Origin of the sequence: Pseudomonas sp. NFACC04-2 (genome assembly GCF_900119265.1) — a bacterium.
Lineage (GTDB): Bacteria > Pseudomonadota > Gammaproteobacteria > Pseudomonadales > Pseudomonadaceae > Aquipseudomonas > Aquipseudomonas fluorescens_AA.
The window spans coordinates 286,514-344,184 of sequence record NZ_FPJC01000001.1 but is presented as its reverse complement, the minus strand read 5'-3'; the positions used below and the strand labels follow the sequence as shown (position 1 = coordinate 344,184).

Annotated in this window: 36 protein-coding genes (2 of these 36 running past the window's edge); 12 read left to right on the top strand and 24 right to left on the bottom strand. The window is 63.7% G+C overall.

Features of this window, described 5'->3' with window-relative positions:
• The 6 genes from BT125_RS01420 to BT125_RS01395 all read right to left on the bottom strand — a co-directional run.
• Positions 1–951, bottom strand: partial view of a non-ribosomal peptide synthetase gene (locus BT125_RS01420; RefSeq protein WP_072404959.1) — the 5' end (the start) only. Its footprint begins 9,255 nt before the window's first position; 951 of the gene's 10,206 nt are visible here — the first part of the coding sequence; the start codon lies at positions 949–951; its stop codon lies beyond the left edge, outside the window.
• 96 nt (positions 952–1,047) lie between these two features.
• Entirely contained in the window at positions 1,048–11,898 is a 10,851-nt protein-coding gene (locus BT125_RS01415; protein WP_072404643.1) for a non-ribosomal peptide synthetase, read from the bottom strand.
• Between the two features lie 58 nt (positions 11,899–11,956).
• Positions 11,957–15,019 (bottom strand): non-ribosomal peptide synthetase, encoded by a 3,063-nt coding sequence (locus BT125_RS01410; RefSeq protein WP_072404957.1) that lies wholly within the window; start codon positions 15,017–15,019, stop codon positions 11,957–11,959.
• Between the two features lie 111 nt (positions 15,020–15,130).
• The gene (locus BT125_RS01405) at positions 15,131–16,177 is read right to left on the bottom strand and encodes a TauD/TfdA family dioxygenase (RefSeq protein ID WP_072404641.1); all 1,047 of its coding nucleotides are present in this window, start codon (positions 16,175–16,177) and stop codon (positions 15,131–15,133) included.
• Between the two features lie 17 nt (positions 16,178–16,194).
• Positions 16,195–19,623 carry a condensation domain-containing protein gene (locus tag BT125_RS01400; RefSeq protein ID WP_072404639.1) on the bottom strand — a complete coding sequence of 1,143 codons (3,429 nt, stop codon included), beginning with the start codon at positions 19,621–19,623 and terminating at the stop codon, positions 16,195–16,197.
• Between the two features lie 7 nt (positions 19,624–19,630).
• Positions 19,631–20,608, bottom strand: a complete 978-nt coding sequence (locus tag BT125_RS01395) for a TauD/TfdA family dioxygenase (RefSeq protein WP_083564419.1) — start codon at positions 20,606–20,608, stop codon at positions 19,631–19,633.
• Positions 20,609–20,854: 246 nt separating this feature from the next.
• On the opposite strand from BT125_RS01395, the gene BT125_RS01390 reads away from it, so the two are divergent.
• Both BT125_RS01390 and BT125_RS01385 read left to right on the top strand, forming a co-directional pair.
• Positions 20,855–22,915, top strand: coding sequence for a TonB-dependent receptor (locus BT125_RS01390; protein ID WP_072404637.1), 2,061 nt, complete (start codon positions 20,855–20,857; stop codon positions 22,913–22,915).
• A gap of 106 nt (positions 22,916–23,021) precedes the next feature.
• Positions 23,022–24,443, top strand: coding sequence for a diaminobutyrate--2-oxoglutarate transaminase (locus tag BT125_RS01385; RefSeq protein ID WP_083564417.1), 1,422 nt, complete (start codon positions 23,022–23,024; stop codon positions 24,441–24,443).
• A 55-nt stretch (positions 24,444–24,498) separates the two neighbouring features.
• Here BT125_RS01385 and BT125_RS01380 read toward each other — a convergent pair whose 3' ends face one another.
• The 11 genes from BT125_RS01380 to tssB form a co-directional block, all read right to left on the bottom strand.
• Positions 24,499–25,452: an MBL fold metallo-hydrolase gene (locus BT125_RS01380; protein WP_072404635.1), complete on the bottom strand. Its 954-nt coding sequence runs from the start codon at positions 25,450–25,452 to the stop codon at positions 24,499–24,501.
• A gap of 275 nt (positions 25,453–25,727) precedes the next feature.
• A complete protein-coding gene (locus BT125_RS01375; protein WP_072404633.1) occupies positions 25,728–26,264 on the bottom strand; it encodes a toxin-antitoxin system YwqK family antitoxin in 537 nt (178 codons plus the stop codon).
• Positions 26,265–26,277: 13 nt separating this feature from the next.
• A complete protein-coding gene (gene tssI / locus BT125_RS01370; protein WP_072404631.1) occupies positions 26,278–28,287 on the bottom strand; it encodes a type VI secretion system Vgr family protein in 2,010 nt (669 codons plus the stop codon).
• A gap of 43 nt (positions 28,288–28,330) precedes the next feature.
• A complete protein-coding gene (locus BT125_RS01365) occupies positions 28,331–28,999 on the bottom strand; it encodes an endonuclease/exonuclease/phosphatase family protein (protein WP_072404628.1) in 669 nt (222 codons plus the stop codon).
• Between the two features lie 14 nt (positions 29,000–29,013).
• Complete coding sequence (gene tssH, locus BT125_RS01360) at positions 29,014–31,557, bottom strand: type VI secretion system ATPase TssH (protein ID WP_072404626.1); 2,544 nt, start codon at positions 31,555–31,557, stop codon at positions 29,014–29,016.
• A 1-nt stretch (position 31,558) separates the two neighbouring features.
• Positions 31,559–32,584 carry a type VI secretion system baseplate subunit TssG gene (gene tssG, locus BT125_RS01355; protein WP_072404624.1) on the bottom strand — a complete coding sequence of 342 codons (1,026 nt, stop codon included), beginning with the start codon at positions 32,582–32,584 and terminating at the stop codon, positions 31,559–31,561.
• The gene (gene tssF / locus BT125_RS01350; RefSeq protein ID WP_072404622.1) at positions 32,548–34,338 is read right to left on the bottom strand and encodes a type VI secretion system baseplate subunit TssF; all 1,791 of its coding nucleotides are present in this window, start codon (positions 34,336–34,338) and stop codon (positions 32,548–32,550) included. Before tssF ends, tssG begins: the two co-directional genes overlap by 37 nt.
• The gene (gene tssE, locus BT125_RS01345) at positions 34,322–34,765 is read right to left on the bottom strand and encodes a type VI secretion system baseplate subunit TssE (RefSeq protein WP_072404620.1); all 444 of its coding nucleotides are present in this window, start codon (positions 34,763–34,765) and stop codon (positions 34,322–34,324) included. Before tssE ends, tssF begins: the two co-directional genes overlap by 17 nt.
• Before the next feature lie 13 nt (positions 34,766–34,778).
• Positions 34,779–35,276, bottom strand: a complete 498-nt coding sequence (locus BT125_RS01340; RefSeq protein WP_046063980.1) for an Hcp family type VI secretion system effector — start codon at positions 35,274–35,276, stop codon at positions 34,779–34,781.
• A 206-nt stretch (positions 35,277–35,482) separates the two neighbouring features.
• Positions 35,483–36,964, bottom strand: a complete 1,482-nt coding sequence (gene tssC / locus BT125_RS01335) for a type VI secretion system contractile sheath large subunit (protein WP_060741946.1) — start codon at positions 36,962–36,964, stop codon at positions 35,483–35,485.
• 30 nt (positions 36,965–36,994) lie between these two features.
• The gene (gene tssB / locus BT125_RS01330; RefSeq protein ID WP_072404618.1) at positions 36,995–37,555 is read right to left on the bottom strand and encodes a type VI secretion system contractile sheath small subunit; all 561 of its coding nucleotides are present in this window, start codon (positions 37,553–37,555) and stop codon (positions 36,995–36,997) included.
• Positions 37,556–37,778: 223 nt separating this feature from the next.
• Here tssB and BT125_RS01320 point away from each other — a divergent pair, with 223 nt between their 5' ends.
• Genes BT125_RS01320 through tssA form a run of 5 tightly spaced genes read left to right on the top strand, consistent with a single transcriptional unit; the run spans position 37,779 to position 45,304 of the window.
• Complete coding sequence (locus tag BT125_RS01320) at positions 37,779–38,243, top strand: type VI secretion protein (RefSeq protein ID WP_072404613.1); 465 nt, start codon at positions 37,779–37,781, stop codon at positions 38,241–38,243.
• Between the two features lie 52 nt (positions 38,244–38,295).
• Entirely contained in the window at positions 38,296–39,627 is a 1,332-nt protein-coding gene (gene tssK / locus BT125_RS01315; RefSeq protein WP_072404611.1) for a type VI secretion system baseplate subunit TssK, read from the top strand.
• A gap of 18 nt (positions 39,628–39,645) precedes the next feature.
• Positions 39,646–40,410 carry a DotU family type IV/VI secretion system protein gene (locus BT125_RS01310; RefSeq protein WP_072404609.1) on the top strand — a complete coding sequence of 255 codons (765 nt, stop codon included), beginning with the start codon at positions 39,646–39,648 and terminating at the stop codon, positions 40,408–40,410.
• Positions 40,407–44,231 carry a type VI secretion system protein gene (locus tag BT125_RS01305; RefSeq protein WP_072404607.1) on the top strand — a complete coding sequence of 1,275 codons (3,825 nt, stop codon included), beginning with the start codon at positions 40,407–40,409 and terminating at the stop codon, positions 44,229–44,231. Before BT125_RS01310 ends, BT125_RS01305 begins: the two co-directional genes overlap by 4 nt.
• On the top strand, positions 44,228–45,304 hold the full coding sequence (gene tssA / locus BT125_RS01300; protein ID WP_072404605.1) for a type VI secretion system protein TssA: 1,077 nt from the start codon (positions 44,228–44,230) through the stop codon (positions 45,302–45,304). Before BT125_RS01305 ends, tssA begins: the two co-directional genes overlap by 4 nt.
• On the opposite strand, the gene BT125_RS01295 is transcribed toward tssA, so the two are convergent.
• Positions 45,301–46,254, bottom strand: a complete 954-nt coding sequence (locus tag BT125_RS01295) for a 2-hydroxyacid dehydrogenase (RefSeq protein ID WP_072404603.1) — start codon at positions 46,252–46,254, stop codon at positions 45,301–45,303. The genes tssA and BT125_RS01295 overlap by 4 nt on opposite strands.
• Before the next feature lie 454 nt (positions 46,255–46,708).
• Between BT125_RS01295 and BT125_RS01290 the strand changes: the two genes are divergently transcribed.
• Complete coding sequence (locus tag BT125_RS01290) at positions 46,709–47,989, top strand: serine/threonine transporter (RefSeq protein WP_072404601.1); 1,281 nt, start codon at positions 46,709–46,711, stop codon at positions 47,987–47,989.
• 258 nt (positions 47,990–48,247) lie between these two features.
• Here the strand turns inward: BT125_RS01290 and acnB are convergent, their stop codons facing one another.
• A complete protein-coding gene (gene acnB, locus BT125_RS01285; RefSeq protein WP_072404599.1) occupies positions 48,248–50,857 on the bottom strand; it encodes a bifunctional aconitate hydratase 2/2-methylisocitrate dehydratase in 2,610 nt (869 codons plus the stop codon).
• A 407-nt stretch (positions 50,858–51,264) separates the two neighbouring features.
• Between acnB and BT125_RS01280 the strand changes: the two genes are divergently transcribed.
• Positions 51,265–51,735: a DUF1289 domain-containing protein gene (locus BT125_RS01280; RefSeq protein WP_072404597.1), complete on the top strand. Its 471-nt coding sequence runs from the start codon at positions 51,265–51,267 to the stop codon at positions 51,733–51,735.
• Positions 51,736–51,816: 81 nt separating this feature from the next.
• On the opposite strand, the gene BT125_RS01275 is transcribed toward BT125_RS01280, so the two are convergent.
• Positions 51,817–52,680, bottom strand: coding sequence for a universal stress protein (locus BT125_RS01275; protein WP_072404595.1), 864 nt, complete (start codon positions 52,678–52,680; stop codon positions 51,817–51,819).
• A gap of 178 nt (positions 52,681–52,858) precedes the next feature.
• Here BT125_RS01275 and BT125_RS01270 point away from each other — a divergent pair, with 178 nt between their 5' ends.
• The gene (locus BT125_RS01270; protein ID WP_072404593.1) at positions 52,859–53,464 is read left to right on the top strand and encodes a MiaE family protein; all 606 of its coding nucleotides are present in this window, start codon (positions 52,859–52,861) and stop codon (positions 53,462–53,464) included.
• Between the two features lie 123 nt (positions 53,465–53,587).
• On the opposite strand, the gene BT125_RS01265 is transcribed toward BT125_RS01270, so the two are convergent.
• The 3 genes from BT125_RS01265 to BT125_RS01255 form a co-directional block, all read right to left on the bottom strand.
• Positions 53,588–54,076 (bottom strand): GFA family protein, encoded by a 489-nt coding sequence (locus tag BT125_RS01265; protein ID WP_072404592.1) that lies wholly within the window; start codon positions 54,074–54,076, stop codon positions 53,588–53,590.
• 199 nt (positions 54,077–54,275) lie between these two features.
• Complete coding sequence (locus tag BT125_RS01260) at positions 54,276–54,890, bottom strand: DNA-3-methyladenine glycosylase family protein (RefSeq protein WP_072404590.1); 615 nt, start codon at positions 54,888–54,890, stop codon at positions 54,276–54,278.
• A 23-nt stretch (positions 54,891–54,913) separates the two neighbouring features.
• On the bottom strand, positions 54,914–55,996 hold the full coding sequence (locus BT125_RS01255; RefSeq protein WP_072404588.1) for a bifunctional transcriptional activator/DNA repair enzyme AdaA: 1,083 nt from the start codon (positions 55,994–55,996) through the stop codon (positions 54,914–54,916).
• A 145-nt stretch (positions 55,997–56,141) separates the two neighbouring features.
• Here BT125_RS01255 and BT125_RS29535 point away from each other — a divergent pair, with 145 nt between their 5' ends.
• Together BT125_RS29535 and BT125_RS01245 are read left to right on the top strand one after the other, a co-directional pair.
• The gene (locus BT125_RS29535) at positions 56,142–56,594 is read left to right on the top strand and encodes a hypothetical protein (protein ID WP_177344969.1); all 453 of its coding nucleotides are present in this window, start codon (positions 56,142–56,144) and stop codon (positions 56,592–56,594) included.
• Positions 56,595–56,770: 176 nt separating this feature from the next.
• Positions 56,771–57,358 (top strand): LysE family translocator, encoded by a 588-nt coding sequence (locus BT125_RS01245; RefSeq protein ID WP_072404583.1) that lies wholly within the window; start codon positions 56,771–56,773, stop codon positions 57,356–57,358.
• Between the two features lie 177 nt (positions 57,359–57,535).
• On the opposite strand, the gene BT125_RS01240 is transcribed toward BT125_RS01245, so the two are convergent.
• Positions 57,536–57,671, bottom strand: partial view of a helix-turn-helix transcriptional regulator gene (locus BT125_RS01240; RefSeq protein WP_072404581.1) — the 3' portion only. The gene runs 689 nt beyond the window's last position; 136 of the gene's 825 nt are visible here — the last part of the coding sequence; its start codon lies off the right edge, out of view — the gene reads right to left on this strand; its stop codon occupies positions 57,536–57,538.

Below are 57,671 nucleotides of genomic sequence, written 5' to 3'. Positions count from 1 at the left end.
CTGCAATTGCTGCAGCCAGTCCACCAGGACCGGGCCTTCAGACCACTGCACGCGCAACGGCAAGGTATTGATGAACAGCCCGACGGTGCTGTCCACGGCGGCCAGGTTCTCTGGACGACCGGCAACGGTGACGCCATAGACCACGTCGTCACGCCCGGCGTGCTGGCCCAGCAGCAATGCCCAGGCGCCCTGGATCAGGGTGTTGATGGTCAGGTCGTTCTGGCGGGCGAAGTGCGCCAGATGCTCGGTTTCGCTGGCCGTCAGCAGGCTTTCCCGTTCGGCGAACGGTGCCCCCGCGGGTGCAGGCTGCCGCACGGCGAAGGTGGGCAGCGGTGTCGGCTCGCTCACGTCCTGCAACTGTTCGCGCCAGAAGCCTTCGGTGGCGGCCATGTCCTGTTCCGCCAGCCAGGCGATGTAGTCCCGGTAAGGGCGGGTCGGCGGCAGGTCGGCGGGGCGGCCGTGGGCCTGTTCGTAGTACAGCGACAGCCACTCCTGGACGGCGATGCCGACGCTCCAGCCGTCCATGAGAATGTGGTGGAAGGTCCAGATCAGGTGCCAGCGCTCGGGCGCCAGGCGCACCAGGCACACGCGCATCAGCGGCGAGTCGTTCAGCTCCAGGGGCTGGGCGCGCTGTTCCAGCGCCAACTGTCCGAGCGCGGCCTGCGGCTCGGGGCGGTCTTGCCAGTCCAGTTCCGTCAGGGGCAATGGCACGTCCTGTTGCACCACCTGATAGGCATCGTCCAGTTCTTCCCAGAGAAAAGCACTGCGCAGCACCGCGTGGCGCCGCATCAGCGCCTGCCAGGCACCGCGAAATGCGCTCAGTTGCAACGGGCCGTTCATGTCCAGGCTCAATTGCTGGTAATACACCCGCGAATCCGGTTCATAGACGCTGTGGAACAACAGGCCGTGCTGGGTCGGCGAAAGGGAATAAATGTCTTCGATGTTGTTCATGCTTGCTTGGTCCATTTCAAAGTCTTGAAAACTCGAGTGAGCGTCGATCAAGGCGCCGCGCCGGTCCGCAGACCTGTGCGGGCGCCGCGTCGCTCGCTAGCTTTGGGAATCGGGTTTGGTCTTGAGTTTGCCCAGCAACTTGTCCAGGGATTTCTGGTTCAGCGCCTTGGCCAGCGGGAAGTCCGCTGGCATCAGCGAACCGGCCTGTGGGTCAAGGCAGTGTTCGACCAGTGCCTGTAAACGTTCCAGCAGGCGGGCGGGCAAACGACTGTCGGCATTCGGTGTGACGCTGTGCCACTCGACACGCAACACGCCGTCCTCCAGCCAGGCCACCACTTCACGGGCATGGGTCACTCGGTTCACCGGGGCTACGTCCGTCGGCGGGGTCAGGCTGCTGGCGCGCAACCAGCCCGCTGGTGTTTGCTCATGCCCCAGGTAGTTGAACAGCACATCGCCGTGGCTGGCCGGCAATTCGCCGCGCTGGCGCAGCAAGCCGTAGCCCAGACCCAGGCCGGGTACGTCACGCAAGGCTTGCTTGGCGTTGCGCACCTGATCGCCCGCGGCGCCGCTGGCACTCACGCGCAGTGGGTAGAGGGTGGTGAACCAGCCGACGGTGCGGCCGACGTCCAGCCCGGCAAACGGAGCGTCACGCCCGTGGCGCTCCAGATCCACGACGATGTCGCTGCGCTGTTCGGCCTCGGCCAGGGTCGCGGCGAGGGCGGCGATCAGCAGTTCCTCCGGTTGTGTGCGGTAAGCCGCGTGGGACTCGGTCAACCATTGGTGCGTGCGGCTGGCATCCCAGCGGGCCGACAGGGTCTGGCGTTCGGCGACCGTGGCCATGGGCGGCGGGTTCGCAGAGCTCTGGGCACTCCAGTAGCGCTGCTCGGCGGCAGCCTTCACGGTATGGGCTTGCAGGTGCTCGGCCCATTGACGATAAGAGGTGGTTTTCGCCGGCAACGTCGGCTGCTCGCCACGTTCCAGGGCGGGATACAGCTGTTGGAAATCTTCCAGCAGCGGCGTCCAGGACACCGCATCGACCACCAGGTGATGGGCCACCAGGTACAGGCGCTGCGGTGTGCCTTCCAGTAGGGCCGCGGCAAACAGCGGGCCGTGTTGCAGGTCCAGGCTTTGCGCGACTTGCAGCAATTGCTCCGGGTGCTCGCAGCAGGTCAACTGAGCCGGTGCCACTGGCGCGATGTGTGCCTTCCATTGGCCATCGACATGGGTGAAACGCAGGCGCAGGGCGTCATGGTGGGCCACCAGCCGATCCAGCGTGGCTTGGACGATGGCCGGTTCCAGGCGACGGTCGCTGTCGGCCAGCACCGATTGGTTCCAGTGCGCGGCCTGGACCTGTTGCTGGTCGAAGAACCACTGGTGCAACGGCATCAGCGGCATCGGCCCGGTCACGTCGCCTTGTTCGGCCTGGGTCAGCAGCGCTGTGGTCACGTGGGCCAGGGCCGCCGGGGTCGGCGAGCGGAACAGGTCCCGTGGCGTGAGCGAATAGCCCTGCTCACGCAAGCGCGAGATCAGTTTCAGGCCGAGAATCGAGTCACCGCCCAGGGCGAAGAAACTGTCCGAGGTGCCGACTTCGCGGCCGCCAGTCAAGGTTTCGCCGAGCAGTTCGCCGAACAACTGGCAGAGCAGGCGTTCCAGGTCGTTGCGCGGTGCCGCGTAGTCCTTCTGGGTGTTTGGCAAGGGCAGGGCGGCCAGGGCCTTGCGATCGATCTTGCCGTTGGTGCTCAGGGGCAGCGCCGGGATGTGCACCCAAACCGCCGGCACCATGTAGGCCGGCAGCTCGGCCGCGAGCAGGGTCTCGAGGTCCGACTGCGCGGTGCTACTGCTGTAGAACGCCACCAGGCGGTTGTCGATGACCAGGGTGCAGGCGCCGGTGATGGCCGGCAGGTTCAGCAGGGCTGAGTCGATTTCCCCCAGCTCGATGCGCTGGCCACGCAACTTCACCTGATGATCGAGACGCCCCAGGTACTCGATGTTGCCATCGGCCAGGAAGCGGCAACGGTCGCCAGTGCGGTACAGGCGGTCACCGGCCACGAACGGGCTGGCGAGGAAGCGTTCTTCGGTCAGGTCCGGGCGTTTCAAATAGCCACGGGCCACGCCGAGGCCGCCGATGTACAGCTCGCCGATGCTGCCAATCGGCAGCGGCTGCATGGCTTCGTCGAGGATGTACAAGCGCAGGTTGGCGATGGGCTTGCCAATCGGCACGATTGTATCGTGCGCCGAGCAACGCCAGACCGAGACGTCGATGGCCGCTTCGGTCGGGCCGTACAGGTTGACCAGCGCCGCCGGGTGCTGGCCCATGAAGCGCCGCACCAGGTCCACCGGCAAGGCTTCGCCACTGGCGAACACCTGGCGCAAGCTGTGGCAGTCGACCAGGCTCGGTTCCTCGACAAAGGCCCGCAGCATCGACGGCACGAAGTGCAGGGTCGTGACCCGTTCCTGCTGGATCAACTGGCTGAGGTAGGCCGGGTCGCGATGACCGTCCGGACGGGCGACCACCAGGGTCGCGCCGGTGATCAGCGGCCAGAAGAACTCCCACACCGACACGTCGAAGCTGTACGGGGTTTTCTGCAGCACACGGTCGTTCGGGCCAATCGGGAAGGCGTCCTGCATCCAGTGCAGGCGGTTCATCAAGGCACCGTGTTCGTTCATCACGCCCTTGGGTTGGCCGGTGGAGCCGGAGGTGTAGAGCACGTAGGCCAGGTCGTTGGCCTGGACGCTGATCGGCTCTCCAACTTCGGCGGTCGGCAACGCATCCAGCGTCCAGGCGGCATGTCCTGCGGGCAGGCGTGACAGCCATTGCGCCTGGGTCAAGGTGACCTTGGCATCGGCGTCTGCGATCAGGAAGGCCAGGCGCGAGGCCGGCAATTCCGGATCCAGCGGCAGCCACGCGGCGCCGGCATGGACGATGCCGAGCAAGGCCACGACCATTTCCACCGAGCGCTCCATGCACACCGGCACGATGTTGTCGCTGCCCACGCCGGCGGCGCGCAGGGCCCGGGCGACGGTTTGCGCCCGTTGGTCCAGTTCGGCATAGCTCAGGCGCTGGCCTTCGAACACCAGCGCCGGGGCGTTGGGGCTCAGGGCGGCTTGTTGGCTCAGGGCGGTATGCAGGTCGGTCGGGCCGTTGTAATGACGCTCGGTGGCGTTCCACTCGATCAGTTGGCGATGACGCTCGGCCGCTGGCAGCGGTGTCCAATCCCCGAGGCGGGTTTGTGGCGCGTCGAGCATGGTCTCCAGCAGGTGTTGCCATTGTTCCAGCCAACGCCGGGCCGTGGTTTCGCTGAACAGCGCGGCGCGGTATTCCAGCAACACCGACAGCACTTCGCCGTCGTGCACTTCCCAATTCAGGTCGTACTTGGTGGCCTGGGCGGTCACCGCGCGTTCGCTGACCTGCAACTGCGGCCATGGCTGGCTCGACGTGTCGGCGTTCTGCATGGCGAACAGCACTTGGAACAGCGGGGTCTGGCCGAGGCTGCGCGAAGGCTTCAAGTGTTCCACGACCTGGTCGAACGGCACGTCCTGATGCTGTTGGGCATCCAGCACACGGTCGCGCACCTGGTTGAGCAAACCTTCGAAATCCAGGGCCGGATCCAGGTCGGCGCGCATGACCACGGTGTTGACGAAGCAGCCGATCAGCGGTTGCAGCTCGGCGAATGGACGTTGGGCCACCGGGCTGCCGACCCGCACGTCGCGCTGGTTGGCGTAGCGCCCCAAGAGCAACTGCGCGGCACCGAGCATGAGCATGTACAGGGTGGCACCGCGTTGCCGGGCGAACTGCCGCAGGCGTTCCACCAGGGCGGGCGGCAATTGCAGTTGCACCGCACCGGCCGCCGGGGCGAGCTGGTTTGGACGGCCCTGTTCGGTCGGCAGGTCGAGCAGGTAGTCGCCGTCCTCCAGTTGGTTGCGCCAGTATTCCAGCTGGCTGCTGAACGCGTTCTGTTGGCCGGGCTCGCGCTGCCAGAGGGCGTAATCGGGATATTGCAGCGCCAGCGCCGGCAGTGTCGCCGGGATGCCTTGGCACTGGGCGGTGTAGCACTGTCGCAGTTCCTCCAGCAGGTTCTGGCTGGAGGCATCATCGGTGGCGCAGTGGTGCACGCTGAGCAACAGCAGCGACGGGTCGCCGCCACTGCGTTGCAGCAACGTAGCCCGGACCGGCACTTCGGCGGCGAGGTCGAAACGGTGGCCGGTTTCCGCATGGATCGCCGCGTCGGTCAGTCGCTGCCATTGCTCGTCGCTGGTCGCTTGCAGTGCCGTCACCTGTACGGTGAGATCGACCTTCGGCTCGATGATCAGCGCCAACTCGCCGTCGGTATCGCGCACGATGCGGCTGCGCAGGATCTCGTGGCGTTGGACCACACTGTTCAGGGCCGTTTGCAGGGCCTGGACATTGAGTTCGCCGTCCAGTTGCACGGCGCTGACCACGTTGTATTCGCCTCCGCCGGCGCTCAGTTGCTCTAGGAACCACAAGCGTTGTTGTTCGAACGACAGCGGCAGGCGTGCCGGTCGCGGCGCCGCAACGAAGGTCGCCGCCGGGGCTTGCAGGGGATCGCCCAGCAGCGCGGCCAAGGCGTCGAGGGTCGGGTGTTCGAACACCGCCCGCAGCGGCGGCACAGTGGCGAACAGTTGGCGCAGGCGGGCGAACAGGGCCGCCGCCAGCAGCGAGTGGCCGCCTAAGTAGAAGAAGTGGCTGTCACGGCCGATCTGCGTCGACGGCACGTTCAGCAACTCGGCCCACAGGGCGGCCAGTTGCTGCTCGGCGGCGCTGCGCGGCGGGTCCAGGGCGTCTGGCGCGGCTTGGATGTCCGGGGCCGGCAAGGCCTTGCGGTTGAGTTTGCCGTTGTCGGTCAGCGGCAGCTCATCGAGCAGCACGAACGCCGAGGGCACCATGTAGTCGGGCAGGGCGGCGCCAATGGTTTTGCGCCAGGCATGGATGTCGGCCTGCTGGTCGCACGTCACGTAGGCCACCAGGCGCTTGTCGCCGGGCACGTCTTCGCGGGCCAGGACCACGGCCTGGCGCACGCCCGGCTGAGCACCGATCAAGGTTTCGATTTCCCCCAGCTCGACACGGAAGCCACGGATCTTCACCTGATGATCCATGCGTCCCAGGTATTCGAGCTGACCGTCGGGCAACCAGCGCACCAGATCGCCGGACTTGTACATCCGTGCGCCTGGCAGGGACGAGAACGGGTCTTCGATGAACACCTTCGCGGTCTGTTCGGCACGGTTGAGGTAGCCCAGGGTCACGCCGGCACCGCCGATGTGCAGTTCCCCCGGGACGCCCACCGGCATCGGGTTGAGGAAGGCATCGAGCACATAGGTGCGCACGTTGGCGATGGGCCGGCCGATGATCGGCCGCTGCGGGAAGTCATCCACCGCGCAACCGGTGGCATCCACGGTGCACTCGGTCGGGCCGTAGGTGTTGAAGAAGCGGCTGCCGGTAATCGATGGCAGGCGTTGCCACAGTTGCGCGTCCACCGCATCGCCACCGAACAGCACGAAGCGCGGCAGGTACACCTCGCCAAGGCGAACGCCGTCGCTTTCGAGCAGGGCCTTGAGCTGTGCCGGGGTGCACTCGAAGGCGTCCAGGCGAGTATCGCGGAAGAAACCGGCCAGGGCCTCGGGGTCGTAGCGCACATCTTCCGGGGTCAGGTACAGGCTATGGCCGTCGAGCAACAGGATCAGCTCGGCCACTGAACTGTCGAAGGCGAACGAGTAGTTGAAGCTGGTGCGCATCGGCTGGTCGGTGTAGCGGCGATACAAGCCATGGATGCGCGCCCAGGCCAGGTTGACCACCGAACCGTTGGTCACCAGGGTGCCCTTGGGCTTACCGGTCGAACCGGAGGTGTACATGATGTAGGCCAGGTCTTGCGGCCCGGCGAGCGGGGCCGGGTTGCTGTCCGGCTGGTTGGCGAACAGCGCCGCGTCGTTGTCCAGGCGCAAGCGTGGCAGTTCGGCGCCCAGTTGTTCCAACAGGCCCTGCTGGCCTATGAACAGTGCCGGTTGCGCGTCTTCGAGCATGTACGCCAAGCGATCCACCGGGTAGGTCGGGTCCAGCGGCACATAGGCGCCACCGGACTTGAGAATGCCCAGCAGGCCGACCAGCAGTTCCAGCGAACGCTCGACACACAGCGCCACTGGGCGGTTGGCGCCGACACCCTGGCTGCGCAGGTAATGCGCCACCTGGTTGGCCCGACGGTTCAGTTCGCCATAGCTCAGGCTGCGGCCTTCGAAACACAGGGCGTCACGCTCCGGGGTGCGCTCGGCCTGTTGTTCGAACAACTGGGCGAAGGTCAGGTGCGTCGGCACCTCCATCTCGGTACGGTTCCACTCGACCACGGTGCGTTGCCACTCCGCGTCCATCAGCAGCGGCAAGGCGGCGACCGGGCGCTGGGGCTCGGCGAGCATGTGTTCGAGCAGGTGTTCCAGGCGGGCGAGGGTCTGGCGGGCGCTGTCGGCGACGAAGAGGTCGAGGGCGAACATCAGCTCCAGCTGGATCGGCGCGTTGGCCGGGCACAGCACATGCAAGTCCAGGTCGCATTCGGAGTGCCGCAGCGGGGTGTCCAGCGCTTCGAACTCCAACCCGGGGAAGCGCAACCGCGACTCCATGGCCAGTTGCTGGGCGACCATGACCTGGTACAGCGGCGCATGGCTGAGGCTGCGTGGCAGTTGCAGACTGTCCACCAATTGCTCGAACGGCAAGTCCTGGTGCAGCAGACCATCGCGCAGGCGCTCGGCCACTTGCTTGACCAGGGTGCTGAAGCCGGCTTGCGGCTCGAAGTCGGCGCGGATCGCCAGGTTGTTCAACAGAATGCCCAGCAGGCCTTCGGTGCCCGGTTGTTCACGGTGGGTGACCGGGGTGCCGACCAGCACCGTGGCATCGCCGCTCAAGCGGTGCATCAGTACGGCGAAGCCGGCGAACAGAACGGTGAACGGTGTGGTGCCGAGACGACTGGCAAAGGCTTGTACCCGGCCGCTGAGGTCGGCGCTGAGTTCACGCTGCACGATCCCGGCACGGTAGCTTTGTACCGAAGGCCGTGGATGGTCGGTGGGCAAGGCCAGCAGCGGGCTGGCGTCGCTGTCGCGACGGTCCAGGGTGGTGGTCCAGTAGTCGAGTTGGCGCTTGAGTTCGGCGCCTTGCAGGTGTTCGCGTTGCCAGAGGGCGAAGTCGGCGTACTGCAGCGGCAGGGCCGGCAGGTCGGCGGGAGTGCCGTTGCAACGGGCTTCATAACCCAGGGCCAGCTCGCGCAGGGCGATGGTGGCCGACCAGGCGTCCGAGACCAGGTGATGCAGGGCGATGCCGAGCACGTGCTCGTCCGGCGCCAGGCGCAGCAAGCGCGCACGCAGCAGCGGTGGGCGGGTCAGGTCGAACGGCTGCTCGAAGGTGTCTTGCAGGGCATTGAACTGTGCGCCGGCGCGTGCGGTGGCGGTCAGCCCCGACAAGTCTTCGAAGGGCAACGCGATGTCCAGCGCTGGGCTGATGCGCTGGCACGGCACGCCGTCGGTGCTGTGGATGCCGGTGCGCAGGATTTCGTGGCGCACCAGCAGGTCGTTCAGGCTGGCGTGCAGCGCCTCGACATTGAGTTCACCCTTGAGGTGCAGGGCGAACGGGATGTTGAACAGGGTGGTGCCCGGCGTCAGTTGCTCGATGAACCACAGGCGCTGTTGCGAGAACGACAGTGGCAGCAGCGTTGGGCGTGGTTGGGCCTTGGGCACGCTGAGCGCGCTGGCTTGCGGTGCGGCGGCCTCGGCCTGGCGGGCGGCGATGGCCACGGCCAGCAAGGCCACGGTGGGGTGTTCGAACAGGACCCGCAATGGCAGGTCCAGTTTGAACTGGGTGCGCAGGCGGGCCACGATCTGGGTCGCCAGCAGCGAGTGCCCGCCAAGGGTGAAGAAGTTGTCTTCCACGCCGACCGTGTCGCGGCCCAGGACTTCGGCCCAGATCGACGCCACGGTGGTTTCCAGGGCGTTGCGCGGGGCGATGCTTTCCTCGGCGTCGGCCTGCCAGTCCAGCTCGCGGGCGGCGAGGGCCTTGCGGTCGACCTTGCCGTTGTTGTTCAGGGGCAGTTTGTCCAGGCCGACGAAGGCCGCCGGGACCATGTACGGCGGCAGTTGCGCCCGCAGGTGTTCGCCCAGGCCATCGCTGCCCTGGGTCTCGTCATGGGCCGACCAGTACGCCACCAACCAGGCTTCGCCGACGGTGTTTTCCCGCAGCAGGACGGCGGCTTCGCGTACGTTCGGGTGCTGGGCGAGACGGTGTTCGATTTCCGTCAGTTCGATCCGGTGCCCGCGCAGTTTCACCTGCTGGTCGCGACGGCCGAGGTATTCGATCACCCCGTCCGCACGCCAGCGTCCCAGGTCACCGGTGCGGTACAGGCGACCTTCGAGTTGAGGGTGCTCGATAAAGGCTTCAGCGGTGCGCTGCGGGTCGTGCAGGTAGCCGCGGCCGACGCCGACGCCACCGACACAGATTTCCCCGGCGACGCCAACCGGCACCGGGCGCAGGGCTTCGTCCAGCACGTACAGACGGTTGTTGGCGGTCGGCTGGCCGATGGGCATGTGGCTGACCTCGGCCCCCGGAGCCGCGAAGATCGGCTGGAAGGCCACGTCGTCGGCACATTCGGCCGGTCCGTAGGCGTTCATCAGCGCGATGTCGGGGAACCGTGCGAACCAGTCCCGGGCCACGGTCGGCGGCAGGGCTTCACCGGTGGGCAATACCCAGCGCAGGTCCGGCAGTTGCAAATCGCACGGGCACAACGCGAGCACGGTGCGCATCAGGCTCGGGACGATTTCCAACACGTTCAGGCGCTCGCTGGCGAGCACCTGCAGCAGGCGTTGCGGGTCGTGGGCGACTTCATCGGGAAGAATGTGCACGGTGGCACCGAGCACCGGCGCGGCGAGGAACTGCCACACCGAAATGTCGAACGCCACCGAAGCGGTCTGGGGAATGCGGTCGGCGGCGTTGAGACCCAGCGCCGGCACCTTGCCGAAGATGTTGTTGAGCATGCCGCGCTGTTCGATCATCACGCCCTTTGGCGTGCCGGTCGAACCCGAGGTGAACAGCACGTAGGCCAGGCTGTCGGGGCGGGCGAGCACTGGCAATGGTGCGTCGTTGCCCGATCTCCAGCAGGCTTCGGCGAACAGCGCCGCGGGCGCCCGATCGAGGCCGCTGAGCAGTGGGTCGAGCAGACCGCTGCAGGCTTCGCTGGCGATCAGCAGCGGCGCGCGGGACAGCCCGAGGATTTCCCGCAGGCGCTCGGGCGGGTGATTGACCTCCAGGGGCAGCATCGCCGCGCCAGCCTTGAACACGGCCAGCATCATGGTCAACAGCGCCAGGCCACGGGGGGCCACCAGCGCGACCAGTTGGTCTTCATCGGCACCGGCCTCGCGCAGGGCGTGGGCCAGGCGCGTGGAACGCAGGTCCAGCTCGGCGTAGGTCAGCGACTCACCGGCGCAGGTCGCGGCGACCTGATCACCGCGCTGGGCGACCTGGGCGGCAAACAGCTCGGCGTAGCTTTGATCCAGCGCAAAGTCGTGGGGGTTCAGCGCCCATTCGCCCAGCAACTGTTGACGTTCGTCGGCGGCCAGCAGTTCGAAGCTGGCCAACGGCGCGTCGGGGGCGACGAGCATGCTGCGCACCAGGCTGGCGGTGTGGCCCAGCAGGCGCTGTACGGTGGCGGCCTCGAAACGTTCGCGGTCGTAGGACACGCGGATGCCCAGTTGTTCGCCCGGCAGGATCACCACGGTCAAGCCGTAATGGGTGTGCACGCTGTGGTCCATGCCTTCGAGGCTGAACTGGAAACCGCCTTCGAGGATCTGTTCGTCGATGGGCGCGTTTTCGAACACCAGGATGCTGTCGAACAGGGTTTCGCCACGGGGGAAATCGCTCCACCCCTGGATATCGGTCAACGGCGTGTGCTCGAAGTCGCGCATGTCGACGTTGAGTTTCTGCAGGTCGCCCAGCCAACTGCCGAGGGAGGCGTTCGGGTCCACCGAAACCCGCAGCGGCAAGGTGTTGATGAACAGGCCGATCATTTCCGCGACGCCGGTCAGGTCGGCCGGACGCCCGGCCACGGTGACGCCAAAGACGACGTCCTGCTGCCCGCTGTAGCGCGACAGCAGCAACGACCAGACCCCCTGGAAAAATGTGTTCGGGGTGATCCGGCGACTGCGGCAGAACGCCGCCAGTGCCTGGGTTTCCTGCGCGTCCAGGTGAATCAGTTGGTCGTCCACCAGCACCGCATCGGTGTAGCGGTCGCGGCTCACGCCGTTGTCCACGGTCAGGGGCGTTGGGGCGTTGAGGCCTTGCAACTGGCCGCGCCAGAATTGCTCGGCCTTGCTCGCATCCTGGCGTTGCAGCCACTGGATGTAATCGCGAAACGGTCGAGGGCTTTTCAGTTCCGGCGTGCGATCGTTGCACAGCGCTTCGTAGACTTTGAGGAAGTCCACGGTCACCAGGGAGATGCACCAGGCGTCCATCAGGATGTGGTGGAAGCTGCGAATGAACTCGTAGGACTCGTCGGCCAGACGCACCAGCCGGAAGCGAATCAGCGGTGGCTTGGACAGGTTGAAGCCGACCTTCTGCTCGTCTTCCAGCAACGTGCGGATCCGCGCCTCCTGCTCATGGGGAGCGAGCCCGCGCAGGTCGAGGGTGTCCAGCGGCACCTTGACCTGGCGATGGATCACCTGCACCGGTTGCTTCTGGCTTTTCCACTGGAAACTGGCGCGCAGGGAAGGGTGCAGTGCCACCACCTGGCGCCACGATTCGAGGAACGCCCCTTCATCGATGGCCCCGCCGATGCGGTAGCGATCCTGCATCAGGTACACCCCGGAGTCTTCGTGCAGCAGGGAGTGGAACAGCATCCCTTGTTGCAACGGCGACAGCGGGTAAATGTCTTCGATCGGGTTGCCAGTGGTTTTTTCGGTGGTCATTGAAAACGTCCTGCGTAAAAAGGGGCAACGGTGATGGCGGAGCGACGGGAAGAACCGTTCACAGGTCGGCCTCGTCCAGTTCGGCCATCAGCGCTTGCATTTCGTCATCGGACAGGCCCGAGGCGCTGAACTCGGTGCTGTCGGCTTGCGGCTCGGCGGCGCTCGGATCCAGCGGTTGCGCGACCTCGGCCATGGCCGCGATGGTCTGGCGTTCGAAGACTTGCTTGGCCGACAGCGCGATGCCTTGCTCGTGGGCCTGGGCCACCACTTGCAGGCTCAGGATCGAGTCGCCGCCGATGGCGAAGAAGTTGTCGGTGACACTCACCGTCGAGAGTTTCAAGACCTTGGCGACGATCGCTTGCAAGGTGGTTTCCATGGCGTTGCGCGGCGCCACGTGGGCGTTTTCGTCGAACTGGTCCGGGTCGGGCAACTGGCGGGTGTCGAGCTTGCCGTTGGGCGTGCGCGGAAAGCTCGCCAGGGTCAGCACCAGGGCCGGCACCATGTACGACGGCAGGCGCTCACCGAGGAAGCGCTTGATCGCCTCCGAATCCGGCGCGTAGCCGTGGGCGGCCACGATGTAGGCGAGCAGGCGTTTACCAGCGGCATGTTCCTGGACGATCACCGCGGCTTCGCGCACGTCGCTGTGGCTGCACAACTGGCGTTCGATTTCGCCCAGTTCGATGCGGTAGCCGCGGACTTTGACCTGATGGTCCTTGCGCCCCAGGAACGCCAGGCGCCCGTCGGCCAACCAGCAGGCCAGGTCACCCGTACGGTAGGCGCGAGTACCATCGGCCAGGGTGACAAAGGCCTTGGCGGTTTCTTCGGGTTTGTTGCGATAGCCGCGGGCCAGGGTCGGGCCGGCCAGGACGATCTCGCCCGGTTCGCCAATGCCGCAAGCGCTGTCGAACTCGTTCAGCAAGCGCAGGTCCATGCCGGCGATGGGGCGGCCGATGCTGACGTTCCGGCTGGGCTCCAACACTTCATAGGTGGCCCAGACTGTCGCTTCAGTGGGGCCGTATTCGTTTACCAACCGGGCGTGTGGCAGGGTCTTGCTGTGTTGCGCGATCAGCGACGGCGGGCAAGCCTCACCGGCGACGATCCAGCAGGCGAGGTGGGCGGCTGCGTCGTTGCGCTGCAATTGATCGAGCAGGGCCTGGTACAGCGATGGCAGCGACAGGCCGTGGCTGACCTGGTGCTGGGCAATCAGTTGCGCCAGGCGAGCCATCTCCAGCTCTTCACCCGGAGCGGGCAACACCAGGCGTCCGCCTTGGGCCAGGGTCCAGAAAATCCCGGCGACCGAACTGTCGAAGGCAAACGAGGACAGCAGCAGGTAGGCGCGCACGGGCGTTTCATAGGCGGCCATGCGCACTTGGGTCGAGAAGCTCAGCGCGCCGTGGCTGATTTCCACGGCTTTCGGCGCACCGGTGGAGCCGGAGGTGTAGATCAAGTAGGCGAGGTCGTTCGCGTTCGGCAACGGCAGCGCCGGCCAATCGCCGAGGTCCGGCGTTGCCAGGTCATCCAGCACGAAGCGTTGCAGGTGGGCCGGCACGCTATCGGCCAGTTCGGCGCTGACCACGATGTGGGCAATGGCGCTGTCGGCGAGCATGTAGGCGCGGCGGTCGGCCGGGTAGGACGGGTCGACTGGCACGTAGGCGCCACCGGCTTTCAAGACGGCGAGCATGGCGACAATGGCCGCGTTGCTGCGGGCGAACAGGATACCGACGGGCACCCCGGGACCAATGCCGGCGGCGACCAACCGATGGGCCAGTTGCGTGGCGCAGGCGTCGAGGCGGCTGTAGCTGAGGTCGCCGTCCTGGTCGCTGAGGGCGATGGCGTTCGGCTGCTGGCGAACCTGACGGGCAATCAATTCCACCAATGTCACGGGTTCGATGGACGGCACGCTCGTACTGGCGCCAATCAGTTGGAATTGCAGCGCGCCACTCAGGGGCAATCGGGCCCAGGGCCGTTGCGGGTCGGCCAGGGCACCTTGCAGCAGCTGCAGCCATTGCTCGGCGAGGCAACCCACGGCTTCGGCGCTGAGGGCATGGCGGTCGTAGACCAGCTGCGCGTGCAGGCCGTCGGGCAACTGGCGGACATTCAGGCATGCCTTCAGCGGATTCATCACCGCGCTGGCATGACGCTCCCGGGCATCGCCCGAGCGCCAGGCAAAGGCGTATCCGGCGTCAAGGGTGCCGGTGTAATAGTCCTGCCAGCCGACCGCGCGCTCCAGGGTGGCGGCCACTTGTGTGCTTTGCTCCAGCAGAGTCGCCTGGGCATCCAGTTCGATGCTCACGGGCAGGCACTGCTCGAACAGACCCAGGGTGTTCTCCAGTTCCGCGCCACGACTTTCATGGATCAGGGTGAGCGGCACCTGTTGCTGGCCGGCCAGTCGTCCCAATACCGCTGCCCATGCCGCCAGCAGCACGTCCGGGGTCAGGGCCGGGTGGCGGGCGAGGTCGGCCGGCAGCGCCAGGTCCAATCGGGTCGGCGCAAACCCACCTTCGAGGATCGATTCGAGGGGCAGTTGCAGGGTGGCCTGTTCGGTTTCGCCCGAGGGTTTCCAGAAGCTCACGCCCGGATGGTCCGGCGCGTCTTCAACCAAGCTCCAGCGCCATTCGGCGTAGTCGGCGTACTGCAAGGTGTCGGACAGGTCCGTGGCGCTGTCTTGCAGCAGTGCACTGGCCAGCCATTTCAGGCTGGCGAGGTCGAAGTGGCTGCTGGCCGCCGCCAGGTCCAGAATCGTCTGTTCAGCGGACAGGCGCACCAGGGTCACGCACAGGGGAGACGTCCAGTCGCGGGGCTGGTCGGCGAGTTGGGCCAGCGCGGCGTCCTGATCGGCGCGGTCGTGTTGGCGCAGGTCCTGTAGGTTCACCGCCAGCGGAGCGGTTTCATCGATCACTTGCACCGGGTGGCGCAGGCCGGGCACGGGCATCAGGCGCGTGCGCAGGATTTCACTGCCGGCCACCAGCGCCTGCAGGCGCTCGTTCAGGACATCGACATCCAGTGGATACGACAGCGACCATTGCAAATGGCAGCTGAACGGGTGCGCCGCCGCGCCGTTGATGTGGGTGTAAACCGATGCCTGCTGCGGCGAAATACGAAAACCTTGAAGTCCGCTCATGTTCATCTCGACTGGAAAAGGGCTTGAGCCTGGATCACCGCTCAGACGCTGGGGCTTGCTGGACACGGGTCAGGCAAGCCTCCTGCGAACGGCGGGTGGACCCGTTGAATGTCAGACGGCAACGTCGCTCGACAGCAGGGCTTCAGCCATGCCGGTCATGATGGCGCGCTTGCCGGTAAAGGGTTCGCGACCGTGCACAGCGAGCATGTTGTCGATGAACAACACGTCCCCCTGTTGCCAACTGAACCGCACCAGCGAGTCGAGGTAGGCCGCGCGTAGCGACTCCAGGACCTGGGGCTCGATGGGGTCGCCATCGCCATAAAAGGTGTTGGTGGGCAGGTCGAGGTCGTTGAAGTTGCTTTGCAGCGAATCGCGGATTCGTCCAGGCAGGGTGCTGATATGGAAGAACGTGGCGTGGTTGAACCAGACCTCTTCGCCGGTGCGGGGGTGGCGCACCACGGCCGGTCCGCGCTGGCGGGTGCGCAGGCGATTGTTGTCTTTCCATTCCACTTCGATGCCGACGCTGGCGCAGTAGGCTTCCACTTCGCCGCGATCTTCGGACTGGAACACGGTCTGCCACGGCAGGCCGAAACCGTCGCCGTAGTTGCGAACGTACAGCACGCCTTTTTCCCGGAACCGCGCTTCGATCTGTGGGCTGATCCTGGCCTTCACGGCGCGGGTCGAGCCGATCGGTGTTTCACCGCCGGTCTCGGACGGCAGTTGGCAGTAGAAGAACAGCCGCAGCGGGAAGCGCGGTGAGTAGGAGTGTTCGTTGTGGGGGAAGATCATCTGGTCGGCCGGGTAGTCGGTCGAGGTGTAGATGTTGCCGCCGACCCGTGTCCGGGGCGAGGCACGGAACATGTATTCCAGTGCTCCGGGGGAAAGGGCGGCGATCACCTGGTCGAACTGCTCGACGGATGCGACATTGAAGCCGCGAAACAGCAGGGCGCCGTACTGCAGCAGTTTCTTTTCCAACGACTCGCGTTCCCGGGTGGCCCAGGCGACCAGATCAACGCCACTGACCGCTGGCTCGATCACCAGGGGCAGGGCGTGGTCCGGGCTGAGCAGGCGCTCGGTCACCAGTTGTTGTTCCGAGACGTTCATGGCTTTGCGACGCACGGCGCCGAGGGCGCGTGGCGATGGGGGCAAGATAGACATAACGGCATCCGACTCGGTTAAAGGGACAAGGAGCGACGTTTGGCTTGCATCATCTGGCTGCGACCGGCCAGGGCCTGGGACTGTTGCCGCTCACGGGCAAAGGCCTGGTCCCAACTGTCGATGCGCTCGGCCAGTGCCGGCAACGGCTCGTCCAGCAGGATGTGCAGTTGTTCCAGCAGGCACATCCACAGGTGTTGCAGGCGCAAGGCACGGCCCTGGTCGAAGTATTCGCCGCGATACTTGAGGGTCGCGGCAAGGCCTTCGCTGCCGTGCACGAGGTCGAGTACCAGGTGGAAATCCCCCGGAGCCTGGGCCACGTCCAGCGCGGCCAACTGCGCGCCGGCGATGGCGGTCGGGGTCACCCGCGACGGTTGATAGTTGAGCTTGACCTGGAACAGCGGTGAGTGACCGGGACGGCGCTGCGGCGCGAGGGCCGAGACCACCAGATCGAAAGGCAGGCCTTGATGGGCGTAGGCCAGGCGCGCTTCATCGCGAACCCGCTCAAACAAGCCGGCCAGGGTTGGCTCGCCACGCAGATCACAGCGCAGGGTCAACTGGTTGACGAAGAAGCCGATGACGTCGTTGTGCTCGGCCAATGGTCGGCCGCTGACGTCGGTGCCCAGCAGGAATTGCTGCTGGCCGCCCAGTTGCTTGAGCACCAATTGATAACAGGCCAGCAACAGCATGAACAAGGTCATGCCTTGCTCGCGGGCCAGCGCTGCCAACCGCTCGCAACTGGCTTGGGGCACGTTGAAGTCCAGGCTGTGTTCGCCAGGGGCCTGGCCGCTACCACCCAATTCCAAGGTTTGGGGTATGCCGGCCAAGTGGCCGCGCCAGAAGGCCTGCTCGCTGGCGATCCGTTGTTGGTTCCAGTGCCGGGCTTCCCATTGGGCGAAATCGAGGTATTGCCCCGGGAGCGCGGCGTCCGCTGACCCCGCCAGTTCCGCCAGCAATAGTTGCGCCGAGCGCCCGTCGAAGGCGATGTGGTGCAGGGTCAGCAGCAGGTCATGCTGTTGGTCATGTCGGCTGAGTAACTGCGCCCGCAGCAGCGGGCCGGCTTGCAAATCGACGGGGGTGGCGTGTTCGTGGGCCAAGCGCTGGCTCAGTGCCTGTTGTTGCTGCGCTTCATTCTGCTCACGCACATCGTGATGGACCAGCGCTACCGCCGTGGCCGGCAACACGTGTTGTTGCGGGCCATCGACACCGTCGCGGTACACCGTGCGCAACACACCATGCCGCTCCACCAGCGTGTTCAACCGCAGGGCCAGGGTCTCGATGTCCAGCGGACCTTGCAGGCGCAGGTGCAGCACCAGGTTGTGGCGGGTGTCGTCCGGGTTCAATTGGCGCAGGAACCACAGACGACGCTGGGCGAACGATTGATGTCCCTGGCTGAGGTTGGCCTGCTCGGCCGAAGCCTCGGCCGTCGGCACCGGCTGATTCAGGAAGCCTTGCAGGGCCAGCGCCCATTGTCCGAGGGTGGTCTCTCCGAACAGACTTTGGATATCGAGGTTCCAGCCCAGGTCCTTGTGCAGGCGCGCGGCGAAGTCGGCGACGCCGATGGAGTCCAGGCCCTGGCCGATCAGGCTGAGGTTGAAGTCGGCGCAAAAGTACGGGTTGACTGCGTGCAGCGTCTGTTCCAGCCATTGGCGGCAGGCGGCTTGGGCCTGTTGCGGCGTTTCGGTCACCAGGCGCTTGAGCTGGGCAAGGTCAAGGAGCTCGCCGTTCGCGGCCAGCACTGCACCGCTCTGGGCGATGATGCTCAACGTGCCCGCAGCGAGCTGTTTGCGTGCGCCTTGACGGGCGATCTTGCCGCTGGTGGTCATCGGGATGGTGCCGGCTTGCACCAGCACGATCTGGTCGATGCCACAGTCGGCGGCTTCGCGAACGGCGTTTTGCATCGAGGCGAACAGCGCCGGGTGATGTGCCGGGTCGACGAACTTGCGGTGCGGCTCGGCGACAATCACTAGCTTCTCGCGGCCCAGTGCCGGGTCCATTTCCGAGAAGGCGGCGATGCGCCCGGTGCGGATGCCCGGCTCGGCGTCGGTAATGGCGAATTCGATGTCGTGGGGGTAGAGGTTGCGTCCATTGAGAATCAACAGGTCCTTGAGCCGTCCGCAGATCACGACTTGGCCTTCGTGCATGAAGCCCAGGTCGCCGGAGCGCAGGTAATAGTCCGATGAACCGACAATCCGGGCTTCAAAGGCTTCGCGCGTGGCTTCGGGATTGTTCCAATAAGACTCGGCGTTGCTCGGGCCCTTGAGCCAGACTTCGCCAATGCGATCGGCGGCGCATTGCTCGAAGGTGTGCGGGTCGACGATGGCGATGCTGTGCAGGGCTTGCGGGTAGCCACAGGCGACGAACTCCACGGCGGCGGCATCGGCCGCCGCCAGCGCCACGCGGCCGGTCTCCAGCACGGCCTTGTCCAGGCGCAGCACCACCGGCCGCGCGTCGGCCGGCGTGGCGCTGACACACAGGGTCGCTTCGGCCTGGCCATAACCGGGGCTGATGGCCAACGGGTCGAGGCCGCAGGCGGCAAAGCGCTGGGCGAACGCTTGAAGGGTGCCAGGGTGGATCGGTTCGGCGCCGTTGATCGCGTGCTTCCAGGCGCTCAGGTCGAGCTGCGCGATGAGGTTATCGCTGACCACGCGGTTGCACAGGGCATAGGCGAAATTGGGGGCGAAACTGGCGGTGGCGCGGTAGCGACTCAACGCTTGCAACCAGGTCGACGGCGCATTGACGAAGGTCTGGGAAGCCATCAGGTAGCACGGCATGCCGCTGTAGAGCGGGGCCAGCATACCGCCGATCAGGCCCATGTCGTGGTACAGCGGCAGCCAGTTGACCATGGCGCCGTGTTCGTCGAACGCGTAGGCCTGGCGCATCAGTTCGACGTTGGCGATCAGGTTGCGCTGACGCACTTCGACGCCTTTCGGCGAGCCGGTAGACCCTGAGGTGTATTGCAGGAAGGCCACGGTCGAAGCGTCGATGGCCGGGCGTTGCCATTGGCCGGCCGGTGGTGTGCCCAGGTCCTGGACAGTCAGCACATCGACCCGGCCCTCCACCAGTTCCAGCAAGCCTTCGCAATAATCCGCCGGGGCGAGAATCAGCGCCGGCTCGGCATCCACCACCACGTTGCGCACGCGGTCGAGGTGCCGCGGTTTACGCGACGGTGGCGGAAACAACGGCACCGCAATCAGGCCCGCATACAGGCAAGCGCAGAAGGCGCGGGCGTAGTCGAGGCTGCTGGGCAGCATCAACAGCACCCGATCACCCGGCGCATAACGCGCTTGCAATGCAGCCGCCAGTGAGCGGGATTGCTCGTGCAGTTGGGCAAACGTCAGGGTTTCGCCAATCTCTACGCCGTCCGGCAGAAAATGCAGGGCGGCACGCTGAGGGAAGTGCTGGGCGTTGGCTTCCAGCACGTCGATCCAGTGTTCGAATGAAAACATGTGCAGTTCACGCCATGGCCACGATGACTTTGCGGTCACCGGTGAAAGGATTGCGACCGTGTGCCACCAGTCGGTTGTCGAGCATCAGGATATCGCCGGGCTGCCAGGGGAAACTGATGGCAGTCTCGCGATAAACCTCGCGCACGGTGTCGAGCATGTCGTCGGCAATCGGCGAACCGTCGCCGAAATAGACATGGCGCGGCAGGTTTTCTTCACCCACCGCCGCCAGCAGGCTGGCGCGTACGCTTGGTTCGATGGCCGAGACATGGAACAGATGCGCCTGGTTGAACCAGACCCACTCACCGGTCTCGGGATGCTGCTGCACGGCGGCGCAACGCTGGCGAGTGCGCAGGTCGCCATCGGCTTTCCATTCCCACTCGATGTCGTTGTCCTGGCAGTAGCGTTCGACCTGGGCCCGGTCCTGAGTGTTGAAGACTTTTTCCCAGGGCAGGTCCAGGGCGCCACTGTAGTTGCGCACATAAAGCAGCTCGCGGCTGGCGAACAGCTCGCGGATCTCGGCAGGCATGCGCTGGTAGATCAGGCGGCTGTCGGCAATCGGGGTCTCGCCGCCGGTTTCACTGGCTTTGATGCAGTGAAACCAGATGCGCGAAGGCCAGGGGCGGGTGTAGGCCTGTTCGTTGTGCAATGGAATGAACTGATGGGCCGGGTACTCGGTGGAGCTATAGACCCCGGCGAAGACTTTGCTGCGCGGCGTCGAGCCGAACTCGTAGCTGGCCAGCGGCGCGCCGAAGCTGGCGGCGAAGCGCTTGAAATCGATGGGGGTGGCGACGGTGAAACCGCGCAACAATACGCCGCCCACCGTAGTCAGGACCTGGGCCAGGCCGTCGCGAATCGAGGCGTCCAGATCATGGATCGACTGTCCCGATGCCCCTTGCACCAGCACGGGCAGCGATTGGGCGCTTGCATCCGTGGGCGCCATTGAAAACAGCTCGGAACGCCCGTTCAGGTGTTCGATTGAGGTCATCCTTGTGCATCCTCTTATAGCTCTTCGACCAGTCACAAGACCTTGAAAGCAGGGCAGCGGTCGGTTGTGTAGGACTCGTCTGTAATGTATTCAACTCAATACAAGACGACATATTAGGTACAAATGAGATGGATTATCAATACTATTTATTTAATTTTTTTTTTGGATTAGACTCCGCTCCGCTGGCGCCAAACAGCCTTCGGCCAGCTCAAAAAACCAAAAATATCTGTCGCAGGGGAGCGGGGCGTGAATTTCAAAAAGAACACAATTGCGTTGGCTGTAGGGTCGGCCATAGGCTTGAGCAACGGCGCTTGGGCGGCTGAAGAAGCCGGCAAGATGGAGATCGCTCCAATCACCGTGACCGGTGAAAAGATCGACCGTACCCTCGAAAAGACCCAGTCCAGCGTCGTGGTCGTCACCGACAAGAATCTGCGTGAGCACGGCGACAAGGACCTGGTGGATGTGTTTGCCCGCACGCCAGGCATCTATAGCCAGGCCGGCAATGAGAACTGGGGTATCCGTGGCGTGCCGGTGTCCGGTTTTGACGATCAGGGCCCGGCGGCTCTCAACGGTGCGGTATCGGTATATGTCGACGGTGCCGTGCAACCCAACCGCGCACTGACCCTCAGCCCGGTCCCGCTCTGGGATGCCGAACAGGTCGAGGTTTTCCTTGGCCCGCAATCCACCACTCAGGGCCGTAACTCCCTGGCCGGCGCGGTGGTTATCCAGACCAAGAACCCAACCTTCGAACCGAGCTTCTCGGCGCAGACCAACGTAGGCAACTACGGTGAACGCGGCGCGGCCGTGGCGGGTGGCGGGGCTATCGTGGATGACAAGATCGCCGGGCGTATCGCCGTGGATTACGGCGAAGGTGACGGCTACATCCGCAACACCACGCTCAATGACGACGCCAACCCGCGTCGCACCAGCAACGTCCGCGGCAAATTGCTGATCCTGCCTAACGATGACACCGATGTCCTCTTGACCTACGCCCACAGCGAACACCGCCAGGGCGACCGTTCGACCATGCGCGTCAACGGCAAGCCGAGCTATTACGACATCGCGTCCAACACCAAGGCCTTCGACAACCTCAAGCAGGACACCCTCAGCGCCAAGGTGGACTATCGCCTGAACGATGCCTGGTCGCTGACAAGCATGACCGCCAACACCAGCACGGACTACAGTAACCGTCTGGACTTCGACCAGACTGCCGTGGACAACCAAGTGGTTTTGCGTAAGCAGGACGGTAACCTGTTCAGTCAGGAGCTGCGTCTGAATTACACCTCGGATACGGTGAAGAGTTTCGTGGGTGCGTACTATGGCCACAACTCCAACGACTTCCACGACCGGTTGTTGTTCGACGACGCGCTGTTCGGTACCGTCAAGGGCGATACCACCATCGAGAACAAGGCCGTGTTCGGTGAAGTCAACTGGACCTTCGCACCGCGCTGGACGTTGATCACCGGCCTGCGGTACGACCACGAAACGAACGACACCGACGTCAAGCAGGACGACTTCTCCGAATCGGCCAAAGTCAGCAAGTCGTTTGATGCGGTGCTGCCGAAGCTTGGCATCGACTATGAACTGGCCACCGACCAATACCTCGGTTTCATGGTGCAGAAAGGCTACCGCGGTGGTGGCGTCAACTTGCGCTCCGGCAGTGGTCACCAATCCTATGATCCGGAATACACCACCAACTACGAACTGTCCTATCGCGGTTCGTTCTTCGACAAGACTCTGCGTACCCGCGCTAACCTGTACTACACGGACTGGAAAGACCAGCAGGTCAGCGTGCGGCAGAACGGTAGCTCAGTCATTGATGTCTTCAACGCCGGTCGCAGTGACATCAAGGGCCTGGAAGTCTTCGTAGAAAAGGACATCACTGAACAGTTGACCCTGAATGTCGGTGGCGCCGTTACCGATAGCAAATACAAGGACTTCGTCACGGGCAGCGGCCAGGACATGAGCGGTGAGTCGTTCCTTTACTCGCCCAAGTACAAGGTGTCCGTGGGCGGTGTCTATCGCTTCGACGACCGTCTGATATTCGGCACGGACGTTACCTACCAGAGCACCGCGCCTTCGGAATATGAGTTCGATGCCAGCGGTAAGGTCACCGGTGAGCGCCGTAGCGACAACTACGTGCTGGTGAACTTCAACACCGAGTACAAAGTCACCAAGAACGTCGCGGTTTCCGCTTACGTGAAGAACGCGTTCGACAAAGAGTACGTCACCAATAACCGCAGCGACGACATCATCGACGTCGGCGCACCGCGTACGGTGGGGATGATTCTGCGTTACGACATGTAAACCCAAGGGCGCGGGGAGGCAATCTCCCCGCGCCTGCTCCAACGTTTCGGATGTTTGTTTCCAGGCTGTTCGTTCCCTTCCAAACCCAGCCTCCATGGAGGAAATCATGAGTGCTTTTTCGAATGTCACAGCAGGTGGCGCGCAACAGCTACGCCTGTTGCACACCGGTCTGTCGAGCCCTTACTGCCTCGATTCGACGCCGCTGCTGGAGCGTCAGCAACAGCAGGAGTCCAACGCCCGCAGTTACCCGCGACGCATTCCCCTGGTGCTTGAAAGGGCCCATGGCATTTATGTGCAGGACAGCCGGGGGCAAGTGTTCGTCGATTGCCTGGCCGGTGCCGGAACCCTGGCGCTGGGACACAACCATCCGGTGATCATCGAGGCCATCACCCAGGTCATGGCGGCCGGTGTGCCGATGCATACCCTGGACCTCATGACACCTGTGAAGGACGCATTCGTCCAGGAAATTTTCGCTTGCCTGCCCAGCGAGTTCGCTCGTCACGCACGCATCCAGTTCTGCGGCCCGAGTGGGGCCGATGCGGTCGAGGCCGCGCTCAAGCTGACCCGCACCGCCACCGGGCGACACTCGGTCCTGGCGTTCGAAGGGGCCTACCACGGAATGACCCTGGGCACGCTGGCCATCAGCGGCAACCTGTCGCCCAAAAATGCCCTCGGCGCCCTGATGCCAGGGGTACAGCGCCTGCCGTTCCCCCACGATTATCGTTGCCCGTTCGGGGTGGCCGGCGATCAGGCGGTGACCTTGAACGTGCGCTACCTTGAGCACTTGCTCAACGACCCGGAAAGTGGGGTGACCGCACCCGCGGCGATGATCCTGGAGCCAATCCAGGGTGAGGGCGGGGTGATTGCCGCGCCGGACCGTTGGCTGCAGGAATTGCGCCGGTTGACCCAGGCCCACGGTATCCCGCTGATCGTCGACGAGATCCAGTGCGGCATCGCCCGCAGCGGGCGGATGTTCGGCTTCGAGCAATCGGGCATCACGCCGGATGTCATCACCCTGTCCAAAGCCATTGGCGGCGGGTTGCCGCTGTCGGTGATGGTTTACCACGAGTCACTGGACGTCTGGCAGCCGGGTGCTCACGCCGGCACGTTCCGCGGCAATCAGTTGGCGATGGCGGCGGGTACCGCGACTTTGCGTTTCATCCGCGATCAAGGCTTGGTCCAGCACGCCGAAACGGTGGGGGCTCACCTGCAAAAACAATTGCAGGCACTGCAAAACGAGTTCAACTGGATCGGCGATGTGCGTGGACGTGGCTTGATGCTCGGCATGGAGATCGTCGACCCGCAGGGCACCCTCGATGTACAGGGGCATCCGCCGGTGGACACGGCCCGGGCCAAGGCTTTCCAGCAGGCGTGCCTGAAGCACGGATTGATCGTTGAACTGGGCGGCCGCCACGGCGCGACTGTCCGCTTCCTGCCGCCGTTGATCATCACCGAGCAGGAAATCGATTTTGTCGGGAAAATCCTGTTCCAGGCTGCGAGCGCGATCAATGAGCGTCCCGCACGCTGATCATCGCGTCAGGACCAGCGTCCGGCTAGGACGCTGGCCTCGGTCCAACGGGCACTCAGTAGTCCCAATAGGCCGCTACCCAACGAAAGGCGTCACCGTCGACCGCCACCCGGCCAACGGAGGGGAACGGCAGGTGCGTGGCGACCAGCAGCTCACCGGACGCTGCCGCTTCTTGCATCAGGCGGACCCGAACGCGGACCGATTCTTCCGGGTCATGTTCAAAGCCGTTGTGCCAATCGGGGTGGTCGAAGGCGACCGGGAACAAGGCATCGCCGGCGAACGTCAAGCGCTCCTCGCCGCAGGTCACGTGGACCACGCTGTGCCCTGGCGTATGGCCGCCGGTGCGCTTGACGACCACGCCCGGGGCGACCTCGTAGGCTTGCTCGAAGGTGCGCAGCTTGTCATGGTACTCGTGCATGAATTGCTCGGCGGTGGCGCGCAGCACGTCCGGTACCGGCGAGGGCATGGAGGTGAGGGAGAAATCCGGCGCCGCCCAGAATGCCACCTCGGTCGCGGCCACATGGATCCGCAGGTCAGGGCGCAGCCGATGCTTCACTTCATCGACCAGCAGCCCGCCAATGTGGTCCATGTGCATGTGGGTAATCACCACGTCGGTCACCGACGCCAGATCGATACCGGCGGCGGCAAGACGCTTGGGAAACTGCCCGGCCCGCGGGAAACCGGGGAACTGGCCGCCGAGCCCGGCATCCACCAGTATGGTCTGCTCGCCGCTACGTACCACCAGCACGTTCAACGCCCAATCGAAGGCGTCCGGGCCCAGGAACATGTCCTTGAACCAGGCCGCGCGGACGTCTGGGTCGGCATTGGTGGACATCGTTGCGGTCGGCAGGGGCAACACCCCATCGCTGACCACCAGTACGTCAATCTCGCCAATCTTTAGCGCATAACGCGAAGGGACCAACTCCTCGTACGAGGTAGCGTGCAAGCTCATGTTTGAATCCGGATGCATTCCATCCTTTGCTACAGGGGCGTTCAAATGCGTGGTCATGGTCGTTCTCCGAAGGCTTGGCTCAAGGGCTTAGGCGAAAGCCATCTCTCTCGGCATTGAGAAAGTGGGTGTCGCTGGAGAATGAGTCTGCATCGCGCCGGACCGCGTTCGATACCATACGTGGGTATGTTGCGCAGGCGCTTTAGCGTGATCGACCCCAGCAAAAGGTATGGCTTTCAGTGAGCCGGGGAGACGACGGCACAGGCGCCATTGTTGCAACCGACCCACCGCTTTCGCGAGCAAGCCCGCTCCCACAGGAAAGTCAGGGAACATGCTTAAACAGGGTCATTCCAGCGCTTGAACCACCAGCGCAGCCGGGAGATCGGTTTGCCCTCGGCGTCCAGTGGGCGGCCGTCTTCGGCGTAGGCTTGGGCCGGTTCCAGCAGTTGGCCGTTGAGGTAGCGGGCTTCGACCGCCGGGCTGCCGTTGGGGTGCAGGCGGCGGTAACGGCCGTCGCGCACGCCGTCGCGATAGACCTCGGCTTCGGCCAGTTGCCCGTCGGGGAAGTAATTGTTGGCCTCACCGTGCAGCAACCCGAGGTGGTACGTGGCCTGGCGTTGCAAGCCGCCTTCGGCCGCGTAAAAGCTCGCCACACCCTGCAATTTTCCCTTTACGAACGGCAGGACCGCCGAGACCTTGCCATTGGGGTGATACAGGGTGCTGGTGCCCTGCAGTTCACCGTGGCTGTAGTTGAGTTTTGCTTGCGTGCGCTGGGCTTCTTCGATGTGCAGCGGGCCGTCGAGCCGGCCATCGACCAGTTGCCCGTCCAGCCGGCTGTCGCCACGTTCCAGGTCCAGTCTTTTTGTGGTCATCGCCGTGCTCCCGTCAGTTGACCTTCACCAGGCCACCCTTGATGGTCAGCATGCCGCCGCCGTCCACAGTCTGTTCGGCGGCCGCCTTGTTCACCAGGCTGATGCCGGCGTCGTTGGTCAGGGTGGTGCCAGCCTTGTTTTCCAATGATGTCCCGGCCTGATTGCTCAGGGCCGTGCCGGCTTTCTGGCTGATGGACGTGCTGGCCTGGGCCGCCAGGTCCGCACCGCTCTTGATGGTGAAGCTGCCGCCGCTTTGCAGGGTCAGGGTGCCGCTGACCTTGATGGTCAGGTTGCCGTCCACCGTCAAGTCATAGTTGCCGGTGACCTTGTGCGCGAAGTTGCCGCCAGTGCTGTGGGTCTGGTCCGAGCCCACGGTGACGGTGCGGGTGTCCTTCACATCGAGGCTGTCGCTGCCGGTCTGGATGATCACGCTGCGCTTGCCTTTCTCCAGGGTGACGGTTTCGTCGCCGTCCTTCACCGTGCGGGTGCGGGCGTTCTGCACCGTGAGGGTTTCGTCGTGGCCGACGGTGGCGGTGGTGTCGTTGAGCACGTTGATATTGAAGTCCTTTTGCGCCTGGAGAAACACTTCTTCGGCGTCCTTCTTGTCTTCGAAGCGCAACTCGTTGAACCCGCCACCGCCCTTGGACGAGTTAGTCTTGATTCCGGATTGGGTCTGGTTCGCCGGCAGCGCGTAGGGCAGGGCGTTATCGCCGTTATAGACACAACCGGTGACCAAGGGACGATCCGGGTCGCCGTCGATGAAGGTCACGATGACTTCCTGGCCGATGCGCGGCACGAACTGCATGCCAAAGCCTTTGCCGCTCCAGGGCAGGACCACGCGCACCCAGCAGGAGGAAGTCTCGTCGTTCTTGCCGGTACGGTCCCAGGGGAACTGCAACTTGATCCGGCCATATTCATCGGTCCAGATCTCTTCGCCGGCCTTGCCCACCACCAGGGCCGTCTGAGTGTGCATGCGCGGTTTTGCGGTGACGCGGGCTGGTCGATAGGCCGTGGCCTTGGGGATCGCTTCGAAGCGATTGCGGTAGCTGTCATGGCTGGCTTCATGGCTGACCGACGTCACCACCCAATCGATGTTCAACGTCGTATCTTCATGGCCGGCGAGGGTGAACCAATACCCCGGCACCAGCCAGCGGCAGTCGCTTTCGCCGACAAAACGTTTCTCCTGGCTGCGCAGGCCGTCCACTCGCTGTTTGGTCAGTGCATCGCCCTGGGCCTTGGCGGTATAGCCGCCCGGATGTTCGTACATCGAACTCGGCCCGGCCACGGCTTCTGCCTGGCTGAAGAGCGATGTGGTCGGCGTGGTGAATTCATAATCGGTGGCCTGGTAAACCCCGGCCACCGCCTGTAGGCACAGCTGCCCTGAGCGGATGCCGTGCAGTTCTCGCTCACCCATTTTCTGCCCGAGATAATTCACCGTCGGCCCATTGGGGATGGGCAAAAAGGCGTCGTTGCTGTCGGCCAGGACCAGCGTGTGCTTGCCGTCTTCATGGCTGAAGAACCAGAAAATCCCGTCTTCCTCCAGCAGGCGCGAGACGAAGGCCAGATCGGTTTCGCCGTATTGCACGCAATATTCACGTGGGGTATAGCTGCCGCTTAGCTTGAGCTGGAAGTCGGTGAAACCGTGGGCCTTGAAAATCGTGGCGACGATGTCCGATGTGGCGAGGTTCTGGAACACGCGGTTGTTGCTGGCCAGGCTCAGCCACCAGAGCCAGGGCCGGAGCAACAGCTGATAACGCTCGGCGGTGGCATCGGCCGGCAGTTGGCGAATCTCGGCCACCAGCCCATCCAGCGGGCGCAGCAAGGCGTCCTTGTGCAGCGTGGTGGTCACGTGGCTGGCGACGGCCGTGGTGAGGTCCAGCGAGGCGCCGTCGTTGATGCCGTTGAGAATGTGCGAGCCCAAGGCATTGAGGCGTTCTTCGCCGGACAGCGAGTCGGGGTACAGCGCCGCCAGCGAGCTGGCGGTGAGGGAGAGGGTGGTGTTGCTGTCGGTGGCGCGGGGCATCAAGCGTCCTCGGCAGGGCGTGGAAAACGACGACCGTTGTCGTTCAGCTCGTCACATCGAAAAGGATGGGGCGGTGATCGGGGCCGGACATATCGAACACCTGGGCGAGACCGGTGATGTCGACCGGCACGACCTTCACGTCCACCGATGCCAGTACCCAGTCGAGAATGCCGCCTTTGTTCTGGGTCTGCTGGCCGTTCCAACACTCATAGGCAAGCCCCGCCGTATCGAGTTGCCCTACGTTGTTATAATCCAGGTTCAGGTCACCTGTTGCGACCCATTTACCGCCCAGGGCGGTACAGGATTTGAGCTGGCTCTTGGTCACACCATTCTGGCCGGACTTGAAGTGTGCGAGAAATACGTAGCCCGTATACCCCTTCACGCCGTTGGCCTCCACCGCAATCAAATCCCTGTTCAGGGTAAACAGGCTGCCCTGGCTGATCACTTGTAACCGCTCAAAGCTTTTAACCATGACGATGTAGGCGTTCGAATAGCCGCCAGTAAAAGCATAAACACTGTAGTTCTTGTAAATGGCAGCCAGGTTCGAGCGGTAGTTGTCGATTTGCGCCGAATGTATTTCACACAAAAACACGATGTCCGCATCCCAGTAGTTACTGGAACAACAGTTGTAGAGAAAGATGTCCACCTGGGTTTGCTTTTCCAGGGTGGAAGACTTGCCGTTTTTTTCAACGTTGAAGCTAGCGATTCTCATGAACCCTGTACTCCTTACTCCAACACCCACTCCGCCAATTTCCCGGTCACCTGTGTCATCAACACATTCTCGACATCCCGTGCCCCCGCCGCGCTGCATTTGGCCAACACGGCCTTGACGATCCCGGCATCGAACTCGAACTGCTTGCCCGTCGCCGCCTTGTAGCGCCCGCGCAATTTCTCCAGTTTCGCCAGCACAATCCCTTCCAGCGTCACTTCATCCAGCGGCCGGTACGCCACCACCGTCATGCGCGCCAAAAACGCCGGACGGAACGCTTGCAGCAGCACCTTGTGCAAGGCCTCGTTGAAGGCGTCGCTGCCCAGTTGCGCCACCGGCGTGTCCAGCAGCAGTTCGGCACCGACGTTGCTGGTGGCGAGCATCACGGTGTTCTTGAAGTCCACCACCAGGCCGGTGCCGTCTTCCATGAGGCCTTTGTCGAAGACGTTGTAGAAGGCTTCGAGCACGTCCGGGTGGGCCTTTTCGATTTCATCCAGCAACACCACCGAATAGGGTTTGCGCCGCACCGCTTCGGTGAGCACGCCGCCGCTGCCGTAGCCGACGTAGCCAGGTGGGGCACCCTTGAGTTGGCTGACGGTGTGGGCTTCCTGATACTCGGAAAGGTTGATGCTGATCAGGTTGCGTTCGCCGCCGTACAAGGCATCGGCCAGGGCGTAGGCGGTTTCGGTCTTGCCCACGCCGGTAGGGCCCACCAGCAGGAACACGCCGACCGGTTTCTGCGGGTCGGTGAGGCCGGCGCGGTAGGCTTGCAGGCGTTGGGCGATGGTGTTCAACGCCGTGCCCTGGCCCATGACCCGCTGGCTCATGCGCTGGCCGAGGGTGCGCACGGCGTGGGCTTCGTCGGCGAGCATCTTGCCGACCGGAATGCCGGTCCAGCCAGCGATCACCGCGGCGACGGTCTTGCTGTCCACCTGTTCGGGCACCAGCGGATCGTCTTGGCGAATGGCATCGAGGCCGGCTTCCAGGCGCAGCAGTTCGGCGGCCAGGTGGTCGATGCGGTTATCGATATCGGTGTCGGCTTTTTCACTGTCGGCCCGTTCGCTCAGGGCGAGCAGTTCGCGCCGAGTGTCGAGCAGTTCGCGCACGGCTTCGCGCTCTTCGCCCCAGCGGGTTTCCAGCTCACGGATGGCCTGCACATTGCTGGTCGATTCGTCCTCCAGCAGGGTGATGCGCTCGCGGTGATCCAGGCCGGTGGCCTGTTCGCGGCGCAGGCGTTCGACTTCATCCTTGAGGCTGTTCTGCCGGTGGCGCAGGCTTTCCAGCGGCGGCGGCACGTCGTGTTGGCCGAGGGCCACCCGGGCGCAGGCAGTGTCGAGCACGCTGATGGCTTTGTCCGGCAACTGCCGCCCGGAGATGTAGCGATGGGACAGCTTCACCGCTTCGTGGATGGCAGCGTCCAACACTTGCACGCCGTGGTGCTGTTCCAGTTTGCTCGCCACGCCGCGGAGCATTTCCACGGCGGTGAGTTCGTCCGGCTCTTCGACTTGCACCAACTGGAAGCGGCGGGCCAGGGCCGGGTCTTTCTCGAAATATTTTTTGTATTCCAGCCAGGTGGTGGCGGCCAGGGTGCGCAGTTCGCCCCGGGCCAGGGCCGGCTTGAGCAGATTGGCGGCATCGCTGCCACCTTCTGCTCCGCCGGCGCCGATCAGTGTGTGGGCTTCGTCAATGAACAGAATGATCGGTTTTTCGGCGCTGCGTACCGCGTCGATCACGCCCTTGAGGCGTTGTTCGAATTCGCCCTTGACCCCGGCGCCGGCCTGTAACAGGCCCAGGTCGAGGACGCGCAGGGTGACTTCCTGCAACGATGGCGGCACATCCCCGGCGGCGATCCGCAGGGCCAGGCCTTCCACCACGGCGGTCTTGCCGACACCCGGCGCGCCCACCAGGATCGGATTGTTCTGCCGGCGCCTGAGCAGGATGTCGATGCACTGACGGATTTCGCCGTCGCGGCCGACGATGGGGTCGATGCGACCGTTCCGGGCGTCGGCGGTCAGGTCCTGGGTGTACTGGTCCAGCACCGGGTCCTGTTTCTGTGGCGCCTCGCCGGGCTTGGCCGGGCGCACGCCAGCGACATGCTCACGGGAGCTTTCGGTCCATTCCAATAGATGGGCGCGCAGGGCGTCGCGGGGAATGCGCAGCAACGACGAGGCGCTGTTGAGCAGCAGGCTGCGGCGCTCATCACGGTCCAGCAGTGCCAGCAGCAACAGCCCGGAGCGAATGCTGTCCAGGCCCAGCACGCTGGCCTGGACCACGGCGTCTTCCAACAGGCCGATGGTGTGTGCCGACAGGGCGGGCGTGCGGGTGCTGCCGGATTTGAACAGGTCCAGGGCCTTGTTGGTTTGCGCGGCCACCGCGTCACGTTCCAGGCCGAAACGCGGCAGCAGGCAGGCGAAGTCACCGCCCTCGATGTCGAGCAACTCCAACAGCAGGTGTTCGATTTCCACGTAGTGGTGGCTGCGCTGCATGCAGCGTTGCGCGGCCCGCTCCAGGGCGCGGCGGTTGTCCGGGTTGAGGCGTCCGATCAGGCTGGCCAGTTCCATTTCAGGCGATCTCCGGCTGACGAAGGCGGGTTTCGATCCTTTGCACGGCCAAGCTCGGCTGGCGTTGCAGGCCGCCGTTCCAGTTCAGCCGTGGCGCTGCCTGGCGACCCAGTTGCAGCGGGCCGGCACCGCGAACCAGCAGCACCAGGGTGCAGTCCAGGTCGGGGCCGAAATACAGAGCGTAAAGGCTGGCGAGCAGCGGATGGGTCTCGCCGGTGGGCAGCAATCCGCCGGCCTGGGACGTGCTCAGCGGGCCGAGGGTCAGGCGCACACCGGCATGTTCATCCCAGACCCGGGTGCCGGCCACCGCGTTGCGGCCCAGGCGCAAGTTGCGTCCGCCCGGTTGCAGGCGGCTGCGACTGGCCGGCGGGATTTCACGCCAGCCGCCTTCGTAGGCGCTCAGTTCCACGGGTAAGCCGAACTGCTCGCGAACAATCGCCGCGAACCCGTCCAGGGAGCGCCGGCCATCGGCGTACAGCGCGGTGCAGGCCAGGACCGCCGAGTCGGGGGCGGCCTGGCGCTCTTGCAAGGCCTTGGGCAGCAGGCCGGTCAACGCTCGCAGTTGCGCATGTACGGCGGACGCGGCTGGGGCGGTGAAACCGAGGGCGATGCGATGTTTGCGCATCACCTTGTAAAGCAGGCTGAGCAGGCGATGCTGGAACAGGTCGAGGAATTGCGCCGGGGCGTGATCCTTCGCCCGCGCTCGCTGTTGCAGCCATTCCTGGTAGGCGTAGGGCAGCGGGCCGTCCGGGCCACCGAGGCCGAAGATCGGTGTGGTCAAGGTGGGCGGCAAGCCGGGTTCGTGGTCCAGGCTCTCGACTTCACTGGCGGCGAACAGCGGCGTCAAGGGCCCGCGCAGGCGCAAGGCCTCGGCGTGCGGCGCGGTGCCGCTGCCCAGGGGCTCGGCCTGGGGGTATTCGCGTTCGAGCAACAACAGCGCCTGGAGCCATTCGAAGCGTTGCGGATCGCGTCGCAGTCGCTCGCTCAGGTTCAGAGCACCAGGGGTTTGCCGGCTTGGGGTTGCCATGTCATCACCTCCTTGTCGGACTGGACCAGCACAGTGCGCACGAAGCGGTTGGCGGTGGCGTAAAGGGAAAAGAACTGCGCCAGCACACCGGAGAAGAGCACGGCGCTGCTGCCGACAAAGTGTTGCGGATCCAGTTGCAGGCGCACCTCCAGGCCGTTGCGCCAGCCACGCCAGGCATCTTCGCCGACATGGGCGATGACGCGCTCGCAGCCCAGTCCCGCGACCCCTTCGATCTGGCGGTGGGCGCTGGCCTCGTCCCGCAGGTTGTGCAATTGGAGAATCTCACGCAGTGCGTCCAGTGCCTGGGGGCCTTCGACCAGTGACAGATGGTTGAGGGTCAATTGCGACACCAGCCGCCAGCGCGATTCACCGTCCAGGCGTGGCAGGCTTTGCGGGCTGGGTGGGTTGCGCAGGCGCGCCCAGGCCACCGGTCCCGGGCGCTCGAAACCCAGCGGCGTACCGGCCGGCAGGCTTTGGGCCAGGTGGCGGTTGGTGCACAGCAGTTCGGCGGTGAGGCTGTAGTCGCGGGTGTCGGCCAACGGGTCGAACCGGGTGTCCACCAGGCTGACCATCAAGTCGGTACCCAGCCGGTTCGGGCTCATGCCGCTGACCCGGCGCGCGTGCCAGTAGCAGGTTTGGTCGCTGCCATGCTGGCTGCCGTAATAGGCCGGCACTTTGCGCACGCCCTGACCGGAGATGGCGCGCATGCCTCGGATGCTGTGGATCTCGACGCTGTTTTCCCGGTGACTGTCGGCCACCAGCCGGTACTCGCTGCGGGTGCCATCCGGGCGCAGCGGCTCGGACGTGCGGGGGAACAGGTTGATCACCGGCGTGCAACCGAGGGCGATGTCGCTGGCCTGGAGCGGCAGGCGACTGCTGGGCGCCCGGTCGAACACGATGTACAGGTACAAGGCCTGGCTGTCGCTGGTGGCGCCGGCCAGGGGCAGGTCGAAGAAACCGAATTTATCCGGGAAGGCAAAGTACTCGGCCAGCAGGCGCATGCCAGGGTGCACGCCGTCCTCGTCCGGTAGCAAGACTTGGTCGCTGGCGAAGCCGACGATCTGCGGCAAGCCGGCCAACGGCTCGGGCACGCTGCCCGGCGCGCCGGCCAGGACCTTGATGGCGTGAGCGCCCAGCAAATCGTACAGCCCGGCGTTGATCATCGGTGACGCCGCCAGGTGCACCCGTAGCGAGTCGATCCCCAGTGTTGACCACTGGCTTTCCCCCAGGCATCGCAATTCCAGGCGCAAGGCCGAACGGGCCTGGACCACCCCGGTCAGCGCCTGGGTCTCATCGCTGCCCAACAGCAGCGCTTCGCTGACGTGGACTGGCCACAGATGCACGGCGGCCGTGGTGCGAAAGTGAATACTCTGGCCTGTGTCGGTGGTGACGAACAGCGGTGTGTCGCGGGGCAGCGGGTAGCCCTCGTTCAAGTTGCCTTTGCTCGGGTCGGGCTCGAACTGCACGATGGCGCACGATGGCAAGGGCCGCATGGCCAACGGGTAAAGCTGTTCGAGCAGGGCATCGCTGAATTCGGCGTAATCGTCGTCCAGCCGCCGTTGCAAGCGTGCGGCCAGCAGGGCGAACCCTTCCAGAAGGCGCTCGATGTGGGGGTCGGGGCATTCACCGGGGGACAGTTCCAGGCGCCGTGCGACCTTGGGATAACGCTCGGCGAACAGGCTCCCGGCGTGACGTAACCAGGTCAGCTCGCGTTGGTAATAGTCCAGCAGTTGTGGGTCAATCGAGTCGCTCATGGCGTACCTCCAGGCCGTCGCCGGCGGGCTCGATGACAAAGGCCACGGGCCATGCGTGGAGGTCGCCGCGCAGCTCGCCCGACAGCCGAATACACAGTTGCTGCGGATGGCCTGGCACCGGGCAGACCTGGACCTCGCCCAGACGCAGGCGAGGTTCGAAGTGGGTGATGGCCTGGCGGATTTCCCGGGTCAGTTGGCGGCGGTCATCGCTGCGCTGCTGTTGCAGCGCGGTCCAGTCGGCGATGCCGTAGTCGAGGATGCTCGGCGGTTCGGTCAGCGCCCGTGGGCCGCGTCGGGTATTGAACAGGCGCGACAGTTCGGCATGCACCGAGTCTTGCAACGCCTGTCGATCGAATGCCCGCCCGATATCGTCCGCCGGGCTGGCCAGGCGTTCGAACAAGGGCGGGCGCAGCCCGAAGCCAGCCATGGACGCGGCTGCCTTACTTGGTCATTTTGTTGGCGGCCAGGTCCCACGTCGTGCCCGCCGTGCCTTCCTTGGTGCCGTCGTCTTTCTGCGCGGTAAGTTCCCATTTGATCTTGGTGAAGTTCAGCGACAGGGTTTCCACCGGTTTGCCGCCAGTGCCGCCGCTGACACTGACGTTGGACAGCACGACATTCGTCAGGGTGTAGATGATGAAGGGCATGAGTTTGCCGCTGCCTTCGGCGGCGTTGCGGCCGATGGTGATGACGGCTTGCGGGATTGGCTTGCCGGCACAGCAATACTCATTGAGGGTGGGGGTGGAGCTGTCGACGAATTTGGTCAGGGTGAATTCGCCGATGTGGGGCCGGCCGGAGGTGCGCTCCGAGTTGCTGACGTCGTTGGTGACCTGCATGGCCACGTTATGGCTGTAGGACATGACCTCGATCTTGTCCGTGAACCCCTCCAGCAGGCTGTCGCCCTTGATGTCGCCGCCGAGGTCGAGAATGATTGCATCCATTGTGTGGAACTCCTGAAGTCGAGTGGGGTGTTACCCGATACCGATCCGTTAAAGACGAACGCTGAACCTGTGGCGAGGGAGCTTGCTCCCGCTGGGCTGCGCAGCAGTCCTAAAAACAGGGCCGCTTCGCGCCCCAGCGGGAGCAAGCTCCCTCGCCACATAGCCACATAGCCACATAGCCACATAGCCACATAGCCACGCAGCGGTCAGGCAGCTACCGGCGGCGGCAGGGTCGCCACCAGGCGGATCGAGGCGGTCAACTCCTCCAGTTGGAAGTGCGGCCGCAGGAACACCGTGGCCTTGTAGGCGCCGGGCTTGCCGGCCACCTCCGTCACGTCCACCCGGGCCTCGCGCAATGGGTACTGCGCCTTGATCTCTTGCGGCGCGTTGTCGTTGATCAGCACGTAGTCGGCGATCCAGTTGTTGAGGTAGGTCTGCACATTGTCGCGGGTCATGAAACTGCCGACCTTGTCGCGCATGATCACCTTCAGGTAATGGGCAAAACGCGAAGCCGCGAGGACATACGGCAACATCGCCGAGATGCGCGCGTTGGCGTTGGCCTCGTTGGTGTTGTAGACCTTGGCCTTGTTGGTGGTCTGGCCGCCGAAGAACACTGCCACGTCGCTGTTTTTCTTGTGGCACAGGGAGATGAAGCCCAGGTCGTTGAGTTCTTTTTCACGGCGGTCGGTGATCGCCACTTCGGTCGGGCATTTGAGCGACAGGTCCCCGGAGCTGGTGCGGAAGGTATGGGCTGGCAGGCCTTCGACCGCGCCACCGCCCTCGGCCCCGCGAATCGCCGCGCACCAGCCATATTTGGCGAAGGCTTCGGTGATGCGTTGCGCCAGCGTCCAGGCGGCATTGCCCCACAGGTACTTGCTGTGGTCGGTGCCGTTGACATCTTCGACGTAGTTGATGCCTTCCACCGGCAGCGTGTCCGGGCCATAGGGCAGGCGCAGCAGGAAGTGCGGCAACACCAGGGACACGTAGCGCGAGTCTTCGCTTTCCCGGAAGGCGCGCCACTTGATCAGCTCCTGGCTCTCGAAAATCTTCGACAGGTCCCGGGGGATCGCCAGTTCGGTGAAGCTGGTCATGTCGAACAACCGCGGGCTGGCAGCGGCAATGAACGGGGCGTGCGCGGCGGCGGCGACGTTCGAGAGTTTTTCCAGCAGGCCGATGTCCTGCGGATGTCGGCCAAAGGTGTAGTCACCCACCAGCAGGCTGAACGGATGCCCGCCGAAGGTGCCGTATTCTTCCTCGTAGATTTTCTTGAACAGCGCGCTCTGGTCGAATTCGACGGCCTTTTCCAGGTCGTTCTGCAGTTCTTTCTGAGTGACGTTGAGCAGGCGTAATTTCAGCCGGGTGCTGGTTTCGGTGTTTTGCACCAGCAAGTGCAGGCCGCGCCAGGAGGCTTCTAGTTTCTGCAGGTCGGGGTGGTGCAGCACTTCGTTGAGCTGGGCGCTGATCAACTCGTCGATCTGGCTGATGCGGTCGTTGATCATCGCCACCGTGTCCTTGTCGATGGCCATGCCTTCGTCGAGGACCTGGGTGGCGAATTCGGCCAGCATGTCGCGGGCGTAGTCTTGCTGGCTGTCGTCGTGGGCCATGCGGCCTTCGGCGATGATCTTGTCCAGCAGGGACAGGGTCTGGGTCGTGCTCTCGCTGGTTTGAGCGCTGGATGAAGCGGGCATGGCGTTATCTCCCTTGAATGATGCGCGCGATCAGGCCTGTGGTTCGGCCGGGGCAGGGTCATCGTTGGCGGCGACGGTCGGCAGCTCCTGCGTCGCGTCCTGGGGCCGGGCCGACTTGATCTCCTGCAAGCCCTCGGTGTTGGCGATCACGTCACGCAGCAATTTGTCCAGATCATCGTTGCCGTCGAGCTTGGTCAACAGATCCCGCAGGCGCTGGCGCGCCTCGAACAACCGACGCAACGGCGTGACCTGCTCCACGACATTGACCGGGTCGAAGTCGTCGATGTGCCGGAAGTTGAGCTCGATGTTGAGCTTGCTGTCGTCGCCGCTGAGGGTGTTGTTCACCTGCAGCGTGGCGCGGGGGGAGATGGAGGCGAGCACCTCGTTGAAATTGTCCCGATCGATTTCCGTGAAGCGCCGCTCATTGAGCTTGGGCAGCGGGTTCAAGGGCTTGCCCGAGAGGTCGGCCAGAATGCCGACCACCAGTGGCAATTCCTTTTTCTCGATGGCGTTGCCGATTTCCACGTCGTAGGTGATCTGGACGCGGGGAGGACGGACTCTGTCGAGCTTGTGCTGGGTACTTTCTGCCATGGCGGCCGACTCCGATGCATGTGTGGGAGCAATGCATCGGGAGTCCCGCTCATCGCATTCCCTTGCTGATCCGCAGGTTGCAAATGGGGGCAGAAAACCTGTCATTCCCTTGACGAACCTGGTCCATTCAACCGTGTGGGTCGAACTATCCAAGACGCTAGAACAGGTCTATAAAAAAGCAAGCAAAAACAATTTTTGACCGCTGAGAAAAGGAAGATTCATTTTGCGTGGTTTTTTTTATGGATTTTTTTTGAGCCTGGCACTCACCGGTTGCTCGCTCTTTGCCCCCAGTGTCGACCTGGACAGCCTGACCTTGGACGTCGCGCCCCGGGCCAATGACGACACCCCGATCGCGGTGGATTTCATCGCCGTGAACGACCCGGACCTGCTCAAGCAGCTGTCGGGCATCACCGCCAGCCAATGGTTCGCCGAGCGCGAACAGTTCCAGCGCGACTATCGTCAACTCATGTCGGTATGGGGGCTGGAGCTGGTCCCGGGGCAATTCATCGACCGCCAACCCTTCCCATTGGAGGGCCGGCGTGCCGCTGGACTTTTGGTCTTCGCCAGCTATAACACTCCCGGAGCCCACCGGCTTCGGCTGGACGATCAGCGCAAGGCCTGGCTGAAGTTCGACAGTCGCGAGATGACCCTCGTCAACGATGGCCAGCGTGATGACAGTCAACCTTGAGTAAACCGCGGGCCGCCATGGGCGGTGCCATTGGGATGTCGAAGGGAGTCGTATGAGTCTGTTACCTGACGCGGTGTGCTGGCATGAGGGCATGCAATTGCTGCCCCAGCATTTTCAATTGCAGGGGCTACGTGCCGAGGCCTTGGCCGCGCATTTCGCCGGGGCCTGCAACCCTTGGTTCTGGGGCGTCAGCCAGTTGGACGTCGACCCGTCGGCCCTCAGCGCCGGCCAGGTACGGCTGCTGCAACTGCAAGGAACCTTGCCAGACGGCTTGCCGGTCAACCTGCAGGCCGGCGTCGGGCCGACCCTGGAGTTGGACATCACCGAGGCCATTGACAAAACCACCGACGCCACCGTGACCGTGTACCTGGCCGTCAGCCCACTGTGGCGCGCCGGGCAACTGCTGCCGCTCAAGGGCCGTTTGCAATCGGTGGTCGGCGAGGCGTTGCCGGATCTCACCAGCGGTGAGTTTCCCGAATCGATCACGGTCTGGCGACCCAACCCGAGGTTGTGCACGCAACTGAGCAAGGCCGATTCGATCTGCCTGCCGCTGCTGCGCATCCGCAAGGAGGGCGGTGGCTTCTGGCGCGTGCCCTACACACCACCAACGCCGGTCCTGTTGCCGGAATCGGTTCTCGGTCGTCGGGTCGCCGGGGTGTGTGCCCGGGCCCGGGAAAAGTGCCTGTTCCTCGCCGGTCGCTTGCGTCAGGCCCAGGCGGCCGGCAACCAGGACGATGCTGTGGAGATTCGCCGGCAATTGACCGCCTTGTGGGCGCGCTTGCCGGAAGTCGAAGGGGCGCTGAACACCCGGGTGGCGACGCCCCAGGCACTCTACGGTTTGTTGCTGGGGCTGGCCGGGAGCTGGTCGGCCCTTGATCCGCTGGCGGGCGTTCCGGCCTTCGCACCGTTGGATTTTCTTGAATTGCAGCGTGGCTACGAGCCGTTGCTGGATTGGCTGGAAAACACCCTGGAGCTGGTCCGTGCCGGCTATCGCAGCCTGGCCTTCGAGCGCAACGAGCAGGTCTTCTCGATCCAGTTGCCGGACGACCAGCCGGATCAACGCCTGGTGATCGGCCTGCGCATGCCCAATGGTGCCAGCGAGCAGGCGGCGTCTGACTGGTTGCGCGGGGCGATCATCGCGTCGGCGCGGCACGTCCCGCTGCTGAGCCGACAACGCATGAGTGGTTTGACCCACCAAGCCATGAGCCGCAACGAGCAGGTGGCCTACAGCGTCGGCGACGACACCCGTTTGTTCGTGGTGGCCGCGAGCGGGCAGTGGTTCGACGGGCAATTGCCGCTGCACATCGTGGCGCCGGCATCGGCCCAGGCCAGCGGTCCGTGGCAGGTGGTGTTGTTCGTGGCGCAAGCCAGTGAAAGTGCCTGATCGCAAAAGGGGAGTCGTATGCCTGACGGAAGTGGCGGGGCGGTTCGGAGTCTGCATGAGGCGCCGCTGAGCAGCGCTTTTCGCCAAGCCTGGCTGAAGTGGTCCCAGGAATGGCAAGACTTGCCCAAGGACAGCGACCCCGCGGTATTGGTCAACCGGGTGGTGGAGTTTTCCGGGCGTAGCGCCCAACGCCTGTGGCGGGTGGCCTTCGCCACCGTCGGCGATGCGGCCACCGAACAGGTCAAGGCGCTGGTCTATGCCTTCGTCGCGCTGGTGGACGAAACCCTGCTGTTCAGCCCTTGGCCCGGACAGCTGGCCTGGCAGCAGCACCCCCTCGAATCACGCATGTATGCCAGTCGCCAAGCCGGCGAGCGCTTGCCGGCGGCGATCAAGAAATTGCTGGACGAGCAGATGCCCGGTACCCGGGACCTGGCGAACGTCTACTTGCAGTGCCTGATCTTGGGGTTCCAGGGGCGATTGCGGGGCGAGCCCGGCCAGGTCCAGCAGGCCAAGTGGCGCGCGGCGCTGTTCACCTTCGCCTGGCAATACGATCCTGATTACGTCGACGTCAGCCAGCGCCTGGCGTTGGCTGCGACAGCGCCGCCAGTGCGCATGCCGGTGCAGCAGTCGTTGCCGGACGGTTTGCGCCTGGGGCTGGCGATCCTGGCGATGGTGTTGTTGCTGACCGGCTTGGGGCAGGTGTTCTGGCGTGACATCCGTTTGGAGCTCGAGCCGGTGTTGCAACTGAACGAGTCGGCGGTGGTTCAGGAGCAGGATTCATGAGCACCCTGAGCATCGTTGCACTGGTGTTGATCGCCATCGTCGTGGTGCTGTTGATCGCGGCCCTGATCTGGTGGCTGCGGACCCAGGGCGGGGCGGCGATCCGCAGTTTCTATGGGGCGGTGCGCCACATGGAACAGGAGCAGGGCACCCGAGACCGCTATCAGATGCCCTGGCTGATGATGCTCGGCAACGAAGCCGACGGTGCCCAATTATGCGCCCAGTGGCGCTTGCAACCGACCGACAAGGCGGCCTGGTTCGGGCGCTGGTTTTGCGATGCCGAAGGCGCGGTGCTGGTGGTGCCCCAGGCGTTGTTCCTGCCCGATGAAGGCATGAACCGGCAACGGGGCAACTGGTGGCGCCTGCTCGGGCTGATGTTGCGCTTGCGCAACAAGCGACCATTGGATGCGGTGATCTGGACCGTGCCATTCAGCACCCTCGATGACATCGAGCACACCACCGCGCTGAGCCTCAAGGTCCGGCGCTGCTTCATCGACCTTCTGCAGCGCTTCGGCCTCAGCCTGCCGGTGTACGTGGTGATGACCGGAATGGAAGAACTGCCCGGGTTCCAGGAACTGGTCAGTGCGCTGCCCGCCGAGGCGCGGGAGTCAATGCTGGGCTGGTCGTCGCCGTATTTGCCGGATGCGGCGTGGCAGTCGCAATGGAGTGATCAGGCCCTGGACCAGGTCAACGCCGCGCTGTCGCAGTCGATCATCGAGATCGGTGCGCTGTCGGGGCAACTGGGCACCGACCTCTATGGCTTGCCGGAGCGTTTCGAAGGTTTGCGGCGGGCGTTGCAGATCCTGCTGGAGCCGGTGTTCCAAGGCAACGCCCAAGGCGAAGCGCCGCGTTTTCGCGGGGTGTATTTCACCGCCAGCCAGGCGCCGGCCGCCAGCGGCGACGGGTTGACCGCCGCCGACAGCGCACAGCGGCAAACCGTGTTCGCCCGGCAATTGTGGTCGCGGCGGTTGGTGGCCGAACGTGGCCTCGCCCAGCCTATGCCACGGCTGTTGCGTTTGCGCCAGCGTGGGCATCGGTTGGCCGCGGCGGTGGCGTTGGTGGTGGGCCTGGTCTGGCTGGGGAGCATGGTCTGGGTCTGGCACGATTCGGTGGAGCAAGCCGAGGGGTTGTCGCGGTTGATCCTCAGCGCCCATAAGAATCACCTCGTGGTCGACCCCGACGAACCGCAACTGGAGCCGACCCGGCACAACGTGCAGAACTACTGGAACGTGTTGGAAAAAGCCCCGCGCTGGCGCTTCGTCTCGGTGGTCTTTCCCACCTCGTGGTTCTCTTCGGTGGACACGCAACTGGAGAATGGGTTGCGCCTGACCGCTCGGCATCATTGGATCTTGCCATTGCGGGATCTGTTGAACGCAGACCTGGAGCAACTCAAGTCCATCCGCAACACCGAGCGACGGGGCAACGTCGAGAGTGAAGACCCGGCGCAATGGCAGAGTTACGTGAAGGCCAAGGCACTGGTGGACCTGGCGGTACGCCTGGAGCAGCACAACCAGATGTTCAGCCAGGTGGTGAACGACCCCAAGGCGCCGCTGGACGAACTGGTGCAACTGAGCAATACCGCGTTGTCCCTGGGACTCAACACCGGCACCTTGAGCCGCGCACATTTCTACAACCGGGTGCTGTTCGATGCCCAGAACAGCGATTTGAAAGGACTGGACCTGAACGCCGCGCGCCCGGTGATCTCCGATAACTTCACTGGCCTGATGCAGCGCTGGCTGGACCATTACTTCCTGGCAGACAACTTTGTGCGCCAGGCCGGTTACCTCAAGCTGCACTTGCAACAGCTGGAGGCCGGCAGCGGCAATTCCTTGAGCGAACTCGAAGACCTGATGGCGCTGATCGACGATTTGCAGACGCTGGTCAGCCTGACCAATTCGGCCTGGGGCCGAGGCAAGGGCCAGGACCTGGTACCCGGCTACAGCCAGATGCTGGACAAGGTCAGTCACAGCGCCTTGCTGGGGCCGGATATCGAGCAGGACCTTCAGAGCCAGGCGGCGAAGTTGCAGCAGAGTTTTCGAGACCAGTGGATCGTTCAGACCGGCTCCCGGGACAACCTGCTGGTGCAACAGGGCAGCGGGCTGCTGGTCTTGCAGGATCATGTCACGGCGCTGGACGGTGCGGTGCAGGCGCTGTTCAAACGTGATTTCGTGGCGTTGGCCATGCAGAAGGATCCGTCGGACAGCAACCCCGATGCGATGGGCCAGGGCGATGGCAGTGATGATTTCAGCGTTGCCCTGAACTACTTCGCCAGCTACAAGAGCTATGCCAGCGAAGAACTGCCGCGCATTCCGCCGGATTACCGTGACGCGCTGATGCAGGCCGCCGAAGGCGCGGCCGCACGGGCCATGTGGTTGAGCCTGGATGAAAGCGACGCGTCGTTGCCCGGCATGGGTTTCAATGTGCAAACGGCCCAGGCCGTGGCGCTGCAGAAAGCCTTCATGGATGTGCACCGCGGCGACCTGGCGATCCGTTTCCAGCGTCTGCTCAATCGGCGGGCATTGGCGCAGATCAAGAGTGGCCTGGACGAAATCGATGCCCAGCCGCTGTTCAGCCAGCGGGCCGATGTCCAGCGCTGGGACGGTTCGAAGAATTTCGGCTTGCAACTGTACGGTGCCAGCGATCCACAAGACTTGAAGCTGAGCCTGAGCCAGCAATTCGGCGTGATGCTGCAGGTCGCCGAACAGCGAATGCCCGCCCTGGAATGGCTGATCGTCCAGCAGGACAATCTGTCGGCCCTGGAGCACGACCAGGTGGCGCGCTTCATGGCCCTCAACGATGAATTGCTCAAGTACAAGAATCAGAACCCGGCCAGCTCGGCGGCCCAATTGGAGCAATTGGTGAGCCGGGACTTCATTGCCATGGACACCACGTCCTGTGCGCAGATCTTGCAGACCTCCAGCCTGCCCAGCGGACGCGGTGACCTGGCCCAGCGCACGGTCGCATTGCAGCAGGGCGCCCTGCAACGGTGCCTGTACCTGCAACAGAACCAGGCGGCGACCGCCTGGAATGACTTGGCCAACTATTTCAATCAATACTTGGCAGGGCGCTTTCCGTTCGCCCAGGATGTGCGAGCCAGCGATGCCGACCCGGCGCGGGTCCGGCACCTGCTGGAGCTGATCGACACACGCCTGCCCCTGGCCCAGGCCGGGCTGGTGTTGAGCCAGACGCCGGACCGCCTGGCGGCCGAGGATTTTCTCAACCGTTTGAAACAGGCCGGCACCTGGCTCGGGCCGCTGTTCGTGCGCGACAAGAGTGGCATTCTGGGGGTGGAGATGGACGTGCGCTGGCGGACCGATCGTGATGAAGAGCGCGGCGCTGACCAGGTGATCGCCTGGAGCCTGGACGCCGGCAACCAACAGATCAGCTACCCCGGCGGCGGCCAGCAGAACCTGCGGTGGATGGTCGGCCAGCCCGTGCGCCTGACCTTGCGCTGGGCCCGCAACGGCTACCAGCGTCCGGCCAACGATCCGTTGCAACCGAACCTGGTGGTGCGCGACCTGGAGGCCGGCTGGGAGTACCAGGGGCCGTGGTCATTGCTGCGCCTGATGCACGCGCTGGGGTCGGCCCAGCGCCAGCCGAATGTCGACTACACCGATTTTCCCCTGGCCCTGCAACTGCCGGTCACTGCCCAGACCCAGGCCCGCACGGCGGAACAGACACTGATGTTCGTGCGCCTTTCGTTGATGAGCCAGGGCTCCAAGCTGCCGTTGTCGATCCCGCCGCTGCCGACGCGGGCCCCCCGTTCACCTTTCACGGCGACTTCATCAAACCCCGCCATTGCCACCCGTGAGGAGGGCCTGTGAGCGTGCCGATATCACCTTTGCCCGAGTTGGTCACTCAGTTGCTCGAGCCGATCAGCGCCGAGTCGCCCTGTGGCCCCGACCTGCGCTACGAGCCGGAATACGACCAACTGCGCGAACTGCGCCGGGAGGACGACACCAGCTTGCCCACTGGTGTGTGGCAGTCTTCGATCAAGCGCGCCCTGTGGCCGGATCTGGAACGGCTCGCGACCACGCTGCTGCTGGAACGCAGCAAGGACTTGATGATCAGTGCCTGGCTGGGGGAGGCCTGGTTGCATAGGGCTGGGCTGGAGGGGTTGCCGGGCAGCCTGGCGTTGGTGGCGGGGTTGTGTGAGCGCTATCCGGAGCAGTTGCATCCCCAGGCCGATGAAGGCGACCAGTCGTGGCGAGTGATTCCGTTGGAGTGGCTGGCCCGTCGCTACAGCGAAGTGTTGCTGACGCGGGTGCCATTGCTCGATGGCCGGGACCCTGTGTTTGCCAGTTTCTGCCTGGACGACTGGCAACGCTTGCAACGTCAGCAAGTATTGGGCAACGACAGCAAGAACGCCAAAGCGTCGGCGGAAGCGGCGCGCAGCGACCAAAAAAAGCTCAGCGAACTGATTCGCAGCACCCCCTTGTCGTTCTGGTTGCATCGCCAGGGCAGCCTGATGTTGAGCCTGCAGCACCTGCAACGGCTCGAAGCCTGGAGCGACGCTTACCTGGGTAACCTGGCCCCGGGCTACAAATCCCTGCAGGACGTGATTCAGGCGTTGCTGACACTGGTAGAGGAGTTCATCGCGATGCACCCACAGCAACCCACCGTCGTGCCGGTGCAAACGTCTCCGGCGCCGACGTCGACGCCCCAGCCACAGGCGGCTGCCCAGGTCTTCCAGGAGCCGGCCAATCGTGAAGAAGCCTACCGACAGCTGCTGGTGATCGCCGGTTACCTGGCCCGTACCGAGCCCCATAGCCCGGTGCCCTATCTGATCCGGCGTGGCGTGGAGTGGGGCAACAAGCCGCTGAGCGAGCTGCTGGGTGAGCTGATCAGTGCCGATGCCGAATCCCGGCGGTTGTGGACCCTGCTGGGGGTGCTTTAAAGCTGCGCGTCGGGTAGCGGCACCGGCGTCAACACCGGTTTTCCGGCAAAGAACGCGTTCAGGTTCTGGCCCACCAACTCCACCGTGCCACGCGTCGCTTCCGGCGAAAGGCCGGCCACATGGGGCGTCAGTACGACGTTGGGCAGGTTTTTCAGCGCGTCCGGCACTTCGGGTTCGTGATCGAACACGTCCAGGGCCGCGCCGGCGATCCGTCGCTGTTCCAGGGCGCTGATCAGGTCGGCGGTGGCGACCACACTGGCGCGGGCGATGTTCACCAGGAAACCATGGGGCCCCAGGGCGTCGAGAGCCTGTTTGTTGATCAACTGCCGGGTATCCAGGCCGCCGGGCGTGGCGACGATCAGGAAGTCCGAGGCCCGGGCCAGTTCCGTGGGCGTGGCGCAGAAGGTGTAGGGCACGTCGTTGCGCACCCGGCGATTGTGGTAACTGACGCTCATGTCGAAGCCGAGGGCGGCGCGCTGGGCGATGGCCATGCCCACCGCGCCCAGGCCCAGCACGCCCAAGCGCTTGCCGGCCAGGGAAGGGCGCATGACCTTGGCCCACTCGCCACGGCGCACACTCGCATCGGCCCGAGGGATGTCGCGCACCAACGCCAGCAACAGCGCCATGGCATGGTCGGCCACCGACGAGGCGTTGACCCCAGCGCCGTTGGTGACCACGATGCCCCGTTGGCGTGCGGCCTGCAGGTCCACCTGCTCGTAACCGGCACCGATCACGCAGATGATTTGCAGGTTGGGCAGGGCGCCGATTTCTTCCGCCGTCAAACCCAGAGGGCCGCGGGTCAGTACTGCGCTGAAGCGTTCACCGTGTTCGAAAATCGCTGTCTTGCGTTCGGCCGGCGTGGGCGCCAATTCCAGGTGGTAACCCTGCCGCTCGAGTATCGGCAGGTATTCATTGACGGTTTCAACCAGTACCAGAACGGTTGCGGTCATGCTGGGCTCCTGTGGGCGCTGGATCGATTGCGGGTATTCAACCTGATTGTAGGAGCCGGGGGCAGGGGGGCTTGGCTTTTTATGTGCATTTCGATTGCAGGGGAGCTTTTGTGTGGGGGGCCTGACAGCCGGGCTGTCTCGCTGGTGGTATTCCGATCCAATGGTGGGAGCGAGCTTGCTCGCGATAGAGGTGGATCAGCTTGCATCGATGTGAACAGACCGGCGCCATCGCGAGCAAGCTCGCTCCCGCAGGGAGTGCAGGGAATGCAGGGAAATACAGGGACAATGTCCACTGCGGCAATCTGATCCGCACAACCGCTCCTCAGCTAAGTCTTTGCTTCTGCTCGTGAATCCCGGACAATCGCGCCCCTGTTTCGGCCAGGGCGCTGCCTGTCGGGGTTTTCCGACTCGTCCCGGCCGGGTGCATGTGACCGGAAAGCGGAGATCCGACCGGATGAATGATCAGGCCAATAGCGTCGAAGAGCGCTTTGAAACGACAGTCCCAACCACCCTCAGCCAATGGAGTCGCCAGGACACCACCTGGATGCTGGGTCTGTTTGGCACCGCCATCGGTGCAGGCACTCTGTTCTTACCCATCAATGCGGGCCTGGGTGGCTTTTGGCCGCTGCTGATCCTGGCATTGCTGGCATTCCCCATGACGTTCTACGCCCACCGGGGCCTGACCCGCTTCGTGTTGTCCGGTCGCGACGGCGCGGACATCACCGAGGTGGTGGAAGAGCATTTCGGCCTCAAGGCCGGTGCACTGATCACGCTTTTGTACTTCTTTGCCATTTTCCCGATCCTGCTGATCTACAGCGTGGCGCTGACCAATACGGTGGGCAGCTTCCTGGAGCATCAGTTGCATATCCAGCCGCCCCCTCGGGCCGTGCTGTCCCTGGTGCTGATCCTCGGCCTGCTGGCGGTGGTCCGTTGCGGCGAGCAGGCGATCGTCAAGGCCATGAGCCTGATGGTCTACCCATTCATCGTGGCGCTGCTGTTTCTGGCGGTGTTCCTGATTCCCCACTGGAGCGGCGGTATCCTGAGCACGGCGTCGACGCCGCCGGAACCTTCGGCGTTGTTGCATACCTTGTGGCTGGCGATCCCGGTGATGGTGTTCTCGTTCAACCACTCGCCGATCATCTCGGCGTTTGCGGTGGACCAGAAGCGTCGCTACGGTGGCAACGCCGAGGCGCGCAGTTCGCAGATCCTGTCGCGCGCCCATGTGCTGATGGTGGTGATGGTGCTGTTCTTCGTGTTCAGTTGCGTGCTGACCCTGACCCCGGCGCAATTGGCCGAGGCCAAGGCGCAGAACCTGTCGATCCTGTCGTACCTGGCTAACCATTTCAGCAACCCGACCATCGCCTTTGCCGCGCCGTTGATTGCGTTTGTCGCCATTTCCAAATCGTTCCTGGGGCACTACATCGGCGCCAGCGAAGGTCTCAAGGGCCTGATCGTCAAGAGCGGCCGCCGTCCGGCACCCAAGACCCTGGACCGCCTTACCGCAGCGTTCATGCTGGTGGTGTGCTGGATCGTCGCCACCCTCAACCCGAGCATCCTGGGCATGATCGAAACCCTGGGCGGCCCGGTCATCGCAGCCATCCTGTTCCTGATGCCGATGTATGCCATCCGCAAAGTCCCGGCCATGGCACGCTATCGCGGCCAGGCATCCAACGTCTTCGTTGTGTTGGTGGGTTTGGTGGCGATTACGGCGTTGGTCTACTCCCTGATGGCTTGACCATCCCCTTGTGGGAGCGGGCTTGCTCGCGATAGCGGTGGGTCAGTTTGCATTGATATTGGATGTGCCGCCGTCATCGCGAGCAAGCTCGCTCCCACATTGGTCTCGGGTGTTCACAGAACTTACATCCACCACAACTCCCCTGTGGGAGCGAGCTTGCTCGCGATAGCGGTGGTTCGGCCGGCATCGAAATGACAGGCATAAAAAAACGCCGCCCCTCGCAAGAAGGGCGGCGTTTTTAGTTGGGCGTTTTAAGCTTTACGCTTGAACGACCGGGATGTTGGCATTTGCAGCCGCTTCACGGAACTCGGCGATCTGGTCGAAGCTCAGGTAGCGGTATACGTCCGCTGCCATGCTATCGATCTTGCCGGCGTATTCCATGTACTCCTCGACCGTCGGCAGGCGACCCAGGATCGAAGCCACGGACGCCAGTTCGGCCGAAGCCAGGTAGACGTTCGCGCCGTCACCCAGACGGTTCGGGAAGTTACGAGTCGAAGTCGACACCACGGTGGAGTTCGGCTCGACGCGTGCCTGGTTACCCATGCACAGCGAGCAGCCTGGCATTTCCATCCGTGCACCGGCCTTGCCGTAGATGCCGTAGTAGCCTTCTTCGGTGAGCTGGTGGGCGTCCATCTTGGTCGGCGGCGACAGCCACAGACGAGTTGGCAGTTGCCCCTTGACCTGCTCCAGCAGTTTACCGGCAGCGCGGAAGTGACCGATGTTGGTCATGCACGAACCGATGAACACTTCGTCGATCTTCTCGCCAGCAACGCTGGACAACAGACGGGCGTCGTCCGGATCGTTCGGCGCGCAGAGCACAGGCTCGTTGATGTCCGCCAGATCGATTTCGATGACTTCGGCGTATTCGGCGTCGGCATCGGCTTCCATCAGTTGCGGGTTGGCGATCCAGGCTTCCATCGCTTGGGCGCGACGTTCCAGGGTACGTGCATCACCGTAGCCTTCGCCGATCATCCAGCGCAGCAGGGTGATGTTCGATTGCAGGTACTCGGTGATCGACTCTTTCGACAGCTTGATGGTGCAACCGGCAGCCGAACGCTCGGCCGAGGCGTCGGACAATTCGAAAGCCTGTTCCAGGGTCAAGCCTTCCAGGCCTTCGATTTCCAGGATGCGGCCGGAGAAGGCGTTTTTCTTGCCTTTCTTCTCGACGGTCAACAGGCCCTTCTGGATAGCGAAGTACGGAATGGCATGAACCAGGTCACGCAGGGTGATGCCAGGTTTCATTTTGCCTTTGAAGCGCACCAGGATCGATTCCGGCATGTCCAGCGGCATGACGCCGGTGGCAGCGGCGAACGCGACCAGGCCGGAACCGGCCGGGAACGAGATGCCCATCGGGAACCGGGTGTGCGAGTCACCACCGGTACCCACGGTGTCTGGCAGCAGCATGCGGTTCAGCCACGAGTGGATGATGCCGTCGCCTGGACGCAGGGAAACGCCGCCGCGGGTCATGATGAAGTCAGGCAGGGTGTGGTGGGTGGTGACGTCGATCGGCTTCGGATAGGCCGCGGTGTGGCAGAAGGACTGCATCACCAGGTCAGCCGAGAAGCCCAGGCACGCCAGGTCTTTCAGTTCGTCACGGGTCATTGGACCGGTGGTGTCCTGGGAACCCACGGTGGTCATCTTCGGTTCGCAGTAGGTACCCGGGCGTACGCCTTGGCCTTCCGCCAGACCGCACGCCTTGCCGACCATCTTCTGCGCCAGGGTGAAACCCTTGGTGCTTTCAGCGGGGGCCTCAGGCTTCTTGAACAGGTCGAACGCTGGCAGACCCAGTTCGGCGCGTGCCTTCTCGGTCAGGCCACGGCCGATGATCAGCGGGATACGACCGCCGGCACGGACTTCGTCCAACAGGACCGGGGTCTTCATTTCGAAGGTGGTCAGGACTTCATCGGTGCCGTGCTTGCAGACTTTGCCAGCATGCGGGTACAGGTCGATCACGTCGCCCATGTGCATGTTGGACACATCGAATTCGATCGGCAGGGCGCCGGCGTCTTCCATGGTGTTGTAGAAAATCGGTGCGATCTTGCTGCCGAAGCAGAAACCGCCGGCGCGCTTGTTCGGAACAAAAGGAACGTCGTCGCCGAAGAACCACAGCACCGAGTTGGTTGCCGATTTACGCGACGAACCGGTACCGACCACGTCACCGACATAGGCGATCGGGAAGCCTTGGCCGCGCATCTCTTCGATCTGCTTCATCGGGCCGGTCTTGCCTTGCTCGTCCGGAACGATGCCGTCACGGGCCATTTTCAGCATGGCCAGGGCGTGCAGCGGAATGTCCGGGCGGGACCAGGCGTCCGGGGCAGGGGACAGGTCGTCGGTGTTGGTTTCGCCGGTGACCTTGAATACGCGCAGGCTGATCTTGTCGGCCAGCACCGGGCGCTTCTTGAACCACTCGCCATCAGCCCAGGATTGCAGCACGGCTTTGGCGTGGACATTGCCGTTCTTGGCTTTTTCAGCCACGTCGTGGAAGGCATCGAACATCAGCAGGGTGTGCTTGAGTTCTTCGGCCGCGACTGGCGCCAGCTCGGCGTCGTCCAGCAGCTCCACCAGGGTCACGATGTTGTAGCCGCCCTGCATGGTGCCGAGCAGTTCAACGGCGCGCTTCTTGTCCAGCAGAGGGGATTGGGCTTCGCCCTTAGCCAGGGCAGACAGGAAACCGGCTTTGACGTAGGCGGCTTCGTCGACTCCAGGCGGAACGCGATTGGTGATCAGGTCAACGAGGAAAGCTTCTTCGCCAGCCGGAGGATTTTTCAGCAGCTCGATCAGGCCTGCGGTTTGTTCGGCGTTAAGCGGCTGGGGAACGATACCCAGGGCTGCACGCTCTTCGATATGTTTGCGGTAGGCTTCAAGCACAGTTATTACCCTCATCAGTGGTCCCAAATGGGTGTCCGGGACGCTCATCCAGGAACCCACGGTACTCATGCGCGTCGACGGCTTTTTGAGCCATCACGCCAGAGTTTCCGCACGTTCCTCACAGAAGCTGCTTTCAAAGTTTTACGCCTGCAGAACGGGAGCTGATGAGGGTTGGCGTTGGGCTTTCCCCGCTGGAAAGACCCCTCGCCAACACCGCTCTGAAGGAACGACTGTGCTCGTGACGCTTTGAAAACAGCTTCTAACGGACATTGGCGCCTTAAAAGGCTGGCTGATTCTACGGGAAAAAAAAATTAAAGGTAAGTTGGGCGCTCAAGTTTGAGGGGTGATCAATCTTAGACAAAGGGCTAACATGCCAGCCTGTTCTGCTTTTGCGTGTGTTTTTCCTTATGCCCAACCAGCTCATCAAGACCCCCTGCGTCGGCCTTTGCTCCACTGTCTACGGTGACCTGGTGTGCCGTGGCTGCAAGCGGTTCCACCATGAAGTGATTCACTGGAACGGCTACAACGAGGACGAAAAGCGTGCGGTGTGGATGCGGCTCGAACAACTGTTGGTGCAGGTGATGGAGGCCAAGTTGGAGGTTTTCGACCCCGGTTTGCTGCGCCAGCAACTGGAATCGCGCAAGATCCGTTTTGTGCCGAACCAGTCGGAATATTGCTGGGCCTACCAGTTGATCGCCCGGGGCGCGCGGGTAATCAACAACCTGGAAGCCTATGGCATGGTGCTGATGCCGGAGTTTCGCGATTGGGAACTGCCGGACTTGCGCGATGCCATTGATCGGGAGTTTTTCCTTCTGTCCGAAGCCCATTACCAGCGTTACATCGCGCCGGGGTTCCTGAAGGATGCGATCGGCGGCTGACCCCTTGGCCATTTGCGCAAAGGCGCTTTTGTGCCCGGGAGCTTTTGTGGCGAGGGGATAAAACCCCTCGCCACGGCTTGTTTATTCCTTGACCGCCAACTCTACCAGATGGTCCTCGACCTCCTGGGGCTTGAGCACCAGAATGTCGCTTTCCAGCGTATCGAGCACCGCCTCGGCGGTGTTGCCGATCAGCACCCCGGACAACCCCGAACGTGCCACGGTGCCGATCACAGTCACCGCCGCCTGCAGCTTGCGCGCCATGTACGGAATCAGGACATCCGCCGGACCTTCTTCGATGTGCAGGTGTTGGTCGTCGATGTCGAACTCGGCCTGGAACGCCCGGCATTGTTCGCGATAGCGGGCCTCGATGGTTTCCTTGAGCTGGAACGTCGGGTCGGCGGACGAGAGCATCGGCGAGGGATGGGCGCTGATCACATGCAGGTGCGCCTTGGCGAGGAGCGCGATGTCGTAGCCATGGTCGATGATGGTGGAGTGCAGGTGGCGGTGTTCGCCGTCGGCATTGCCAACGTCGACGGCGGCCAGGATCACCTTGTCTTTCCAGGAACCGGCGGTTTTCACCAGCAGCACCGGGGTTGGGCAATGGCGTAGCAGTTTCCAGTCCGCCGGGGTCAGCAGGGCCTTTTTCAGCGGGCTGTCGGGAAAGTGCTGTTTGATCACCAGCCCGCAACCTTCTGCCTGCTGCACGTCGATGATGGTTTCGTAGAGGCTTTCGTTCCAGGCCTGTTCGGTGGTGCCGCTGTAGCCGTCCGCCAGCAGCGCGGCTTTCAGCACGCTGAGCATGCCGGCATGGTCGTGCTTCTTGTCGCACACCAGCAGGTGCAGGTGGGCCTGGGTCACCCCGGCGATCAGTTTGGCGCGCTTGAGCGCCAGGCTTTCCGAATGTTCGGGCTCAATGACCACCAGGATGCTGCGAATGGCTTGCATGATCGGCGTTCTCCTGCAATGAAAAGGCTGGCGTAGCTCAACTATAGTTGTTGTGGGGCAGTCTAGTTGCTGTGGGTGAGTCGTCGACTTGATGCATATCAATGGCGGTGGCTGGTGGTCTGGAGGCAGGCCGGTATAATCGGCGCCCTTCGCTCGACTACCTTTGCCCGTGAGCCCCATGAATCTTCCCGAAATCCACGAATTCCTTGGTTGCCGCACCCCCGATGCCTGGGTCCAGGCTGCGCTGGCCGACCAGGAAACGTTGCTGATCGACCACAAGAATTGCGAATTCAAGGCGGCCAGCACCGCCCTGAGCCTGATCGCCAAATACCATTCCCACGTCGACCTGATCAACCTGATGTCGCGCCTGGCTCGGGAAGAGCTGGTGCATCACGAGCAGGTCATGCGCCTGATGAAGAAACGCAAGATCGGCTTGCGCCAGCTCTCCGCCGGGCGTTATGCCTCGGGGCTGCGCAAGGTGGTGCGCAGTCACGAACCGGTCAAGCTGGTGGACACCCTGGTGGTCGGTGCCTTCATCGAAGCCCGCAGTTGCGAGCGCTTCGAAGCTTTGGTGCCGCACCTGGACGAGGAGCTGGGCAAGTTCTATTTCGGCTTGCTCAAGAGTGAGGCCCGGCATTTCCAGGGTTACCTGAAGCTGGCCTACCAATACGGCGACGCCAAGGACATTGCCCAGGTGATCGACAAGGTCCGTGAGGCCGAGCGGGAACTGATCCAATCGCCGGATGTGGAATTCCGGTTCCACAGTGGTGTGCCGGCTCGATAGTGCAGAGGTGTCGGTACTGACGTCATCCCGAGCAAGCTCGCTCCCACAGGGGATTTGTGAACTTCCCAAGTCCAATGTGGGAGCGAGCTTGCTCGCGATGGGGCCTTATGCAGCACTGCATCTCTAAGTGACCAGCCCCAGGCGTTCGTGCCACTGGGCAATGGACTCCTCGGGATAGACATCGAACTGCTGATCGCTCTTATGCGCCTCGACCTCCACCCACGGCGCCTTGGAACCGAGCATCAAATGGGTGTGCTCCGGCGGTACCGGCAGCGGTGTATCGATGGCTGAGGCAAACGGGTGCACCAGTTCCGGCCATTCGGGGCTGAACAGCCACAACCCCGAACCGCACAGGGAACAGAAATGCCGTTCGGCACTGCTGCGGTGGGCGCGTTTATCGCCTTCGTCCTTGAGCCGTGCGTGGTAGACCGAGATGTGCTTGCGACCGCGCACCTTCAGGCTTCGGGCATCGCCCCCCAGGTTGATCGCATAACCGCCGCCGCCCTGGGTCTTGCGACAGATCGAGCAGTAGCAGCGTTGATAAGGGTAGGGGTGGGCACAGGCCAGGCTGAACGACACGGCGCCGCAGTGGCAGGATCCTTCAAGCTGCATGGGAACCTCCAGTGGGATTGGAAATGACTCAGTACAGCCTAGACAATCTGTGTCTTGACAGTTGAATTGAGGGTGACCATGCGACCGCCTTCGCGAGCAAGCCCGCTCCCACAGGGATCTGTGTCGGTCATAGATCTTCTGCCCACTCTCGGTCAGTGTGGGAGCGGGCTTGCTCGCGAAGGCGTCGGTGCAGCCAACATCATTTCGGCACTCGCCACAAATACCACGCCGCCACCGTCCGATAAGGGCTCCAGGCCAGGCCGATCTCGACCATCTGCTTGCGGTTGGGTTGATGCGCCAGTCCCTTGAGTCGTCGATAGCCCTCACGCACCCCAAAATCATCGGCCGGCAGGATGTCTGGCCGTTCCAGGCTGTAGATCAGCAGCATTTCCACGGTCCAGCGCCCGACGCCGCGCAGGCTGATCAGGCGCTCGATCAACGCTTCGTCCTTCATCGCCCGCGCCGTGGCGTAATCCGGCACCACCCCGTCCAGGGCCGCTTGGGCGATGCCCTGGATGGTCGCGATCTTGCTGGCGGAAAACCCACAACCGCGCAATTGAGCAACGTCGGTCGCCAGGATTTGCATGGGGGTTGGGAATGTCTGCGCCGGGAACAGCGCCAGCAACCGGCCCAAAATCGCATCGCCGGCCTTGGCGTGCAGTTGCTGGTAGGCGATCGCCCGCACCAGGGCTTCATAGGGGTCGCGGGCCGGCTTGGGCTGCAGCAGGCAAGGGCCGATCGTCGCGACATGCCGTCGCCAGTCTTCGTCGAGGTTGGCCAGGAAGGCACTGGCGTCGTGATAGGGCACAGGCATCAAGTGTTCGTTCTCCGGAGCGCTCAAAACGCAAGGGGCAGTGAAACCTGTACCGCGGCTTTTTCCAGCCGCAACAGAAACGCCTTGCGCGGCTGGCCGCCACCATAACCGGTCAACGAGCCATCGGCACCGATCACCCGGTGGCAGGGAATGACGATGGCCAGGCGATTCTGCCCGTTGGCCAGGCCCACGGCGCGGCTGGCACCAGGGCTGCCCAGGGCCGTGGCGATGCCGCCGTAGCTGCGGGTTTCGCCGTAGGGGATTTTTTGCAACTCAGCCCAGACCCGCACGGCGAAGGCGCTGCCGGGCATGTGCAGCGGGACATTGAACGTCGTGAGCTTGCCGGCGAAATAGTCGGCCAGTTCGGTTTCGATCTGTTGCAGGTGAGCATTGTGCCCCGGAGCGACCGTGTAGCCATAGCGTTGCTGCAGCTCTTCCAGCTCCTTGGTCAGGGCCGGGCGATCAAGGAATTCCAGCAGCACCAGGCCCCGCCGTTCGGCCATGGCCAGCATCGGCCCCAGTGGCGTGGTCAGGCGGGTGAACAACAGGGGGGCACTGAGGGCGGCGCGGCCCGGTGTGATGTGGAAGGATTTGACGAACGCGTCCCGAAAACCGCTCAACGACTCATAACCTGAATCGAACGCAGCATTGTCGATGGAAGTGCCGTCCTTGATGCCGCCCAGGGCGATGCCCAGGCGGCGGGTGCGCAGGTAGGCGTGAAATGTCATGCCGAAATGCTGCTTGAACCAGCGCCGCAGTTTCAGCGGTTCGATGCCTTGCTCCAGCAGCAGGGCATCGGTCCAGCGCAGGTCGGGTTCGGCGTCCACCGCTTTGAGCAGGGCCTGGATCCAGTCCGGGGCGATGGCGGCGGCGTCCAGCGGCTTGCAGCGCAGGCAGGCGCGGTAGCCAGCCGACATGGCTTCGTCGGCGTGGGCGAAGAACTCCACGTTCTCCGGTTTCGGCTTGCGCGCGGTGCAACTGGGGCGACAGAAAATGCCGGTGGTCTTGACCGCAGTGAAGAACACCCCCTCGTAGGCGGTGTCTCGTTCGAGCATGGCACGGACCATCTCGGCGTGGGGCGGGAGCAGCGAGTCTTGTAGGTTCATGGGCAGAGCATAGAACCGTGCCCGGGACGACTCCACCGGAAAATCGACAGTGAATTTTCCGCGCAGTTGGTCGGATGCTCATGAACAAAATTTGAACCTTTGAGTCTTAAAGGTTCAACCGCTGTTTTTGTCTTTCGGAGACATCATGACCAAACATAAGAAATCCCTGATTGCCGTTGCTGTCTGCGCCCTGATGCTGGGTGCCTCGGCCTTGCTGCCCGCCGACCTGTCGCCCATTGGTGCGAGCTACGCCGCCGGCGGTGGCAATGGTGGTGGTCATGGTGGTGGCGGTGGCAATGGCGGCGGTAACGGTGGCGGCAAGGGCAGTGGCAAATCCGGCGAATCCAGCGGCCTCGGCAAGGGCCTGGATAGCGACCATGTCGGCACTGCTACGCGCGATCATGGCGTGAGCGGCAAACACATCGGAACCACCCGCACCGACCGAACCAGCAAGGCTTCGCTCACGTCGGGCATCGCCAAGGACCGCGATACTCGTGGCTTGACCAAGGCTTCCGCGATTTCCACGGCTACTCCGGGTACCCACAACACCAAAGGCCTGAGCAACGCGACCAGTTCGTCGATCAAGAACGACCGCTGATTGGGCAAAAAAAGCCGCGATGCCTGATCCAGGCGTCGCGGCTTTTTTGTCGGCGCAGGATTTGTTTCGAGGGGGGGGCTCACCGTGGATCCCCTCATGAGGCAGTTTTCTTCAATACCTGCGATAACGGGCGACTTACCTTGATGGCCACCTCACAGATATGAAGAAGGTTTGCGATGAGTCTGATGCTTTCCATGGCGGCGTTTGCCTTGGTCGCCTCCATTACGCCTGGGCCGGTCAACATTGTGGCCCTCAGTTCCGGAGCCCGGTACGGGTTTCGAGCGACCTTGCGCCACGTGGCCGGCGCGACCCTGGGTTTTGTCCTTTTATTGGTGTTGATGGGGCTTGGGTTGCATGAAGTGCTGCAACGCTGGCCTGGGCTCACACGGGTGGTGCAACTGGGCGGTGTGGCGTTCCTGTTGTTCATGGCCTGGAAACTGGCGATGGACAATGGCCGCCTGGGCGCCAAGGACGAGGACCGGGCCCCGTCGATGTTCTACGGCGCGCTGATGCAATGGCTCAATCCCAAGGCCTGGCTGGCTTGCGTCGCGGGGATGGGCGCGTTCGTGGCCGATGGCGAGGCACGGCTGGTGTGGCAGTTCGCGGCTATCTACCTAGTGATCTGTTACGTCTCGGTGGGCTGCTGGGCTTACGCTGGGAGTTTCCTGCGCACCTGGCTGGGCAACCCGGCGACCATGCGCCTGTTCAACCGGGCGATGGCGGTGTTGTTGGTGGCCAGTGCGGTGTATTTGGTGTTGCCTTGAGTCGAGCCCACGGTTTCGGTTGGAAGACCGTTGTGGCGAGGGGATTTATCCCCGCTCGGCTGCGCAGCAGTCGTAAACCGGCCAACGCGGTTCACCTGTTGCAGTGCGGTGCCTGGTTTTTGGGGCTGCTTCGCAGCCCAACGGGGATAAATCCCCTCGCCACAACGCAGGAGAAGTTCAACCGCGATACTGGCCCGGAGTAGCCGCCAGGTGTTGCTTGAAGGCCCGCTGGAAATGCGCCTGGTCGGCAAACCCGCTGTCCAGCGCCACATCGGCGATCAGCTTGCCTTCGCGTAGCTGGCGGCGGGCGTAC

Excerpts from the sequence above, each read along its gene's own strand:
- BT125_RS01340 (WP_046063980.1), bottom strand. The coding sequence starts at position 35,276 with ATGGATGCAATCATTCTCGACCTCGGCGGCGACATCAAGGGCGACAGC.
- BT125_RS01245 (WP_072404583.1), top strand. The coding sequence starts at position 56,771 with ATGAGTCTGATGCTTTCCATGGCGGCGTTTGCCTTGGTCGCCTCCATT.
- BT125_RS01290 (WP_072404601.1), top strand. The coding sequence starts at position 46,709 with ATGAATGATCAGGCCAATAGCGTCGAAGAGCGCTTTGAAACGACAGTC.
- BT125_RS01295 (WP_072404603.1), bottom strand. The coding sequence starts at position 46,254 with ATGACCGCAACCGTTCTGGTACTGGTTGAAACCGTCAATGAATACCTG.
- BT125_RS01280 (WP_072404597.1), top strand. The coding sequence starts at position 51,265 with ATGCCCAACCAGCTCATCAAGACCCCCTGCGTCGGCCTTTGCTCCACT.
- BT125_RS29535 (WP_177344969.1), top strand. The coding sequence starts at position 56,142 with ATGACCAAACATAAGAAATCCCTGATTGCCGTTGCTGTCTGCGCCCTG.
- tssH (WP_072404626.1), bottom strand. The coding sequence starts at position 31,557 with ATGGAACTGGCCAGCCTGATCGGACGCCTCAACCCGGACAACCGCCGC.
- BT125_RS01265 (WP_072404592.1), bottom strand. The coding sequence starts at position 54,076 with ATGCAGCTTGAAGGATCCTGCCACTGCGGCGCCGTGTCGTTCAGCCTG.
- BT125_RS01410 (WP_072404957.1), bottom strand. The coding sequence starts at position 15,019 with ATGAGCGGACTTCAAGGTTTTCGTATTTCGCCGCAGCAGGCATCGGTT.
- tssI (WP_072404631.1), bottom strand. The coding sequence starts at position 28,287 with ATGCCCCGCGCCACCGACAGCAACACCACCCTCTCCCTCACCGCCAGC.
- BT125_RS01400 (WP_072404639.1), bottom strand. The coding sequence starts at position 19,623 with ATGTTTTCATTCGAACACTGGATCGACGTGCTGGAAGCCAACGCCCAG.
- BT125_RS01405 (WP_072404641.1), bottom strand. The coding sequence starts at position 16,177 with ATGTCTATCTTGCCCCCATCGCCACGCGCCCTCGGCGCCGTGCGTCGC.
- BT125_RS01415 (WP_072404643.1), bottom strand. The coding sequence starts at position 11,898 with ATGACCACCGAAAAAACCACTGGCAACCCGATCGAAGACATTTACCCG.
- BT125_RS01255 (WP_072404588.1), bottom strand. The coding sequence starts at position 55,996 with ATGAACCTACAAGACTCGCTGCTCCCGCCCCACGCCGAGATGGTCCGT.
- BT125_RS01260 (WP_072404590.1), bottom strand. The coding sequence starts at position 54,890 with ATGCCTGTGCCCTATCACGACGCCAGTGCCTTCCTGGCCAACCTCGAC.
- BT125_RS01270 (WP_072404593.1), top strand. The coding sequence starts at position 52,859 with ATGAATCTTCCCGAAATCCACGAATTCCTTGGTTGCCGCACCCCCGAT.
- tssF (WP_072404622.1), bottom strand. The coding sequence starts at position 34,338 with ATGAGCGACTCGATTGACCCACAACTGCTGGACTATTACCAACGCGAG.
- tssE (WP_072404620.1), bottom strand. The coding sequence starts at position 34,765 with ATGGCTGGCTTCGGGCTGCGCCCGCCCTTGTTCGAACGCCTGGCCAGC.
- BT125_RS01380 (WP_072404635.1), bottom strand. The coding sequence starts at position 25,452 with ATGACCACGCATTTGAACGCCCCTGTAGCAAAGGATGGAATGCATCCG.
- BT125_RS01365 (WP_072404628.1), bottom strand. The coding sequence starts at position 28,999 with ATGAGAATCGCTAGCTTCAACGTTGAAAAAAACGGCAAGTCTTCCACC.
- BT125_RS01310 (WP_072404609.1), top strand. The coding sequence starts at position 39,646 with ATGCCTGACGGAAGTGGCGGGGCGGTTCGGAGTCTGCATGAGGCGCCG.
- BT125_RS01275 (WP_072404595.1), bottom strand. The coding sequence starts at position 52,680 with ATGCAAGCCATTCGCAGCATCCTGGTGGTCATTGAGCCCGAACATTCG.
- BT125_RS01375 (WP_072404633.1), bottom strand. The coding sequence starts at position 26,264 with ATGACCACAAAAAGACTGGACCTGGAACGTGGCGACAGCCGGCTGGAC.
- BT125_RS01385 (WP_083564417.1), top strand. The coding sequence starts at position 23,022 with ATGAGTGCTTTTTCGAATGTCACAGCAGGTGGCGCGCAACAGCTACGC.
- tssG (WP_072404624.1), bottom strand. The coding sequence starts at position 32,584 with ATGGCAACCCCAAGCCGGCAAACCCCTGGTGCTCTGAACCTGAGCGAG.
- BT125_RS01305 (WP_072404607.1), top strand. The coding sequence starts at position 40,407 with ATGAGCACCCTGAGCATCGTTGCACTGGTGTTGATCGCCATCGTCGTG.
- tssC (WP_060741946.1), bottom strand. The coding sequence starts at position 36,964 with ATGCCCGCTTCATCCAGCGCTCAAACCAGCGAGAGCACGACCCAGACC.
- tssK (WP_072404611.1), top strand. The coding sequence starts at position 38,296 with ATGAGTCTGTTACCTGACGCGGTGTGCTGGCATGAGGGCATGCAATTG.
- tssB (WP_072404618.1), bottom strand. The coding sequence starts at position 37,555 with ATGGCAGAAAGTACCCAGCACAAGCTCGACAGAGTCCGTCCTCCCCGC.
- BT125_RS01395 (WP_083564419.1), bottom strand. The coding sequence starts at position 20,608 with ATGACCTCAATCGAACACCTGAACGGGCGTTCCGAGCTGTTTTCAATG.